Genomic DNA, 56,533 nt, shown 5'->3' with positions numbered 1-56,533 from the left:
AAGCGCACGCCGTGGTGCATGGCGTTGACCGCCAACTGATAGGTGCCGATCTTGTTGGCCACGTCACCATTGGCGGTGATGCGGTCGGCCCCGACTATGACCCAGGTGATGCCCTCGGTCTTCATCAGGTGCGCGGCGGCGGAGTCTGCATTCAGACTGACCGGCACGCCCTCGCCCGCCAGCTCCCAGGCGGTCAGGCGCGAGCCCTGCAGCCAGGGCCGGGTCTCGTCGGCGAACACCCGTTCGACCAGCCCGCCCAGATGGGCGGCACGAATCACGCCCAGGGCGGTACCGAAACCGCCGGTGGCCAGGGCGCCTGTATTGCAATGGGTGAGCAGCTTCTGCGGGCTGTCCTGGTGCTTGCGGATCAGCTCCATGCCCAGCTGAGCCATGGTCAGATTGGCCTCGCGGTCGCTGTCGAAGATGCCGACGGCCTCCGCCTCCAGCGCCGCCAGGGCGTTCTCGCCCTCCTTCAGCCGCTGCAGGCGCTCGCGCATGCGATCCAGGGCCCAGAACAGGTTGACCGCGGTCGGCCGCGACTCGGCCAGCACCTTGAAGTCTTCTTCCAGCGCCGCCTGCCAGTCGCCGCCAGCCGCCAGCCGCGCCCGCGCACCCAGCACCAGGCCGAAAGCGGCGGCGATACCAATGGCCGGCGCGCCGCGCACCACCATGCTGCGGATGGCCTCGGCCACGCCGGCGGCCGAATCGTAGGCCAGCCAGGTTTCCTCGCGCGGCAATACGCGCTGATCCAGCAGATACAACGTGCCTTCGCGCCACTCGATGGCTTTTACCTTCTCTGCCGCCAACAGTTCGTCGCGCATGACATCCCCACAAGGTGAAACGAAAAGCCGCGGATTATAGCGAGCCGCCTGTTACATGGCTCAGTTATACTGCCGCCACCTCTTTATTGCCCGGATAAATGCCATGCCCGAACCGCGCCAGCCGCTCGATCTGCTGCTCCTGCCCACCTGGCTGGTGCCGGTCGAACCCGCTGGCGTGGTGCTGCGCGATCACGGCCTGGGCATCCGCGACGGGCGCATCGCCCTGATCGCGCCGCGCGCCGAGGCCCTGCGCCATCCGGCCACGGAAGTGCGCGAACTGCCGGACTGCGTGCTCACCCCCGGCCTGGTCAATGCCCACGGCCACGCGGCCATGACCCTGTTCCGCGGTCTGGCCGACGACCTGCCGCTGATGAGCTGGCTGCAGGACCATATCTGGCCGGCCGAGGCCAAGTGGGTCGACGAGGAGTTCGTCCGCGACGGCACCGAGCTGGCCATCGCCGAGCAGATCAAGGGCGGCATCAGCTGCTTCTCCGACATGTACTTCTTCCCGGAAGTGGCCTGCGAGCTGGTGCACAAGAGCGGCATCCGCGCCCAGGTGACCATCCCGGTGCTGGACTTCCCCACCCCCGGCGCCCGTGACGCCGAGGAGGCCCTGCGCAAGGGCCTGCGCCTGTTCGACGACCTCAAGCAGCATCCGCGCATCAAGGTAGCCTTCGGCCCCCATGCGCCCTACTCGGTCAGCGACGACAAGCTGAAGAACGTGCTGATGCTGGCCGAGGAGCTGGACGCCGGCATCCACATGCACGTCCACGAGACCGCCTTCGAAGTGCAGCAGAGCCTGGAGCTGCACGGCGTGCGCCCGCTGCAGCGCCTGGCCAGCCTGGGCCTGCTCGGCCCGCGCTTCCAGGCCGTGCACATGACCCAGATCAGCGACGAAGACATCGCCCTGCTGGTCGAAAGCAACAGCAGCGTGATCCACTGCCCGGAGTCCAACCTCAAGCTGGCCAGCGGCTTCTGCCCGGTGGAGAAGCTCTGGCAGGCCGGGGTCAACGTCGCCATCGGCACCGACGGCGCCGCCAGCAACAATGACCTGGACCTGCTCGGTGAGACCCGCACCGCCGCCCTGCTGGCCAAGGCCGTGGCCGGCAGCGCCACCGCACTGGGCGCCCACAGCGCCCTGCGCATGGCCACCCTGAACGGCGCCCGCGCCCTGGGCCTGGACGATTGCACCGGCTCGCTGGAGCTGGGCAAGCTGGCCGATCTGGCCGCCTTCGACCTCTCCGGCCTGGCCCAGCAACCGGTCTACGACCCGGTATCGCAACTGATCTACGCCGGCAGCCGCAGCTGCGTGAAGCACCTGTGGGTCGGCGGCAAGCAATTGCTCGACGACGGCCGCCTGACGCGCCTGGACGAGCAGCGCATCGTCGCCAACGCGCGCGCCTGGGGCGAGCGCATCGCCGGCAAACACTGAATTCGTTTTCGAGACTTTTTAAGAGCACGCCATGAGCAACGTCGACCACGCCGAAATCGCCAAATTCGAGGCCCTCGCCCACCGCTGGTGGGACCGCGAGAGCGAGTTCAAGCCGCTGCACGACATCAACCCGCTGCGCGTCAACTGGATCGACGAGCGCGTCGGTCTGGCCGGCAAGAAGGTGCTGGACGTCGGCTGCGGCGGCGGCATCCTCAGCGAGTCCATGGCCCAGCGTGGCGCCAACGTCACCGGCATCGACATGGGCGAGGCGCCGCTGGCCGTGGCCCAGCTGCACCAGCTGGAGTCCGGGGTCAACGTCGAGTACCGGCAGATCACCGCCGAGGCCCTGGCCGAGGAGATGCCCGGCCAGTTCGACGTGGTCACCTGCCTGGAGATGCTCGAGCACGTGCCGGATCCGTCCTCGGTGATCCGCGCCTGCTACAGGATGGTCAAGCCCGGCGGCCAGGTGTTCTTCTCCACCATCAACCGCAATCCCAAGGCCTACCTGTTCGCCATCATCGGCGCCGAGTACGTGATGCGCCTGCTGCCGCGCGGCACCCACGACTTCAAGAAGTTCATCCGCCCCTCCGAGCTGGGCGCCTGGAGCCGCGCCGCCGGCCTGCAGGTCAAGGACATCATCGGCCTGACCTACAACCCGCTGACCAAGCACTACAAGCTGGAAGCGGACGTGGACGTCAACTACATGATCCAGACCCTGCGCGAGGAGTAAGGCGCATGGCCCTGCGAGCGGTTCTCTTCGACATGGACGGTACCCTGCTGGACACCGCGCCGGACTTCGTCGCCGTGTGCCAGGCCATGCGCGCCGCGCGCGACCTGGCTCCGGTGGACGAGCAGCTGATCCGCGACGTGGTCTCCGGCGGCGCCCGCGCCATGGTCTCCGCCACCTTTGATCTCGAAATTGGCGCCGAGGGCTTCGAGGCCTTGCGCCTGGAGTTTCTCGAACGCTACCAGCAGCACTGCGCGGTACTCAGCAAGCCGTTCGACGGCATGCTCGAACTGCTCGGCGATATCGAGGCCTCCCGCCTGATCTGGGGCGTAGCCACCAACAAGCCGGTGACCTTCGCCGAACCTATCATGCAGCAACTGGCCCTGGCCGAACGCTCAGCCGTGCTGGTCTGCCCGGACCATGTGCCGCGCAGCAAGCCGGCGCCGGACATGCTCCTGCTGGCCTGCGAGAAGATCGGCGTGGCCCCTGCCGACGTCTTGTTCGTCGGCGACGATGCCCGCGACATCGAGGCCGGCCGCGCCGCCGGCTGCAAGACCGCCGCCGTCACCTACGGCTATATCCACCCCGAAGACAATCCGCGCCACTGGGGCGCCGATGTGGTGGTGGACCATCCCCTGGAGCTGCGCGCCGTGCTCGACAACGCCCTGTGCAGCTGCTGACCCTATTCACGCAATAACGAGATTTCACCCATGTTCGACTACAGCGCCCGCCCCGACCTGCTCAAGGGTCGCGTGATCCTGGTCACCGGTGCCGGCCGCGGCATCGGCGCCGCCGCCGCCAAGACCTTCGCCGCCCATGGCGCCACCGTGCTGCTGCTGGGCAAGACCGAGGGCAACCTGAATCAGCTGTATGACGAGATCGAGGCCGCCGGCCATCCGCAGCCGGTGGTGATTCCGTTCAACCTGGAAACCGCCCTGCCGCACCAGTACGACGAACTGGCCGCCACCATCGAAGCCGAGTTCGGCCGCCTCGACGGCCTGCTGCACAACGCCGCCATCGTCGGCCCGCGCACGCCGCTGGAACAGCTGTCCGGCGACAACTTCATGCGTGTCATGCAGATCAACGTCAACGCCATGTTCATGCTGACCAGCACCCTGCTGCCGCTGCTCAAACTGTCCGATGACGCCTCGGTGATGTTCACCTCCAGCAGTGTCGGCCGCAAGGGCCGCGCCTACTGGGGCGCCTATGGCGTGTCCAAGTTCGCCACCGAGGGTCTGATGCAAACCTTGGCCGACGAAGTCGAGGGTATCGCCAACGTCCGCGCCAACAGCATCAACCCCGGCGCCACCCGTACCGGCATGCGCGCCCAGGCCTACCCCGGCGAGAACCCGGCGAACAACCCGCCGCCGGAAGACATCATGCCGGTCTACCTGTACCTGATGGGCCCGGACAGCCAGGGCGTCAACGGCCAGGCATTCGACGCGCAATAAAAGCGGCTGGCTGCCGGTTTTCCGTCGTCACCGGCGGCGAGGCATCAAATTGCCAGTACCAGCGTCAATAGAGCGGCAATGGATTGCCGCTCTATCTGCTAAAAATCAGCTCAAGCCACTGAAATAAAAGTACTTTTTAAAAGTGGCACAGAATTCGCTCTACCTCCGACAACAAGGCGCTCAAGCGCCAGAGGTCGAGCATTATGGTTCCGCACAACCCCTCCAATACCATCGATTTCGATGCCGCCAAGCTGCAGCGCCTGGGCTATGCCAGCCGCAATCAGCCGCTGCTCAAGCCGGTCAGCCTGGCCCAGCTGCGTCAGCAGCTGAACCTGCAGCTGCAGACCTCCCTGGAAGTCGACCGCATCCTCGGTCTGTTCTTCCAGGAAGTGCAGCGCCTGGTGCCGCTGAGCGCGCTGAGCTATCAACTGGCGGCCTGCGATCTGCGTCTGGAGCTGGGCGAGCGCGCCAACCATTCGGCCAGCTACCGCCTCAGCCACCAGGGCGAATACCTGGGTGAGCTGACCTTCCGCCGCAGCCAGCGCTTCAGCGACGACGAACTGGGCCAGCTGGAATCGCTGCTCGCCAGCCTGCTGTTCCCGCTGCGCAACGCCCTGCTCTACCGCGCCGCCCTGCAGAGTGCACTGCGCGACCCGCTGACCGACACCGGCAACCGCATCGCCATGAACCAGGCCCTGCAGCGCGAAGTCGACCTCGCCCGCCGCAGCCTGCAGCCGCTGTCGGTGCTGATGCTGGATATCGACCACTTCAAGAGCATCAACGACCGTTTCGGCCACGCCACCGGCGACGAGGTGCTGAAGGCCGTGGCCGCGGCCCTGAAGGGCAGCCTGCGCAATATCGACATGGTGTTCCGCTACGGTGGCGAAGAGTTCCTGGTGCTGCTGTCCAACACCAGTCGCGAGGCCGCGCAGATCATCGGCGAGCGCCTGCGCCTGGCCGTGCTGGGCCTTCAGTACCTGGAAGAAGGCCGCGCCCTGGAGCTGTCCATCAGCCTGGGCTGCTCCACCCTGCTGCCGGGCGAATCATCGGAGAGCCTGCAGCGCCGCGCCGACAGCGCGCTGTATGTATCCAAGCGCGAAGGCCGCAATCGCCTGTCCATGGCCGGCTGAGAAAACGCCAGCCAACAAAAAGGGGCTCCTGGGAGCCCCTTTTTCATTGCCGGCAATCAGCGCTTGCGGCCGAAGCCCGGACGCTGCCCGTCGCCACTCGGCGGCCGCTTGTTTCCGCTCGGTGCAGCCGGGCGCGGCTTGCGGGCCGGACGCTCGGCGGCGTCGCCAGCAGGACGTGGAGTGCGCTTCTTGTTCACATCGGCGGGACGCTCGGCCACCGGCGTGCCACGGCCACCCTCGCGACGCTCACCACGCTCGCCACTCGGCTTGCGCGGAGCGCGCTGCGGCCGCTCTTCGCCGCTCGGGGCGCGGGCCGGACGCTGCTCGGAGGCCTCTGCCGCGCCATCCTGGGCCGGACGCAGCACGCGCTTGGGTCGCTCGTTGCGGCTCATCGGTCGGGCCGCCTTGCGCTGCAGGCGATCGAGCTTGTCGCGCATCTTCTCGTTCATGGCCGGCAGGGCCATGGGCTTGAGGCCGACTTCCTCGCTGAGGATGTCCAGCTCGCGCTGGCCCATTTCGCGCCAGCGGCCCATCGGCAGGTCGGAGGTCATGAACACCGGACCGAAGCGCACGCGCTTCAGGCGGCTGACCACCACGCCCTGGGACTCCCACAGGCGCCGCACTTCGCGGTTGCGGCCTTCCATCACCACGCAGTGGAACCAGTGGTTGAAGCCTTCGCCGCCGGGCGCTTCCTTGATGTCGGTGAACTTGGCCGGGCCGTCTTCCAGCATCACGCCGGCCTTGAGCTGCTCGATCATTTCCTCGGTGACTTCGCCGCGCACGCGCACGGCGTACTCGCGGTCCATCTCGTAGGAGGGGTGCATCAGGCGGTTGGCCAGCTCGCCGTCGGTGGTGAACAGCAGCAGGCCGGTGGTGTTGATGTCCAGGCGGCCGATGTTGATCCAGCGGCCTTCCTTGGGCCGCGGCAGACGGTCGAACACGGTGGGGCGACCTTCCGGGTCGTCACGGGTGCAGATCTCGCCTTCCGGCTTGTTGTAGATCAGCACGCGGCGCACGGTCTGCTGGATGTCTTCGCGCTTGAGCAGCTGGCCGTCGACGCTGATGGCGTCGCGCAGCTCGACGCGGGCGCCGAGGGTGGCGACGGCGCCATTGACCTTGACGCGGCCATCGGTGATCCACTGCTCGATGTCACGGCGCGAGCCGAGGCCGGCGCGGGCCAGGACTTTCTGCAGCTTCTCGCCGCTGGGACGGGGATCTAGTTCGGACTCACTCATCTGGGCACCTCCCGGTGTAACTGAGGATGAAAAAGGTCGCGCATCATACGCGGATCGTCGGTGCTGCGCACGGCTGACTATAGACCGCTCAGCGGGTCTTGCGCCGGCCAGTCGCCTCGAAGGCCAGCAGGCGCAGGTCGGCCTCGGCCAGCAGGGCGAAGCGCTCGTGCTTGTCGAGTTTCTTCCAGGCCTTGATCTCGCGCTTGCTGCGCCCGCAGCCGACGCAGATGTCGGCGTCGAACTCGCAGACCTTGATGCAGGGATTCTTGCTCATGGCGGCACCTGTGGTGGAAGGCGCCGCCAGCATAGTGCGGAAGCGGATCAGGCCGGGATTGAAAGTCTCAATGCCCTCGATGGCCAATGCCTCAATGCAGGGAGTCGCCGGCGCCCAGGGTCTCGTCCTGATCCTCTTCGACCGCAATCTCTTCTTCGGCTCGGGCCAGATCGTCGAAGTCGGTCTTCAGGCCCTGCTCCATCTCGTCCAGCTCGACCAGCAGGCTGCGGAAGCTGGTTTCCTCGCGCGGCTCGGCCGGCACATCGTCGCCCAACTCGGCATCGACCCGGGCCTGCAGGCCGGCCGGTACCGGCATGTCGTCGTCCAGCGCCAGCATCGGCTCGGGTTCCAGCTCGCGCAGGGCGGCCAGCGGCGGCAATTCTTCCAGGCTCTTCAGGTTGAAGTAGTCGAGGAACACCTTGGTGGTGGCCAGCATGGCCGGCTTGCCGGGCACGTCGCGGTAGCCGACCACGCGAATCCAGTCGCGCTCCTGCAGGGTCTTGATGATCTGGCTGTTGACCGCCACGCCGCGGATATCTTCGATCTCGCCGCGGGTGATCGGCTGGCGGTAGGCGATCAGCGCCAGGGTCTCGAGCATGGCGCGCGAGTAGCGCTGCGGGCGCTCCTCCCACAGCCGGCCGACCCAGGGGGCGAACTTCTCGCGGACCTGCAGGCGGTAGCCGGTGGCCACTTCCTTCAGTTCGAAGGCGCGGCCCTCGCAGGACAGGCGCAGCACTTCCAGAGCCTCGCGAATCTGTGCCGGCTCCGGGCGCTCACCCTCCTCGAACAGCTCGCCCAGGCGCTCCAGCGACAAGGGCCGGCCCAGGGCCAGCAGCCAGGCTTCGAGCAGGGAGGCGAGTTCTTGCGGGTCGGACAGGTTCATCTATTCGGCTCGGGCACGGACGTGGATAGGCGCGAAGGGCTCATTCTGCACCAGTTCCACCAGTTGTTCCTTGATCAGTTCGAGCACCGCCATGAAGGTGACGACCACGCCGAGGCGGCCCTCTTCGGCGCTGAACAGGCTGACGAAGGCCACGAAACCATTGCCCTTGAGGCGCTCCAGCACCTCGCTCATGCGCTCGCGGGTGGACAGCGCCTCGCGCGTTACCTGGTGACTTTCGAACATGTCGGCACGGCGCAGCACCTCGGCCATGGACAGCAGCACTTCCTCCAGGCTGACGTCCGGCAGCAGCTTGCGCGCCCGCGCCTCGGGGGCGTCCAGGCGCGGCACGCTGAGGTCGCGACCGACCCGCGGGATCTCGTCCAGCCCCTCGGCAGCGGCCTTGTAGCGCTCGTATTCCTGCAGGCGGCGGATCAGCTCGGCGCGCGGGTCGTCTTCCTCTTCCTCAGCCTCGGCGGAGCGCGGCAGCAGCATGCGCGACTTGATCTCGGCCAGCATGGCGGCCATCACCAGGTACTCGGCGGCCAGTTCCAGGCGCACCGACTTCATCAGCTCGACGTAGCCCATGTACTGCTTGGTGATCTCGGCGACCGGGATGTCGAGGATGTCGATGTTCTGCTTGCGGATCAGGTACAGCAGCAGGTCGAGCGGGCCCTCGAAGGCTTCGAGGAATACTTCCAGGGCATCCGGCGGGATATACAGGTCGATCGGCAGCTCGGTGACCGCCTGACCGTAGACCAGAGCGAAAGGTAGTTCCTGTTGTGCGCCGGCCTGGCTGTCGACCTGCTCGCTCACGCCTCTTCCCCCTGGAAGGGAGTCGGGTCGCCGCAGCCAACGCGGATCACCTCCGGCTCGCCATCGGCCAGGTTGATCACGGTGGAGGCCTCCAGGCCGCCGTAGCCGCCATCGATGATCAGATCCACCTGGTGTTCGAGGAGCTGGCGCATCTCGTAGGGGTCGCTCATCGGCAGTTCTTCGCCGGGCATGATCAGGCTGACGCTCATCAGCGGCTCACCCAACTGCTCGGCCAGGGCCAGGGCGATGGGGTGGGCCGGCACGCGCAGGCCGATGGTGCGGCGTTTGGGGTGCAGCAGCATGCGCGGCACTTCGCGGGTGGCGCTGAGAATGAAGGTGTAAGGGCCGGGCGTGTGCGCCTTGAGCAGGCGGAAGGCGCCGGTGTCGACCTTGGCGAACAGGCCGATCTGCGACAGGTCGCTGCACACCAGGGTGAAGTTGTGCTTGTCGTCCAGCTGGCGCAGGCGGCGGATGCGCTCGACTGCGCCCTTGTCGCCGATCAGGCAGCCGATGGCGTAGGAGGAGTCGGTCGGATAGACGATCACCCCGCCGCTACGCAGGATCTCCACCGCCTGCTTGATCAGGCGCGGCTGCGGATTCTCCGGGTGGACCTGGAAGAACTGACTCATGAACTCTCCCTGCTCAGGCGGTAGTAGCGCGTGCATGGTCGAAGCGCTCCCATAGAGGAGACAGGTCTTCCGGCAACGGACGGTACATGCCCAGCTCCGACCAGTCGCCCGGGGCGTGAAAATCGCTGCCGACACTGGCCAGCATGCCGAATTCACGGGCCAGGATGGCCAGGCCGCCGACTTGCTCGGCCGGCTGCAGGCCGTTGACTACTTCCAGGGCGTGGCCACCGGCGCCGATGAAATCGGCCACCAGACGCCGCCGCTTGCTACGAGTGAAGTCGTACTGCCAGGGATGCGCCAGGCTGATCCAGGCGCCGGCCGCCTTGAGCGTGCCGACCGCCTGTTCCAGGGTCGGCCAGTGCTGCTTGACGTCGCCCAGCTTGCCCGAGCCCAGCCACTTGCGGAACGCCTCGGCGTGGTCGCGCACATGCCCCGCGCGTACCAGGAATTCGGCGAAGTGCGGCCGCGCCGGCGCGTTGCCGCTGTCGCCGAGGCCCTGCTGGATCGCCCGCGCACCTTCCAGGGCACCGGGCATGCCCTTGGCCGCCAGGCGCCGGTCGATTTCCTCGGCACGCAGCCAGCGGCCCTGATGCAGCTCGGCGATGGCCTGGGCCAGGGCCGGCGCATCGGCGGCGAAGGCATAGCCCAGCACGTGGATGGTCGCGCCACCCCAGGTGCAGGACAGCTCAATGCCGTTGACCAGACGCAGGCCCAGCTCGCCGGCGGTGCGGCGCGCCTCGTCCAGCCCTTCGAGGGTGTCGTGGTCGGTCAGCGCCAACAGCTGCACGCCTCTTTCATGGGCGCGAGTGACCACCGCGGCAGGCGCGAGAACGCCGTCCGAAGCGGTGCTGTGGCAGTGCAGATCGACCTTCATGGCGCGTCTTTCGTTAATGGGGTTGTTTGTTATTATGCCGCCACATCCCGCTTCTGGCTGCCGCCGTGAAACAATTCATCGATTTCATCCCGCTTATCCTGTTCTTCATCGTTTACAAGCTCGATCCCCGCACCGTCGAACTGGCCGGCCACAGCGTCGAGCTGGGCGGCCCTTTCAGCGCCACCGCGGTACTCATTGTCAGTTCGATCCTGGTTTATGGCGTTCTGTTCGTTTGGCAACGCAAGCTGGAGAAAAGCCAGTGGCTGACCCTGGTCGCCTGCCTGATCTTCGGCAGCCTGACCCTGGCCTTCCACAGCGAGACCTTCCTCAAGTGGAAGGCACCGGTGGTCAACTGGCTGTTCGCCGCCGGCTTCCTTGGCAGCCACTTCATCGGCGACAAGGTGCTGATCCAGCGCGTCATGGGCCACGCCGTACAGCTGCCGCAGCAGATCTGGACCCGCCTGAACCTGGCCTGGGTGGTGTTCTTCATCTTCAGCGGCTGCGCCAACTTGTTCGTCGCCTTCACCTTCCACGACATCTGGGTCGACTTCAAAGTCTTCGGCAGCCTCGGCATGACCGTGCTGTTCCTGGTCGCCCAGGGCGTCTACCTGGCGCGCCACATCCACGACGAAACCCCGCAGCAAAGCAAGGACTGACATGCTCTACGCCATCATTGCCAGCGATGCCCCCGAGTCCCTGGAAAAGCGCCTGGCTACCCGCCCCGCCCACCTGGCCCGCCTGGAACAGCTGAAGAACGAAGGCCGCCTGGTGCTGGCCGGCCCGCACCCGGCGGTGGACAGCGTCGATCCCGGCCCGGCCGGCTTCTCCGGCAGCCTGATCGTCGCCGAGTTCGAATCCCTGAGCGCCGCCCAAAGCTGGGCCGACGCCGACCCCTACCGTGCCGCCGGCGTCTATGCCAGCGTGCTGGTCAAGCCTTTCAAGCAGGTGCTGCCCTAACCCACACACGACGCAGGCCCATAACAATAATTCGAAAACTGGAGTTCCCCATGCGCCAAGGCCCGCTCTACCTGTTGCTCACCGCTCTCTGCGTCACCCCCGCGCTGCACGCCGAAGAATCCCAACCGCTGGCCCTCAACCCGACGCCGGCCAGCGCTCCGGTCTCTGCACCGGCCAACGACAGCACCGCGCAGATCGCAGCGCTGCAGCAACAACTGGCGGAGAGCGAGCGCCAGCGCAGCGAGTTGCAGGCCAGTACTTCCGGCGAGCGCGAGACCGCGCAGATCGGCCGCCTGCGCCAGGACAACCAGCGCCTCAAGCTGCAGCTCAAGCAGGCCCAGGCCGAACAGCCACCGCGCCTGTTCAGCGAGCAGCAGCTGTGGTTCGCCATCGGCGCCGGCACCGCCCTGCTCGCCTTCATCGTCGGTCGCCTGAGCGCCGGCGGTCGGAATAAACGCCGCAGCGAGTGGGTCTGACCGCTCCACCTGAAGAACCGACGCCACCATGACCGACCTGCTGCTGATCGACGACGACCGCGAACTCTGCGAGCTGCTGGCCAGCTGGCTGCAGCAGGAAGGCTTCAACGTGCGCGCCAGCCATGACGGCGTCAGCGCCCGCGCCGCGCTGGCCGAACAGAGCCCGGCGGCGGTGATCCTCGACGTGATGCTGCCCGACGGCAGCGGCCTGGAACTGCTCAAGCAGCTGCGCAGCGAACACGCCGAACTGCCAGTGCTGATGCTCTCGGCCCGTGGCGAACCGCTGGACCGCATTCTCGGCCTGGAGCTGGGCGCCGACGACTACCTGGCCAAGCCCTGCGACCCGCGCGAGCTGACCGCCCGCCTGCGCGCCGTGCTGCGCCGCAGCCTGCCGGTGGCCACGCCTACCCGCGTCGAGCTGGGCGACATCAGCTACAGCCCGCAGCGCGGCGTGGCCAGCCTCGGCGAACACGAGATCACCCTGACCCTGTCCGAGGGCCGCATCCTCGAGGCGCTGCTGCAGCAACCCGGCGAGCCGCTGGACAAACAGGCCCTGGCGCAACTGGCGCTGGGCCGCAAGCTGACCCTCTACGACCGCAGCCTGGACATGCACGTCAGCAACCTGCGCAAGAAGCTCGGCCCGCACCCGGACGGCCGCCCGCGCATCGTCGCCCTGCGCAGCCGCGGCTACTACTACGCGCCCTGAGAGCCTGTTCAAAAGCCTCGCGAGCTAGAGGCATGCAAGGCAAAACTGCGTGAAGAAGCGCAATTTACAAGCGGTAAATGAGCATGACTCGCTGCGCTCACCCCCTGGGGCCGCACTGGCGTGCGTTGGCCGCAAGCGGCCTTCTGAACGCAGTTTTAACGCAGCAGGCCCGACGCGCAGCAGGCTTATGGGCAGGCTCGGCATTTACCCAGCCTTTACGCTGCGCTGACCGCGCTTGACCTTGCCCTCCCTAGACTGGGCTCATCCGGTAACCCGCCGGTTTCGAGACAAGGAGACACATCATGCGCAAGACCCTCACCGCCCTGCTCCTGGCCGCCAGCCTGCCGACCATCGCCCTGGCCATGCCCGAGGGCGCACCCGGCGAACCCGGGCACTGCAGCAAGGCCATGCACGGCGAGCATCGCGGTCACGGCATGCGGATGCTCAAGGACCTCGACCTCAGCGCCGAGCAGCGTGAGCAAGTGGGCAAGCTGATGCACGAACGCAAGAACGACCCGCGCGAGATCACCCAGAAGTACCTGAGCAAACTGCCGCAGGCCGACCAGGACGCGCTGAAGAAGGAACTGGAGACGGCCCGTCTGGAGCATGACAAGGCCTTCCGTGCCATCCTCACGCCGGAGCAGCAGAAGACCTTCGACACGCGCAGGGCGGAGATGGACAAGCGCCGCGCCGAGCGTGCCGAGTTCGAGGCGTGGAAGGCCGAGAAGGACAAGCAGGCCCAATAACCCAGCGTTACCGGCCCGGCTCCCTGAGCCGGGCTTGGCTATTTGAGGAGTACTCATGCGTTCACTGTTCTGGCGCATCTTCGCCAGCTTCTGGCTGGCCGTCGCCCTGGTCGCCGGCCTGTCCATGCTGCTGGGCCGTGCGCTGGACCAGGATTCCTGGGTACTCGGCCGCCATCCGGCGCTGAAGGATGTCGCCGAACTGTGGAGCCAGCTCTACGAGCGCAATGGCCCGGAAGCCGCCCAGCAGTTTCTGGAGAAGCGCAAGCAGCGCTACCGGGTGAACATCCAGGTCCTCAACGAAGAAGGCCAGGCCCTGGTCTACGGCACCTTCCCGCCGCGCGCGGCGGCCTTCGAGGCGCGTCACGACAATCCCAAGCGCCTGCCCTGGCGCCGCATCACCGAGGAATACCGCAGCCCGGCCACGGGCGAGACCTACCTGTTCATCTACCGCATTCCCCACCCGGAGATGATGGCCTGGCACCGCGAGAGCCTGTTCTGGCCACTCAGCGCCCTGACCATCGCCCTGGTGGTGCTGACCGCCATCAGCCTGCTGCTGACCCTGTCCATCACCCGCCCGCTCGGCCGCCTGCGCGGCGCCGTGTACGACCTCGGCCAGACCGCCTACCAGCAGAACAGCCTGGCGCGCCTGGCCGACCGCGGCGACGAGTTCGGCGTGCTGGCACGCGACTTCAACCGCATGGGCTCGCGTCTGCAGGACCTGATCGGCAGCCAGCGCCAGCTGCTGCGCGACGTGTCCCACGAGCTGCGCTCGCCACTGGCGCGCCTGCGCGTGGCCCTGGCCCTGACCGAGCGCGCCGAGCCGGCCCAGCGCGAGCAGCTGTGGGGCCGCCTGACCCAGGAGTGCGATCGCCTGGAGGCGCTGATCGCCGAAATCCTCGCCCTCGCCCGCCTGGATGCCGACCCCGGCACGCCGCAGCCGGTGGACCTACGCGGCTTGCTCGACGGTCTGCTGGAAGATGCCGCCCTGGCCGCCCCCGAGCAGCGTCTGCAGGTGCGCATGGACAGCCGTCCGATTGCCCTGCAGGGCTGGCCCGACATGCTCGGCCGCGCGCTGGACAACCTGCTGCGCAACGCCCTGCGCTTCAACCCGGTGGAGCAGCCGATCGAGATCGAAGTGAGCCAGCAGGATGGCCAGCTGCGCATCGCCGTGCGCGACCACGGCCCCGGCGCTCCGGCGGAAATCATCGAGCGCCTCGGCGAGCCGTTCTTCCGTGCACCAAAGCAAGAAGCACCGGGCCATGGCCTCGGCCTGGCCATCGCCCGCCGCGCGGCGGAGCGTCATGAAGGTCAGTTGCTGCTGGCCAATCACCCGCAGGGCGGATTTGTCGCCACCCTGGAGTTGCCACTGGCCGAATGAAGCGGACTCAGCCCCGCCAGGCGCTGACGAACTGCACCGGTTCCAGGGCCGGTGGCGTGCGGCGCTCGCCTTCGAAGCTGCCGACATAGAGAAAGCCGACAATCCGCTCGCTGGCGTGCAGGCCGAGACCGACCAGCACCTGCGGGTGATGGGCCAGGGCACCGGTGCGCCAGATGGCGCCGAAGCCCAGCTCCTGGGCCGCCAGTAGCAGGCCGTGGGCGGCGCAGCCGGCGGACAGCGCCTGTTCTTCCTGCGGCACCTTGGGGTGTTCGCTCAGGCGCGCGACCACCACGATCAGCAGCGGGGCGCGCAGCGGCATGGCGCGGGCCTTGTCCAGGGCCTCGGCCTTGTTCGCCGGATCGCTGGCCATGGCCGTGGCGAACAGTTCGCCGAGGCGCACGCGGGCATCGCCCTCGACGGTGAGGAAACGCCAGGGGCGCAGCTGGCCATGGTCCGGCGCACGCAGGGCGGCGCGGAACATCAGCTCGCGCTGGGCGGCATCAGGCGCCGGCTCCAGCAGACGACCGACGGATACGCGATTGAGCAGCAGATCGAGGGCTTGCATGGCCATCTCCAAGGGAAGCAGGCGGGCATTCTAGCCGAAGTGTTCTGGCGTCAGCGGCGGCAGGCCAAAGGCCGCGCGCGCCGCATCGCAATGCGGGTTGTGCTGACCATCCTCCCAACTGGCGGTGAACTCCCGGCAGGTGCTGGAGCGCTGCTCGTAGACGTTGCAGCGCGTGCCGCAGCCCACCTCGCCCTGCAGGCCGATGCAGCGCACCGGCTTGGTCGTGGTGCCGAGCATCGCCACATGGTAGGGACCGATCTGCTCGACCAAGTGATCGGGCACCGTGCCGCCGGCGGACTGGCATTCGCCCCAGTAGAAGGACACGCGGAAGTTGGCGCAACAGGCGCCGCAACTGAGGCAGGGATGGTTATCGGACATGGCGCATACGCAGTGAGCCGGCCGAGCGCCGGAGAATGGAGCCGTATTCTATGAATCCACTCGCCGCTGTGAAGCCCCACACGGCGGATTTACAGGGCATGGCACCAAGGTAGAATGGCGCCCCACCGCAGCCTAGCCGGTTCCCGCAATGCCGGCGCACTAGACTCAAGGCAACCACGCGGAAAGGAACCCGATGTCTCTGCCTACCCTACGCATCCTCGCCTTCATCAACGGCATCTTCCTGATCACCCTGGCGGTGAGCATGCTGGTGCCGGTCGCCACCCTGCTGGTGTTCGAGCAGCCGCAGGGCATCAACGCCTTCCTCTGGTCCAGCCTGATCACCTTCGTCGCCGGCATCGTGATGATCGCCCAGGGCCGCCCGCAGCACGGCCAGCTGCGGCCACGCGACATGTACATGCTGACCGTGTCCAGCTGGCTGCTGGTCTCGCTGTTCGCCACCCTGCCGTTCATCTTCACCCAGCACGCCAGCTTCACCGATGCCTACTTCGAGAGCATGTCCGGCATCACCGCCACCGGCGCCACCATCTTCATCGGTCTGGACAGCATGTCGCCGGGCATTCTGATCTGGCGCTCGCTGCTGCACTGGCTGGGCGGCATCGGCTTCATCGCCATGGCCGTGGCGATCCTGCCGATGCTGCGCATTGGCGGCATGCGCCTGTTCCAGACCGAATCCTCGGACCGCTCGGACAAGGTCATGCCGCGCTCGCACATGGTGGCCAAGTACATGGTGGTGGCCTATGTCGGCCTCAGCGCCCTGGCGGTACTGGGCTTCTGGCTGGCCGGGATGAACCTGTTCGACGCGATCAACCACGCCATGTCGGCGATCTCCACCGGCGGTTTCTCCACCTCGGACGCCTCCCTGGCCAAGTGGCAGCAGCCGGCCGTGCACTGGGTGGCGGTGGTGGTGATGATCCTCGGCAGCCTGCCGTTCGTGCTGTACGTCTCCACCCTGCGCGGCAACTACCGGGCGCTGATCCGCGACGAGCAGGTGCGCGGTTTCATGTTCGTGCTGCTCGGCAGCTGGCTGGTGCTGGCCACCTGGTACACCCTGACCACTCAGCTGCACTGGTTCGAGGCCCTGCGCCACGTAGCGGTGAACACCACCTCGATCATGACCACCACCGGCTTCGCCCTCGGCGACTACAGCCTGTGGGGCGGCTTCTCGACCATGCTGTTCTTCTATCTGGGCTTCATCGGCGGCTGCTCCGGCTCCACCGCCGGCGGCCTCAAGGTGTTCCGCTTCCAGGTCGCCTTCATCCTGCTCAAGGCCAACCTGATGCAGCTGGTACACCCGCGCGCGGTGATCAAGCAGCAGTACAACCGCCACCGCCTGGACGAGGACATCGTCCGCTCTATCCTGGCCTTCTCATTCTTCTTCACCATCACCATCGCCGCCCTGGCCTTGGCCCTGAGCCTGTGCGGGCTTGACTGGATCACCGCGCTGTCCGGCGCGGCCAGCACGGTGTCCGGCGTTGGCCCGGGTATGGGGCCGATCATCGGCCCGGCCGGTAACTTCTCCAGCCTGCCGGACACGGCCAAGTGGCTGCTGAGTGCCGGCATGCTGCTGGGCAGGCTGGAGATCCTCACCGTACTCGTACTGCTGCTCCCCGCATTCTGGCGCCACTGAAAAATTCGCCCTGACCTGCTGCGCACGCCTGATCCGCGTGCGGGCAGTGCTCGCAATGCTCATGGACCTCAAGTCCACTGCGCTTGCTGCGCGCTGGCCGCCCACGGCTGAGGCGCGCTCGCGACGGTCAGAGCAAATTTTTCACCGAGGGAAGCACCCCAGTGGTTCACAACCGCGCGCGGTACTCACCCGGCGTGGCATCGAACCAGCGGCGGAAGGCGCGGAAGAAATTGCTGGGGTCGGCGAAGCCGAGCAGATAGGCGACTTCCAGCAGGGTCAGGTTGGGCTGGGCCAGGTACTGCTCGGCCAGCTCGCGGCGGGTGTCGTCGAGCAGTTGCTGGTAGCTGGTGCCCTCCTCCTGCAGGCGCCGCTGCAGGGTGCGCTCGGACAGCAGCAGCGCCTGGGCCACCGCCTCGCGCTTGGGCTCGCCCTGGGGCAGCAGGCGGCACAGCACCTGGCGCACCTGATGGGTCACCCGGCTCTCGGAGAAGCGCGCCAGGTACTCGCCGGCGAAGCGGTCGTGCAGCTGCGCCAGCGCCTCGTTGGCCGAGGGCAGCGGAGTCTCCAGATCGGCGCGGGCGTAGAGCAGCGAGTAGTGCTCGGCATTGAATTTCAACGGCGCCTGGAACACCTGCTGGTACAGCTCCAGATTGGCCGGCGCCGGGCCCTGGAAGCTGACCAGCAGCGGCGTGATCGGCTTGCCGGTGAGCCACCGGCAGAACGCCAGGGAATAGGCCAGCGACGCCTCGGAGCTCTGCCGCGCCGGCGGCAGACGGTCGCCATGGATCGCCTGGATCAGTTCGTAGCCCTCGGGCGAGGGGCGCAGGCACAGGTCCGAGCCCTCGGCGATGATGCGCTGGTAGCGCACCAGGCGGTTGAAGCCCTCGAGCAGGTTGCGGCTGGACATCAGCGCATAGCCCACCACATGGAAGGACGCCGGCCGGACCACCTTGGCCATGTTCAGGCCGATAGCCGGGTTGCCGGATGCCTCCACCGCCAGGTGCCAGAGACGGGTCATGGCATCCTGCGGGAGGCGCGCGTCCGGATCGGTCAGGGCCGCATAGTCGAGCCCCAGGCGGGCGAACAGCGCACGGCAGTCGACGCCGCCCAGCTCCAGGGCCTGGACGATGCCGGAAGCCCAGCTGGAGGAAGTGGTACGTTCGCTCATCGTTTGTTCTTATAAGTTGGTCAGCACGGTCTGGCGCCAAGAGGATACTAAACTGGCCCTGTATGTCACTGGCCGCGGAAGACAGTCCGCATAGACTGGCGTCGACAATGACAGGAGGTACGCCATGAGCGCCGAAACCACCGATCGCTTCAACAGCTTTGCCGAGTTTTACCCCTATTACCTGCAGGAGCACAGCAACGATGTGTGCCGCCGCCTGCACTACGTCGGCAGCCTGCTGGTGCTCTCCATCCTCGCCTACGCTGTCGTCACCCAGCAGTGGCTGTGGCTGCTGGCCCTGCCGCTGGCCGGCTACGGCTTCGCCTGGGTTGGCCACTTCGTGTTCGAGAAGAACAAGCCGGCCACCTTCAAGTACCCGCTGTACAGCCTGATGGGCGACTGGGTGATGCTCAAGGACGCCTTCACCGGCCGTATCCGTTTCTGAGGCCATACGACCTGCTGCGCGTCGGCCAGTCGGCGTTAGAAGCGGCCTCAGGATGCTCATTTACAGCTCGTAAACTGCGCTCCTTCGGCCACTTCTGCCTTGTCTGGCTCTAGCTCGCAAGATCGTATCCGTGCGCAGTCCCGACCAATAACAAGAGGACGCTTAATGAATGCACATGCCCGTTTCACCCATATGGAAGACGGCACGGCAGATGACTGGGCCATCATCGCCAAGGATTTCGCCCAGTACGCCACCCGGCTGCCCGACCGCATCCTCAGCCACCTGCGCCTGCTCGACGGCGACTTCGGCGGCTTTCCCATCGACCGCCTGAGCCACTCGCTGCAGACCGCCACCCTCGCCTACCGCGACGGCCGTGACGAGGAATACGTGGTCTGCGCCCTGCTCCACGATATCGGCGACACTCTCGGCACCTACAACCACCCGGACATCGCCGCGGCCATGCTCAAGCCGTTCGTCAGCGCCGAGAACCACTGGATGGTCGAGAAGCACGGCATCTTCCAGGGCTACTACTTCTTCCATCACCTGGGCATGGATCGCCATCTGCGCGAGCAGTTCAAGGACCACCCGCAGTACCAGGCGACCATCGAGTTCTGCGCCCGCTACGACGCCGCCGCCTTCGACCCGCAGGGCGAAGTGCTGCCGCTGGAGTTCTTCGAGCCCATGCTGCGCCGGGTATTCGCCCAGCCCAGGCAGTCGCTGTACAAGGCCGCCATGGAACGCCAGCCGGCGTGATTGCATTTCGCCATTCGGCGGCCACGCTTGGCCGCTGAATGGCAGCTGGTTATGATCCCCTACCCGCCATAGCCTTGGCTCAGGTCTTGCAGCCGTTCAGGCGCTCGTCAGAAGCGTCAGAAAAACATCAGGGATCGCTCCATCCATGAAGTCCAACGTCCAGGAAACACCCAGGGCGCAGCCTGCCCCGTTGCTCCGCGAATATTATTCGCGGGTGCTGGCCTACATCGCCCCCGCTGCTGCCGTTGCTGCCGGTACCTATAGCAACCACTTCGGCTACAACATCCTGTGGATGGTGCCGTACGCCCTGCTCTACCCGCACCTGGCCTATCACCTGGGCAACCGCTTCAAGCGCGATCATCCGCAGCAGACCAACCTGATCCTGCTGTTCCTCGACGCCATCCATGCCGGCGCCGCCGGCGTGCTGATGGGCTTCTCGATAGTGCCGACGCTGATGTTCCTGCTGACCCTGGCGTTCAGCTCGCTGATCGCCGGCGGCCTGCGCAACATGGGCCTGGCCCTGTTGATCGCCTTGGGCAGCATGGCGCTGAACACCGCGCTGATCCATCCGGAAATCAATATCGCCAGCCCCAGCCTGGTGGCGATGACCAGCATCCTGCTGACTACCCTGTATATCTGCATCACCGCCTTCTTCGTCCACGAGCAGGGCATGCGCCTGACCCAGGCACGCATCGAGATCAAACGCGAGCAGGAAAAGGCCGCGCGCCTGGCACGCAACCTGGCCAAGTACCTGTCGCCGCAGGTCTGGGAAATGATCTTCAGCGGCAAGAAGCACGTGCGCCTGGAGACCCAACGCAAGAAGCTCACCGTGTTCTTCTCCGACATCAAGGGCTTCAGCGAACTGGCCGAGGAGCTGGAAGCCGAGCAGCTCACCGACCTGCTCAACACCTACCTCAACGAGATGTCGAAGATCGCCCTCAAGTACGGCGGCACCATCGACAAGTTCGTCGGCGACAGCGTGCTGGTGTTCTTCGGCGACCCCTCCAGCCAGGGCGCCAAGAAAGACGCAGTGAACGCGGTGTCCATGGCCATCGCCATGCGCAAGCACATGAAGGTGCTGCGCCAGCAGTGGCGCGCCCAGGGCATCACCAAGCCGCTGGAGATCCGCATGGGCCTCAACACCGGCTACTGCACCGTGGGCAACTTCGGCGCCGACACGCGCATGGACTACACCATCATCGGCCGCGAAGTGAACCTGGCCAGCCGCCTGGAAAGCTCCTCGGAAGCCGGCGAGATCCTTATCTCCCACGAGACCTACTCGCTGATCAAGGACGTGATCATGTGCCGCGACAAGGGCCAGATCGTGGTCAAGGGCTTCAGCCGCCCGGTGCAGATCTACCAGGTGGTGGACTTCCGCCGCGACCTGGGCGCCCGCTCCAGTTACGTCGAGCACGAGTTGCCGGGCTTCTCCATGTACCTGGATACCAACGGCATCCAGAACTACGACAAGGAGAAGGTCATCCAGGCGCTCAACCAGGCCGCCGAGAAGCTGCGCGACAAGATCATCCTCTAAGCGGAGCGGCCTGCGCTTCGATCAGCCAGCAGGCCGCCTCGAACTCCACCCACTCACCCCGCACGAAGGGCGCGAAGGCCGCGCGCAAGCCCTCGACCAACGCCGCCCTGGCGCCCTCTTCCAGCTCCTGCAGCGCCATGCCGACCGGCCCCAGCCGGCTCAGGTAAGGCACCAGCGCGGGCTCCGGCATGCTCAGCGGCACGTCCAGCGGGCTTACCTCCACGCGATCCCAGCCGCTCGCCGCCAGCAGCTCGCGCACCCGCTGCGCCTCGGCGAAGGCGAACTGCCCCGGCGCGCCCGGACGACGTACCGGCAGCTGCGGCAGCCAGGGCGCGGCCGTGCGCTCGGCCAGGGTCATGAAGGGATTCTCCGCGGCGCTGCGCCAGACGATCAGGCGCAGCTTCGCCCCGTCACTGGCCGCCCGGCGCAGGTTGGCGAAGGCGGCCCGGGGATCGGCGAAGAACATGACGCCGAAGCGCGAGATCAGCCGATCGAAGCTGGCGGGCTCGAACCCGTGGCTCTGCGCATCGGCGCAGACGAACCGCGCCCGGCTGCCCTCGCGCTCGGCACGCGCCTGGGCCAGGGCCAGCATCGGCGCGGAGACATCGACGCCGACACAGCCGGCGTCCTGGCGACGCGCCGCGGCCAGGGTGGTGGCGCCGGTGCCGCAGCCGATATCCAGCACCCGCTCGTGGACCTGCAGGCCGTCGAGCAGCAGCGGTTCCAGGGGGGCGAACAGGGCGTCCAGCAGGGCCTGGGACTCCACCCAGGCCTGGCCGGCGGCGCCATTCCACAGTCGGCTCTGTTCGTCGAACAAGGCTTGCGGGGTCATAGAGTGCTCCTTCATATGGTCGATGGGAGCACTCTGCCGGTTCAAGTCGACTTGAGGTCAAGCCCCGGCGTTTCGCCGGGCGTCAGGTCGTCGACAATCCTCCCACGTAGGCCAGCTCGCCGCACGGCTCGCCATCCAGCAACGCTTGCGTCGCCAGGAACTCCAGCGCCGAGGCGCGCCAGGACTGGCGCGCGGCATGTTCGGCGCACACCGCACGATCCAGCTGCAGCGCCGCCCGGCAGGCCAGGCCCAGGTCCTCGGCCATCACCCCGGTCACGCCCTGCTCCAGCACATCCAGCGGTCCGGCCACCGGGAATGCCGCCACCGGCGTGCCGCAGGCCAGCGCCTCGAGCATCACCAGGCCATAGGTGTCGGTGCGCGAGGGGAACACCAGCACGCTGGCGCCGGCGAAGGACTGCGCCAGTGCCTCGCCCTGCTGGAAGCCGAGGAAACGTGCCTGCGGGTAATCGTGCTCCAGCGACGCCCGCTCCGGACCATCGCCGACCACCCGCTTCTCGCCGGGCAGATCCAGGTCGAGAAAGGCGCGCAGGTTCTTCTCCGCCGCCAGGCGACCGACGTAGAGAAACACCGGCTCGGCCGGGGCCTGCAGCTGCGGGCGGAAGCGCGCGCCGTCCACCCCCTTGCGCCACAACCGCAGCCGACCGAGGCCCTGGGCGGCGAACTCCTCGCGCAGGCGTTCGGTGCTCACCAGCACCGCCTGGCTGGGCCGATGGAAGCGGCGCAGGTAGGCGTAGCCCCAGCTCAGCGGCAGCCACGACCAGCGGGTATGCACATACTCGGGGAAGCGGGTGTGGATGGCGCTGGAGAACACCAGCCCACGTCGCATCAGCCAGCGCCGTGCCGCCCAACCCAGCGGGCCTTCGGTGGCCAGGTGTACGCAGTCCGGACGGAAGTCGCGTATGGCCGGGCCGACCCGCCACAGATCCCAGACCAGGGGGATCTCCGGGTAGCTTGGGCACGGCAGGTGGTTGAAGTCCTGCGGCGACAGCACCTTGACCAGATGGCCGAGGCCACGCAGTTCGCCGACCAGTGCCTGCAGGCTGGTGACCACGCCGTTGACCTGGGGATGCCAGGCATCGCTGACGATGAGAATCCTCATGCCGCCTGCCCGAGGGTCGCCAGCGCGTCGGTCTGGGCCTGCTCATCGGCCAGGCGGTAAAGCTGGATGCTGCCGTCCAGGTGCTCGATCAGCGCCGTGCAGGACTCCACCCAGTCGCCGCAGTTCATGTACTCGACGCCGCCGACCCGACGGATCTCGGCGTGGTGGATATGGCCACAGACGGCGCCGTCCAGGCCGCGCCTGACGCATTCGTGGGCGATGGACTCCTCGAAGTCGCTGATGAAGTTAACCGCGGTCTTGACCTTGTGCTTGAGGAACGCCGACAGCGACCAGTAGCCATAGCCCCAGCGCTCGCGCCAATGGTTGAGCCAGCGGTTGAGGGTCAGGGTGAACTCGTAGGCCGAGTCGCCGAGGAAGGCCAGCCACTTGTGGTAGCGGGTGATCACGTCGAACTGGTCGCCGTGGATCACCAGCAGGCGGCGGCCGTCGGCGGTCTCGTGGATCGCCTCATCGACCAGCTGGATATTGCCGAGCATCAGCGTGGAATAGCGGCGCAGGAATTCATCGTGGTTGCCGGTGACGTAGATCACCTCGGTGCCGCGCTTGCTCATGGTCAGCAGGCGGCGAATCACGTTGGTGTGCGCCTGCGGCCAGTAGATGCCGCCGCGCAGTTTCCAGCCATCGATGATGTCGCCGACCAGGTAGATGCGGTCGGCCTGGTAGCGCTTGAGGAACCCGGCCAGGCGCTCGGCCTGGCAATCGCGGGTACCGAGGTGGACGTCGGAAATCCACAGGGTGCGGACATGCTGCTTGCGGCTGGGCTTGCTGCGCTCGGCGATGCTCATGGGCGGCCTCCGGCTGGGTTTAGCCGAGATTGCGCGCCAGCGGTGAAATGACCATGACAGGCGAATGACGATTAGATGACGGCCAGCGCGGCTGCTCCGGCATGTACACTGACCGCTCGATCAGGAGTTCGCCATGCCACAGCTGCTCTCCCTGCGCCACTACCACCACGAACAGATCGCCCACAGCCACGAGCATGCCCAGCTGGTATTCGGCCTCAGCGGCCAGCTGGACTTCGAAGTGGGCGGGCGCGGCTGCCAGGTCTCCAGCCTGAGCCTGGCCGTGGTACCGCCGGGCGCTCACCACGCCTGCGCCAGCCCCCTGGGCAGCCAGTGCCTGGTGTTGGACGTGCCGATGGATGGCTGGCTGCAGCAGCGTCTCGGCCACCACGCCGATGCCAGTCGCCGCCTGTTGGAACGCCCCGGCCGTTTGCAGCTCGACCCGGCTCAGGGCCAACTGGTCAACTGGCTGGCAGCCAGCCCGATCAACGACGAAGTGATCGGCCAGCAAGGCGCCGCCCTGCTTCTGGCCAGCCTGAGCAACGCCGCGGCGCCGGCACCAATTTCGGTCGGCCTGCCGCTGGCCAGGATCGATGCCTATATCGAGCGGCACTGCGCCCACCCGCTGCAGGTCGCCGACCTGGCGCGCCTGTGCGGCCTGTCGACGGCGCGCTTCCACGCGCGCTTCCTCGCCGAGACCGGCCTCACGCCGATGGAGCATGTGCGCGCACTGCGCCTGCAACTGGGCCGCCGGTGGCTGCTGCACAGCCGCCTGCCGGTGGGCGAGATCGCCGCGCGGGTCGGCTACGGCTCGCAGAGCGCCTTCACCGCGGCGCTGGTCCGCGAGTTCGGCCTGACGCCGCGTCAGCTGCGCACCAGCGCCTAACGCGAGTCGCGCGACAAACTCCGCGAGTCCTGCGACAGACCGCTGTGCGCGGCACGCCTAGACTCTGCCGATCATCAGGAGAGTTGTCGTCATGCAGACCATCGAATGGCAGGACTTCGAACGCGTGGAGCTGCGCGTCGGCACCCTGCTCAGCGCCTACCCCAACGACAAGGCGATCAAGCCGGCCTACGTGCTGGAAGTGGACCTGGGCGAGCTCGGGGTGAAGACCTCCAGCGCCCAGCTCACCGCCCACTATGGCGCTGCAGAGCTGATCGGCCGCCAGGTGCTGTGCGTGTGCAACTTCGCGCCCAAGCGCATCGCCGGCGTGCGCTCCGAAGTGCTGGTGACCGGCGTCTACGATCAGGACGGCAAGGTGGTATTGGCCAGCTTCGACAGGCCGCTACCCAATGGCGCGCGCCTGGCCTGAGCCTGTTCCGCGTCACGCTTCACTCCGTTCCCGCAGTCTGGAAAAAATCATGCAACACCGCACCGCCCTCTTCGCCCTGCACCTGGGCGCCCTGTTCTTCGGCCTGTCCGGCATCTTCGGCAAGCTGGCGCTGGCCGCACCGCTGGTGATCGTGTTCGGCCGCGCCCTGTTCGCCGTGGCGGCCCTCGGCGTATTCGCGCGCCTGGGCGAGCCGCTGGCGACCATCAGCTGGCGTCGACGCCTGGCCCTGGCCGGCGCCGGCCTGCTGCTGGGCGGGCACTGGTGGGCGTTCTTCATCGCCGTGAAAGTCTCGGGCGTGGCGGTGGCCACCCTCGGCTTCGCCAGCTTCCCGGCCTTCACCGTGCTGCTCGAGGGGCTGCTGTTTCGCGAGAAGGTGCGCCTGGCCGAATGGGGTGTGGTGGCCCTGGTCAGCCTCGGTCTGGTGCTGGTCACCCCGCACTTCGACCTGGGCAGCGACGCCACCATCGGCCTGGCCTGGGCGATCTTCTCCGGCCTGCTGTTCGCCCTGGTCTCGGTGTCCAACCGCGCCACCACGGCCGGAGTGAAACCGGCCCAGGCCGCGCTGTGGCAGAACCTGGCGATCCTGCTGGTGAGCCTGCCGCTGGCCTGGTCGGCACTGCCCGAAGTGCGTGCGCTGGACTGGCTGTGGATTGGCCTGCTCGGCCTGCTGTGCACGGCGCTGGCACACAGCCTGTTCGTCGCCAGCCTGCGCGTGCTCAACGCGCGCAGCGCCTCGGTGGTGTTCGCCCTGGAGCCGGTCTACGGCATCGCCTTCGCCTGGTGGCTGTTCAACGAGCAGCCTGGCCTGCGCATGCTGTTCGGCGGCGCACTGATCCTGCTGGCCACGGTGGTCTCGGCGCGCCTGAGCAAGCGCGCGGCCAGCGTCGAGGATATGGCCTAGCGGTCGTTATGGCCCAGGTCACGCTCGGGGTCGATCAGGTCGCGCAGGCGCTGCTTGAGCACTTTGGCCTCGGGGAAGCCGCCATCGGCCTTGCGCTCCCACAGCTGAACACCGTCGCAGACGATGCGGAACACCCCACCGGTGCCTGGCTGCAGGCTGACCATGCCCAGCTCGTCGGCGAAGGTGCTGAGCAGCTCCTGGGCCAGCCAGGCGGCACGCAGCAGCCATTGGCACTGGGTGCAGTAAGTGATCACCACCTCGGGTTTGCTGGTCATGCGGCGGCTCCTGGCCTGAATCGGGGCGCCATGATAGCGCCGTAGAAAGGACAACGCCGTGGTCATGCCACGGCGTCGGCCTTCCCGCCCTTGATCATGCGATCTTCGCCAACAGCTCCCGGGCGCGCTCGCGCTCCTCCTCGTCACCCTCGCTGATCACCTCGTTGAGGATGTCGCAGGCGCTGCCGATGTCGCCCTGTTCGATATAGGCCAGCGCCAGGTTCAGCTTGACCAGGTGTTCGCGGTTGCCGGCCAGATGATTGAGGTCGCTGTGCAGCGGCCCCTTGGGCTCCTTGGTCGGCTCCGGCGACAGGTCGTCGCCCAGCACCTGCTCCTGGGGCAGCTCGGCGAAGGATTCCAGCACCTCCATCTCCAGCACTTCCGGCAGCTCCTGCAGGTTGGAGCGGAAATGCGGATCGGGCGCCTGCTCCTGCGCGGCCTTCGCCCGCCCCGACTGCTCGGGCCGGAAGGGGCTGACCAGATCCCAGTCGGCGTCCAACGACAGGTCGTCGAGATTGAGCTGGAACTCGTCCGGCGCCACCGCGAGCGGCTCTGGCTCGTCCAGCTGCAGCACCGCGTCGGCCAGCGGCACATCATCCTGCTGCGGACGTAGGGCGGCGTAGCGCGCACGGATCTGGTCAACCTGCACGTGGCTGGCGCTCAGCTCGCGCAGCCGGCGCTCCTGCTCGAAGAAGGCGGCGGCATCGGCCAGCTCGCCGTACACCTCGAACAGGCGCAGGTGCAGATCGAGCCGCTCGGGATACTGGATCAACGCCTTGCGCAGGACGTTACCGGCATCGGCGAAGCGCCCGTAGGCGATATAGATATTGGCCCCCTCCAGCGGATCGGCCGCGCTGGCGGGCATACGCCGCGCAGGAGGCGGGGCCACTGCGACAGGCTGGAGCACCTCCTCGTCTTCCTCGATCTCCGCTTCGACCTCTAGCTGCGGCTCGAGCACTACCGCTGGCTGCGGCCTGGCCGGCACCTGCACCTCCGGCCTGGACTCGGAAGCGATCGGGCCGCGCTGCGGCTCCGGTTCTCGCACCGGGCGCCGGCGGCCCAGCAGCCAGGCACCCAATAGCAGGATGAGGATCAGCAAGGCGCTGCCCAGCCACAGCACCCAACCCCAGCCGCGTTCGGCCGGTGCCGGCGCGGGCTGGCTGGCTGGTGGCGCCACCGGTTGCGGCTCGGCAACCGCGGGCGCGGGTGCGGATGCCGCTTGTCGCTGCTGCAGGTCGTCGCGGATCTGCTGCAGCTGGCGATCCTTCTCGGCCATCTGCGCCTGCAACTGGGCCAGCTGGCTCTGCAGAGCGTCCACGGCGCTGCGCAGCTCCTGGTTCTGCGCGGTGACGCCGGCCAGCTCGGCATCCACCTGGCGCCGCTCCACCTCGAGCGGTGCTACGGCGGCCGGCTGCTCGATCGGTTGCGCAACCGGCGCATCGCTAGCGACGGGCGCGGCCGATGCCGAGTCGGGCAACAACAGCTCGGCCTCGGCGCGCAGGCGATTGCGATCACCGCCACTGAACGCGTCTGGGTTGAGCGCATGCAGGTCGGCCATCAGCGCTTCGCGGCTGCTCGAGCTGCCGCCGGCCTGCAGGCGCCCGGCGATGGCCCACAGGCTGTCGCCACGCTGCACCCGGTAGCGCTCGCCACGGCTGGCCAGCGGCATTGCCCGCGGCGTCGCCGGGCGTACTACCGGCGCCGCAGCTTCCTGGGGCTGTGTCGCCGGGCTCGCCTGCGGGCTGAAGGCGGCCGAGCCTGGCGGGTCGATCAGCACCGTGTACTCGCGCAGCAGGCTGCCCCCCGGGCGTGCCACCTCGATGATGAAGTTCAGATACGGCTCGCGCACCGGCTTGCTGGACGCCACCCGAATCAGGTTGCGTCCACCGCCCAGCACCGGGGTGAAGCGCAGGTCGTTGAGAAAGTAGAAGCGATCGACACCGGCGCGATTGAAGTCTTCGACGCTGGCCAGACGCACCTTGATCTCATCGGCGCTCAGGTCGCCGACTTCGAGCAGTTCGATCTGCGCGTCGAGCGGCTGGTTCAGCGCCGAGTGCAGACTGATTTCGCCCAACCCCAGGGCGGGCACCAGGCCCGAATAGAAGACAGACCCCGAGGCGAGGCCCAGCAGCAGGTGACGGATACGAGCCATAGGCTCCTCCCCGACACGGCCTGACCGGCATATCCCTGGGCGTAATGATTATCCCCGGCGGGTCTGGCGTGTGCTCACACTGTCGGGCAGGCGCTCCCTTGCGGCCCGGCAAGCCCGCCCAGAGAGGTGGCACGTGAGTACCGAACTGGCGAGCATAAGGGCAGCTTAAGAAAGCACCGAAACAAACGCCAACGGCGATTTATGCTAAATCGCGATAGGTAAATGCTTGTATGTAACGGAAAGACCTGTAGCTCAGGTCTTTTCCAGATTGCCCAGAATGCGTGCGTGAACGCTCTGGCACAGGCGCTGCTCCTCTTCGCTGACGCCGGCGAACAGCTCCTTGCGCAGCTGCAGGGCAATGCTCTCGATCTGTTCGATCAACGGCCGCGCCTTGGCGCTGAGCACCACCTTCTTGGCCCGGCGGTCTTCCGGCACGGCGATGCGCCGCACCAGATCCTGGGACTCCAGACCATCGAGCAGGCGGGCCAGGGTCGGCCCCTCCACGCCCACGGTCTGCGCCAACTCGCGCTGGGTCGGCGCCTCCTTGAGCAGCGCCAGGTGAAGGAGAACCAGCCAGCGTGCCTGGGACAGGCCGAGGCCGGAGAGACGCCGGTCCAGCTCGGCGCGCCAGGCGCGGGAAAGCTGGGCCAGCTGCATACCGAAACTGTGGTGCGCGAAGTTGTGCATAAGAAGACTCTCACTGGTCTCTGCCGCCGCCCACTCCCCGAATCGTGTGGACAGCAGAAAAACCTAATTATTAGTCAACTAACCATAACTCCGAGAAAGCGAGTCGCCAAGTCCGCTGTCACCATTTGACATACTGATCCTCGACGAAGCCCCACAGGTTGTCGATCACCAGCGGCGCCCTGCCCGGCGGGCGCAGAGTGCCCTGGAAGCAGCCGAACACCTGCTTGAAGTTGCTGGCCAGCACGCCCAGGTTCAGTTGCTCGCGATGCAGGCCGTGGCCACGGAAGTTCAGCTCCACCTGACCGTCGCCGGAGACGATGCGCCAGGGTTTCAGCGGGTCGTCGCGATCGAACTGGAAGTGCACGCCGCCGACCGGCATCAGGGCGCCGTCCAGCCAATAGCAGTTCTCGCTGAAACTGGTCTCGTTGACGCCGCAGGACAGGTTCAGCCCCACTCGTGTGCCGGCCACCTCGCCGGACAGGCAGGCCCAGTTCCAGAAGGTCTCCGGGCGCATGTAGCCGGCCGACCAGTCGTGGTGGGCGAAGGCATTCAGCGCCTGCAGGTCGAAGTCACCCAGCTCGCTGCGCACGCTGCCCCGGCAGCGCACGCCGGCGACCTTCTGCGCGTAGACCCAGCCGTTCACCGCCGTCGGCGTGCAGATGCACATAGGCTCGAACTGCTGCTCGGAGAAGCTCGCCTCGATGCGCGTGCCGTCGTCCAGCTCTACCAGCAGGTGCTTGTCGCTGCCGCGATTGTCCAGGCGCAACAGGTTGGCGCCGCTGCGCAACTCGCAGAGACCGTCGTTGGGCTGCTGCGAGAACGCGGTGCCATGCCCCAGTGGCCGTTTGAACTCGCGCTCGATCATGCGCCCACTGGCCGGGTGGAACAGGTACACGAAGCCGGCGGTGAGCAGGCTGATGTCGGCCAGGGCGCAGCCGCCGATCAGCTCGTCACTGACGATGCCGAAGTACTGGAACTGATGAAAGCGCCGCCACTTGGCCAGGGTGCCGAGGCGGCGTCCCATGGGCGAGCGGAAGTCGAAGTCGCGCCAGTTCACGTGGCCCGGTGCGGCCGGGAAGATGCCGTAATGGGGTTGGCCGTTGGCCTGGATCAGTCGTTCCATGATTACTGCCGGCAGAGGAAAGCGCCGATGCTAGCAGCCGCGCCGAAGGCTGCCAGGGACGATTCACGCCAGCGCGGGGGGCGCTTCAGGTCACCACCTGGTTGCGACCGAAGGCCTTGGCCTCGTACAGGGCGCGGTCGGCATGCTCGAACAGGCTGTCCATGGCCAGGTCCGCCGCCGGCTGCAGGCAACACACGCCGACCGAGAGGGTCAGCACCGTCGCCGTCTGCGAGCCCGCGTGCTCGATGGCACGAGCCTCCAGGCTCTGGCGCAGGGTCTCGGCGCGCTGCCTGGCCTCACTCGCCGAGATGTCGTAGAGCAGCACGGCGAACTCCTCGCCACCCAGGCGCGCCGCCATGTCGAGCGGGCGCCGCGCCGCCTGCAACAGCACCTCGCCGACCTGCTGCAAGGCGCGGTCACCGGCCTGGTGACCATAGCGGTCGTTGTACGCCTTGAAGTGGTCGACATCGCACAGCAGCAACGCCAGCGAACGCTCTTCACGCTGCGCCTGGCGCCACAGGCGGCCCAGCTCGCGGTAGAAACTGCGCCGGTTGTGCAGGCCGGTCAGGCCGTCCTGGTCGGCCAGCACGCGCAGCAGGCCACTGACCAGAAAGTGCTCGCGCGACTTCAGCTCCAGCTGGTAGCAGCCGATGGCGCCGATCAGGTTGCCGGCCAGCAGGAACAGCAAGTTATTGAACAGGCGCTCCGGGGCCAGGCCGCCGAGCCACTCGAACAGGCCGTAGGCGAGCAGCACCAGAAACGAGGTGATGACCGCCTCGACCAGGCGCAGGCCGACCAGGAAGTAGGCGGCGATGCACACCAGCAGCAGCCCCTCGTAGGGGAAGGAAGGGTCCTGACTATGCCCCAGGGCGATGATGGCCGCCGCGCCAAAGCCCATGGCGCCGATGCAGGCGATGCCCAGCGGCGCCGCCAGCTGCGAGTGGCGACGACTGAGGATCACCCGCCCGCAGGCCAGCAACAGCAGCCCCACGCCGGCGCGAATGGCCAGCAGGGCCGCCAGCAGCGGCCCCTCGATCATCCAGATATCGACACCGGCGAAGGCCAGCCACACCAGCAGGGCATAGACCACCGCGACCCGCTTCAGCTCCAGGGTGTCGCGCAGCATGTAGGCGCGGTATTCGCGCTCCAGGGATGGGGCGAAACGCAACAGGCGATAGCCGCGAGACAGTTGCTCGGCATAGGGATTGGGCGGAACCTCGCCCAGCCAGTCGGGATGCAGCGACACCAGGACCTCGCTTATCGATCGCTTGGGCTAACCCTAGCGTTTTGAGAAACACGTCACAAGTTTGTCGCCAACGAATTGGCGTAAAGAATCGTTATCGCCGCGACATCAAACCTCGAACTCGGCCTGCAGCGCGGCACGCACGCAGTGCAGCACGCCCTCCGGCACCTGGCCGGCGAACTGCTCGGCGATGGCCGCCACCGGCGGCAGCTCGCCTTCGCCATCGAGGAAGGCGTCCTGAATCTCGCCAAGGAGTTCTTCCGGCAGATCCAGCGCCTGCTCCAGCGACAGCTGCTGGCTGGCGATGGCCTCGGCCAGCAGGTTGTACACGCTCTTCTCGCCGCAGTTCAGCTGGCTGGCGATCTGCGCCGGGGTCATGCCGGCGCGGGCCAGGCTGACCAGCTCGTGGCGCAGATCGGTGACCGCCTTGGGTGCCTCGGCGGAATCACCACCGTTGAGCACTTCGAGGAAGGCTTCGCCATAACGTTCCAGTTTGCGTGCGCCGACGCCGCTGACCTGAGCCATCTCGGACAGGCTGCGCGGCTGGCTGCGCAGCATCTCCAGCAGGGTCGAGTCGGGGAAGATGACGTAGGGTGGCACGCTGTGTTCCTCGGCCAGCTTGCGCCGCAGGGTGCGCAGGGCCTCCCACTGCTCGCGCTCCTCGCCACGCACCAGCTGGCTGGCGCTGCTGCCGCTGGCCTTGGCCGCCTGCTGCGGCTTGAGGTCACGCCGCAGCTCCAGGGTCACTTCGCCGCGCAGCAACGGCCGGCAGGCGTCGCTCAGGCGCAGGCCGCCGTAACCGTCCAGGTCGACGTCGGCCAGGCCGCGCGCCACCAGTTGACGGAACAGGGTGCGCCAGTCGCCTTCGGCCAGCGCCTTGCCGATGCCGAACACCGGCAGGTGCTGATGGCCGGAGGCGCGGATCTTGTCGTTCTCGCGGCCCAGCAGGATGTCGACCAGATGGCCGACACCATAGCGCTGGCCGCTGCGATAGATGGTCGACAGGGCCTGGCGCGCCGGCTCGGTGGCGTCCCAGGTCTGCACGTTGTCGACGCAGGTGTCGCAATGGCCGCAGGGCTTCTCCAGCACTTCGTCGAAGTAGGCCAGCAGGGCCTGGCGGCGGCAGCGGGTCTCCTCGCAGAGGGCGAGCATGGCGTCGAGCTTGTGCTGCTCGATGCGCTTGTGGCGCTCGTCGCCCTCGGAGTTGGCCAGCATCTGCTTGAGGAACACCACGTCCTGCAGGCCGTAAGCCATCCAGGCATCCGCCGGCAAGCCGTCACGACCGGCACGACCGGTTTCCTGGTAGTAGGCCTCCAGCGATTTGGGCAGATCCATGTGGCAGACGAAGCGCACGTTGGGCTTGTCGATGCCCATGCCGAAGGCGATGGTCGCCACCATGATCAGCCCTTCCTCGTTGAGGAAGCGCTTCTGATTGTAGGCACGCAGCTCGTTGGGCAGGCCGGCGTGATACGGCAGCGCCGGGAAGCCCTGGGCGCTGAGGAACTCGGCGACCTCCTCGACCTTCTTGCGCGACAGGCAGTAGACGATGCCGGCGTCGCCCTTGCGTGCAGCCAGGAAGGCAAGAAGCTGCTTGCGCGGCTGATCCTTGGGCTGGATGCGATAGAAGATGTTCGGTCGGTCGAAGCTGGAGAGGAAGCGCTCGGCCCGTTCCAGATGCAGGCGCTGGACGATTTCCTCGCGGGTACGCATGTCCGCCGTGGCGGTCAGGGCGATGCGCGGAACATGGGGGAACAACTCGGCCAGTTGGCCCAGCTGCAGGTATTCCGGACGGAAGTCGTGGCCCCACTGGGACACGCAGTGCGCCTCGTCGATGGCGAACAGGGCGAGCTGCGGCAGGCGCTGCAGGAAATCCAGCATGCGCGGCTGCACCAGGCGCTCGGGCGCCACGTAGAGGAACTTGATCTCGCCGCGACGAATGCGCTCGGCGATGTCGCGCTGCTCCTCGGCACTCAGGGTCGAGTTCAACGCCACGGCGGCCACGCCCAACTCGTCGAGCGTGGCGACCTGGTCTTCCATCAGTGCGATCAGCGGCGAGACCACCACGGCCAGGCCTTCGCGCAGCAGCGCCGGGACCTGGAAGCACAGCGACTTGCCGCCGCCGGTGGGCATCAGTACCAGTGCATCACCACCCGCGGCCACGCGTTCGATGATCGCCGCCTGCTTGCCGCGGAAGGCGTCGTAGCCGAAAACATCCTTGAGGATGCGCAGTGCCTGGGAATTGGGTGCCTGGTCGAGCATGCCGGTCTCCATAAGGGTCTGTTCCCGTTTCGTTTGCGAGCCGCGTTGCTGCGAGAAATGGCGCCAGGCTAGGCGCGGAATGCAGGCAATGGTGATCCCTTGTCAAGTTCCGCAACAACGCATGGCGCCATTTCTCGCGCAACCCGCAGGGCCGGGCCCGTTTTGGCGCGATACGTCGTTGCTCGACGGCTCATTTGGACGACCAAACTTCGCGTCTCGCGCCTAGCCTCGCGCCAAAACGGGCACCGGCGCGGCCGCAAACGAAACGGGAACAGACCCTGGGCGGCGCAGTATACGCGAGCGATGACGGCGGCAGGCCATCGCCCGTCGGCCGTGCTTTTGCGGGCCTGGGCGGCTAGAATCCCGATGTTTACTCACTCAAGGTAGTCCCACGATGTCCTTCGCCGAGCAATTGTCCCGCCTGCAAGCCTTCCTCGATGCTGATGATCTGCACGAAGAAGCTCTGGACTACGTGGCCGCCCATGGCTACCTGACCGCCCTGTGCATCTGCCCCGACCAGGTGCCGGAGCGCGAGTGGATCGACGCCCTGTTCGCCGAGCCGCCGCACTACCGCAGCGAGGCCGAGCGCGAAGAAATCGAAATCACTCTGCAGCTGCTCAAGGCCCACATCGCCCGCCAGCTGGCCAGCGACGACGAGCCGGAAATCCCCTGCGACATCGACCTCGGCGACGAGCCGGACGACTCCGACCTGCGCGGCTGGTGCATCGGCTTCATGGAAGGTGTGTTCCTGCGCGAGGCCGTGTGGTTCGAGGACTCCGAAGACGAAGTCAGCGAGCTGCTGCTGCCGATCATGGTCGCCTCCGGCCTGTTCGACGAGCAGCCGGAATTCGCCGAGATCGCCCGCGACCGCCATTTGGTGGACAGCATGGTCGACCAGATCCCCGAACTGCTCACCGCCCTGTTCCTGCTGTGCCAGGCGCCGGAAGAGAAACCAGCCCTTCTCAAACCCCGCCACCATTAAGCCGCGCCCATGGCGCACAGCGACATCCAGCAGAGCCGTCACCGCAGCGTGCGTTACGCGCTGCTGGCGATCGGCTGGCTGAGCGTGGTGCTCGGGGTGATCGGCATCTTCGTGCCGGTGCTGCCCACCACGCCCTTCCTGCTGCTGGCCGCGGCCTGTTTCGTGCGCAGTTCCAGGCGCTTCTACCTGTGGCTGGTCAACCACCCGCGCCTCGGCCCGTGGATTCGTGACTACCTGGAAGGCAACGGCATTCCGCTCAAGGGCAAGGTCTATGCCCTGGGCCTGATGTGGGCCAGCATCGGCCTGTCCTGCTACCTGGTGCCGCTGCCCTGGGCACGCGCCTTCATGCTCACCAGCGCGGTGCTGGTGAGCCTCTACATCCTGCGTCAGAAGACCCTGCCCAACCGCCGCTGAAGCGCACCGCGAAAGCGGAAAAAACGTGACGCGCTGCCTACACTTCATCCACCTCTCGTGGAGACATTTCCATGCCGTTGCGGCCGAGCATTCAGGGACGAGCCAAGCGCCTGCCGCCAGGCCGGCTGTTGCTCGGCGCCCTGCTCGGCCTGCTGCTGGCGATGGTGGCGCGAGCCAACTGGGACTTCGGTCTGATCCTGCAGAATGCCGAGCAGCGCTATGGCAACCTCGGCGTCGCCAAGGGCCGCATCGAGGCCTGGGACGAGCTGATCATCAGCAGCACCAATCTCCCCGAAAACGAGAAGCTGGCCGCGGTCAATCGCTTCTTCAATCGCCAGTTCCGCTTCTCCGACGACAGCCGCAACTGGCGGCAGAACGACTACTGGGCCACGCCGGTCGAGGCGCTGATCAAGGGCGCCGGCGACTGCGAGGACTACTCCATCGCCAAGTACTTCACCCTGCGCCGCCTGGGCGTGCCCAGCGACAAGCTGCGCATCACGTACGTCAAGGCACTGCGCTACAACCAGGCGCACATGGTGCTCACCTATTACGCCAGCCCCGGCGCAGAACCCCTGGTGCTGGACAATCTGATCGGAGAAATCCGCCCCGCGTCCCAGCGCAAGGACCTGCTGCCGGTCTACGCCTTCAATGCCGAGGGCCTGTATCTGCCAGGCCAGACCGGCAGGAAGAGCGACACCAAGAAACTGTCGCGCTGGCAGGATCTGTTGAAAAAGATGCGAGCCGAAGGCTTCGACATCGGAGAGGGTTAGGAGAGGCCTATGTCCCTGTTGAAACAGCTGTTTCTCGCCATCTGCCTGTTCCTCGTGGTGGCCTTCACCGGCAGCTTTATCGCCGGCGTGGAGACCTCGCGCGAACAGCTGCTCAGCCAGTTGCGCTCGCATGCCCAGGACGCCGCCACCGCGCTGGGCCTGTCGATGACGCCACACGTGGACGACCCGGCGATGATCGAGCTGATGGTCAGCTCGATCTTCGACAGCGGCTACTTCGCCACCATCCGCGTGGTGCGCATTCCCGGCGAGGAAGTGATAGTCGAGCGGCGCACCACCACCACCTCGGACAAGGTGCCCGCCTGGTTCGTCGACCTGGTCGACCTCGATCCGCAGGGCGGCGATGCGCTGATCATGCGCGGCTGGGAACAGGCGGCGCGGGTCGAGGTGCTCAGCCATCCGCAATTCGCCCTGGCCAAGCTGTGGGACAGCGCCATCGGCAGCTTGCTCTGGCTGCTGCTGTGCGGCGTGATCAGCGCCATCCTCGGCGGCTGGCTGCTACGCACCCAGCTGCGCCCGCTGGACAACATGGTCAGCCAGGCCCAGGCCATCACCCGTCGCGAATTCCTCACCCTGCCCCGCGTGCCGCGCACCCCCGAGCTCAAGCGCGTGGTGCTGGCGATGAACCAGATGGTCGAGAAGCTCAAGCAGCTGTTCGCCGAGGAAGCCGCGCGCAGCGAGAAGCTGCGCGAAGAGGCCTACCAGGACAGCCTCACCGGCCTGGCCAACCGCCGCCTGTTCGAGATCAAGCTGGCCAACCAGTTGGCGGTGACCGAGCAGAACGCCTCGGGCTACCTGATGTTCCTGCGCGTGAACGATCTCGGCGGCCTCAACCAGCGCATGGGCGGCCAGCGTACCGACTCGCTGATCTACAGCATCGGTGAACTGCTCAAGCGCTTGCTGGAGCAGCGCGGCGCGCCGGACTGGCTGGCCTCGCGCAGCCGCGGCGGCGAGTTCACCCTGCTCGCCCCGGGCCTGGTCGCCGAGGATGCCGACCGCCTTGCCCAGGAACTGGCGGACGGGCTGGAGAGCCTGCGCCAGACCGGCGCCAGCGATTGTACGCCCGTGGCGCACCTGGGCATCGCCGCGTTCCGCCCCGGCGAGGAAGTGGCCAATGTGATCGGCCGCGCCGACCAGGCCCTGGCCCAGGCGCAGAGCAATGCGGGCAAGTCCTGGGAGCGCCTGGACGACTTCCAGACCACCAATGGCCAGGGCCTGCACGACTGGCGGCGCTGGATCGACGATGCGCTCAGCCAGAGCATGCTGCAGCTGTACTTCCAGCCCGTGGCGGCCTGCGCAGACACCAGCCAGGTGCTGCATCAGAAGGTCCTGGCGCGCCTGCTCGACCCGCAGGGCGAGGCCGTGGCCGCCGGCCGCTTCCTGCCGTGGATCGAACGCCTGGGCTGGGCCGCACGCTTCGACCTGGCCATGCTCGAGCACAGCCTGGCGCACCTGGCCAAGTACCCGCAGCCACTCGCCCTCAGCCTGTCCGCCGCCACGCTGCGCGACGCCAAAAGCCTCGGCAAGCTGATCGAGGTACTCAGGGAACACCCGCAACAGGGCGAACTCATGACCCTGGAACTGGACGAACGCTACCTACCACCACCGGCAGAGCTGGAAACACTCAGCCAGCAGGTGCGCGAGGCTGGCTACCACCTGGGCCTGCAGCACTTCGGCGGGCGCTTCAGCCTGATCGGCAACCTGACCCACCTGGGCCTGGCATACCTGAAGATCGACGGCAGCTACATCCGCGCCATCGACAAGGAAGACGACAAGCGCATGTTCATCGAGGCGATCTTCCGCGCCACCAACAGCATCGATCTGCCACTGATCGCCGAGATGGTGGAAACCGAAGGCGAGTTGAGTGTGCTCAAGGAATTGGGTATCTATGGCGCGATGGGCCGCCTGGTAGGCGCACCGGCGCCCTGGAAGACGGAGTAACGGTCAGGAGAACCAAGGAGTATTCACCTGGGGCCAAGGCACCGGGCGAATGCTTGAATGCCTCGCGATCGACTCCCTGGGCTCGAGGTACAGACAACCACGCGCAGTAACCGAGGATCAGAGCAACTGGTGCTCTTCGTCACCCAGCAAACCGCTGAGACCCTCGATCTCGGCACGGGTGACCGCACGCCGATCCAGCTTGCGCCGGGCCGCCTCTGGTAGATCGGTGTAGCGGATCAAGCCCTTCGCCACCAATACGCCCACCACGTCTTCCAGCACCCGGACCAGCTCCAGGTCCGACTCCTGCAGGCTGGCCAGACGCCCACGCACTTCTTCTCGAGTCGACAGCCAGCTGTGCAGTTCCTCGCTCTCGACTGCCAGCGTCTCCGTCATTCCCTCGAACGGATCATGCTCCACCCGCAGCAACCGCCCCTCGGCATCCCTTTGCACGTACACCATGTGGCTTCCTCCAGGCATAAAAAGGCCCGCTACCCCGGAAGGGTAGCGGGCCTATGGCTATGTCACCAATCAAGCGACTTGCAGAGCATTGTCCCCCAGCAGCCCGTTGATCACCGTTGCGGTGTCGGCGCCCGCCGAGATGATGCCGCCACCGCCAGGAGTGACGCCATACTCGGCTGCCACGTTGAAGCCAGTCAGCTCGATGGTCGTGGTCGTTGCTCCACCCGCCGTCGGACTCACGGAGATAACCGTGCTGTTATCCACCACCGAGAAGTGGAGGAAGTCATCCAACGAACCGGCGTTATAGGTCTCGCCGACCAGCAGCTGAGTAAGATCCAGCTTGTCGCCTTCACTTGGCTTGAAGTCCAGGACCTTGTCGGCGCCCGTGGTATCGGCAGCCTGCCAACGGAAGACATCTGCTCCGACACCGCCGGCCAGTATGTCGTTACCCAGGCCACCGATGATGAGGTCATTTCCCGTACCGCCGGAAAGTACATCGTTACCGGCCAGGCCACTGAGCGTGTCGTTGCCTCCGTTACCGAACAGGTAGTCGGCCTGGGCGGTGCCCACCAGGTTGTCGATACCGGCGCCGCCGTCCACCGACAGCGAGTCAGGCACCAACCTCGCCTTCAACGTGCTGGAGACACTGTCGCCATCACTGTCGATGCCGACAATGTTGTGCGACAGGTTGATCGGCTGCCCGGTAGAGGCCTGATCGTATTCGAAGAAGCCCAGTTTGAAGGGCTCGCCATCGTCTGCATCATCCCCTTCGATCACCACCGCGCTGAAGGCGCTGGTGGTGCTGACCTCGTACCACCATCCCTCTTCCATACCGGATATCCGGATCGAGTTGCCCAGGTCATCCAGATCGACCAACCCAGTCTTGTCCACTTCCACACCACTTTCGATGGCATAGACGCGGATATTGCTGGTGGACAGATTGCGCGTAGTTTCTCCCGAGGCATCGCCAATGAAGTTGTAGTCATCGTCGGCCAGCAATACCGAAACGATCAACGTGGCCGTACCACTACCGCTGGGGCTGACCCAGGCTACTTTCTGGGCAAAACGGTTGGTGGTGTTATGGCTGGTGTAGGTAAAGCCGGTGCCATTGGCCCCACCAGTGGCCAGCCCGTTGACCAGGTCGAGACGCATCCGCTCGCCGTCGTCGAAACGGTTGCCATCGGTGATGCCGATTTCGCTGCTGTTGGTGTTGACGCTCTCACCCGAGGTGGTCGACAGCAGGGCATCGAAGTTGGTGCCCCCCATGTCGATCAGGCCCTTGTAGCGCACATTGCCACCACCGACGCCAGTCAGGTTGGTTGCTGACACCTCGCTACCGTTGGCAATGGGGCCGTAGGTAGTGAGCGTGTAGCTATCCGTCGAGGCATCCATGTCGATGCGATACGCCAAGGTCCCGCCTGCACTGGTCTTCGCCTCGACAATCGACTGATCGCTGCCGTAGAACAGATACAGCTGCTGACCGTTCATGCTCAGCAGATTACCGCTGGCATCCCGTGCCGCCGTTCCTTCGACGATGGAGAAGACCACCTGATCGGGGCCATCGGCACCGGCCGAATCCTCGAAGCGCAGGCTTTCGGTGATGAAGCGAGTGTCATTGACCTGGTCGACCAGCACTGCGGTGACCGGCGTGAAGGCGACGGGCACATCGTCCTCGACCTGCACGATGAAGTCGCGAATCAACGGGACGTTGGTTGCCCCTTCCTTGGCCACGATGACGCTGGAGAGGTCCAGGTCCTTCAGCTCCTGATCGTCGCCGTTGGCCGTGGCATGGTCGATCGCACCCAGCAGGTTGAAGGTGTAGCTACCGTTGGCCTGCAGCACCAGGGTGAAGATATTCACCGTACCGGCCTTGGCGGTCAGGGTATCGGAGGTCGGCCCATCGACCACGCTGTAGGTGATGGCCACTCCATCGGCAGTCAGCGCCGGAAGGCCGGCAACGCTACCCAGGCTGAAGGTCACACCGGCGCTGTCTACCACTGCACCCGCCAGAGTGCCCGATACGCTGGTGACGTTGGAGTCCGGATCCGGCAAGCCGTTGGGCAGGCCGTCCTCGTACACGTTGGCAACGATCGGGCTGGTATCCAGAACGTTGATGGTCAGATCGGCACTGGACTTGTCGCCATCCTTGTCGACGATGGTGTAGGTGAACACCTCCTGACTATCGACCAGCACGTCATTTGGCGGTGTATAGCTGTAGGAACCGTTGGCGTTGACCACCAGAGTACCGCCCAGCGGAGTCTCGATCGGGCCGGTAGTGCCGCCCTGTACCAGGAAGGTCACCACATTGCCGACGATGCTGTCGGCCACCCCGATGTAGGCCGACGGATCGGCTGCGACGAAGCTGATCTGGGTCACCGTTACCGGCACATCCGCACCACTGGTGTCGACACCATCCACCGGGTCAACATCGGTCACCATATTGCCCATGGTCGGCTGCGGCACAGTAGCCTGCAGGGTCGCATCGAGGTCATAGGGGTCATCGATCAGGGTGACGGCGTCACCATGATCCTCGACCAGACCAAGCTGCGCGATCGCACCGGCATTGCCGCTGACGCTGAGACCAACCGCATACACCTCGGCGCCGCTGGCATCGATGAAGGATGTCCATCCGGCAGGCACGTTGCCCACATTGGGCTGGCCGTCGGACAGGAAGTACACCCTGTGCTCGTAGTCCGGCAGGTTGACCAGGTCGGCGGTCAACTGATTCTGTGCCAGGACCAGCGGGGCGTTGTAGTTGGTGTTGCCGCCGTCGGTGGCCAAGTTCTGGATGTTGAGCTTGGCCACATCCGGGTCGGTGGTCTGAGGAATCAGCAGGGCACCGGTGGCGAAGTCGATCACCGTGATCGCCAGATCTACGCCAAGGGCGGCATAGCTGTCGATCATGTTGGACAGCGCTTCCTTGGCCAGTTCCAGGCGGTTGGGCGAACCCTGGGTGTTGCCGCCGATCTCGTAAAGCATGCTTCCGGACGTATCCACCACCAGGATCAGATTGAACGGTGGCACCCCGCCTTCGGTCACGCTGATGGTGTTGTCCTTAGCGGTCGGGCTGTCGTCGTCGACGGAGATGCCCAGGCTGCCATTGGCGGTCGAGCCATCATCGTCCTTGACCGTGTAGCTGAAGTTCAGGTTGATATTGTTCTCGTCACTGGTAACCGGAGATACAGGTGCCGAGTGATCCAGCGGCAGCAGCAGTTTGAACTCGTAGGCACCGGTCGCGACATCGGTGACTTTGACGGTGAAGACGGTTGCGCCGCCTCCCGTCTTGGCAGCCGTCAGGGTCAGGCCATCGGAGCTCACCGAGTAGGTCAGCGCGGTGCCACCGGAGGTCAGTGCCAGCAGCCCTCCTGTACTCCAGGTGAAGGCTCCCACGGGTGCCGCACCGTCGGCACCGAAGCTGTAGCCCAGAGTGCCGGTAACCGTGGTATCGGCCCCCGCAGCATCGTTGGGGCCACCGGCTACGCCGTTGGCCAGCCCGTCTTCATCCACCGCGTTGTTCGCCGCACCTCCCGTGGGCTTGGCCGCATCGGTGATGTTGATGGTCAAGCTATCGGTCACGGTGTCCTGGTCGTAGTCACGCACCCGCACCGAGAAGCTCTGGCTGTTGATGACATCCTGATCCAGACCATTGGCGGCCTGGAAGCTCCAGGTGCCGTCGCTGTTGACCCGCAATGTGCCGGTCGCCAGGGCGATATCGGCGTCCAGGTTGTACTCGTTGGCGCCTACCAGCACCTTGATGCTGCCGGCACCGTCGGCGCCATAACCGCTGGTCCAGGTACCGCTGTTGTAGCTGGTGCCCTCGGCCACATTGACCGGTGCATCCGGCAACAGATTCACCGCCGGGCTATCGTCGTCGACGGAAATGCCCAGGCTGCCATTGGCGGTGGAACCGTCATCGTCCTGGACGGTGTAGCCGAAGCTCAGGCCAATGTTGTTTTCATCGCTGCCGGTCGGTGAAACCGGAGCCGGATGATCCAACGGCAGCAGCAGCTTGAACTCGTAGGCACCGGTCGCGACATCGGTGACCTTGACGGTGAAGACGGTTGCGCCGCCTCCCACCTTGGCCGCCGTCAGGGTCAGACCATCGGCGCTCACCGAATAGGTCAGCGCAGTGCCACCGGAGGTCAATGCCGGCAGGCCGGCAGTGCTCCAGGCGAAGGCTCCCACGGGTGCCGCACCATCCGGACCGAAGCTGTAGCCCAGGTTGCCGGTGACAGTGGTATCGGTACCCGCTGCATCATTGGGACCGCCGGTGATGCCGTTGCTCAGCCCTTCTTCGTCTACCGCGTTATTCGCCGTACCTCCCGAGGGTTTGGCCGCATCGGCGATGTTGATGGTCACGCTATCGGTCACGGTGTCCTGGTCGTAGTCACGCACCTGCACCGAGAAGCTCTGGCTGTTGTAGATATCCTGATCCAGGCCATTGGCGGCCTGGAAGCTCCAGGTACCGTTGCTGTTGACCCGCAGAATGCCGGTATCCAGGGCAATGTTGGTATTGAGGCTGTACTCGTTGGCCCCCACCAGCACCTTGGCACTACCGCCGCCGTCGGCACCATAACCGCCGCTCCAGGTACCACTGCTGTAGGTAGTGCCTTCGGCCATATTGACCGGTGTATCCGGCAGCAGATTGACCGCCGGGCTGTCGTCGTCGACGGAAATGCCCAGGCTGCCGTTGGCGGTCGAACCGTCATCGTCCTTGACCGTGTAAGCGAAGCTCAGGTCGATGTTGTTCTCGTCGCTGCCGGTCGGTGAAACCGGGGCCGAGTGATCCAGCGGCTGCAGCAGCTTGAACTCGTAGGCGCCGGTCGAGACGTTGGTGACCTTGACGGTGAAGACGGTTGCGCCGCCCCCAACCTTGGCCGCCGTCAGGGTCAGGCCATCGGCGCTCACCGAATAGGTCAGCGCAGTGCCGCCGGAGGTCAGCGCCGGCAGACCTGCCGTGCTCCAGGTGAAGGCTCCCACAGGTGCCGCACCGTCGGGGCCGAAGCTGTAGCCCAGGTTGCCGGTGACAGTGGTGTCAGTGCCCGCAGCATCATTGGGACCGCCGGCGATGCCATTGGTGAGCCCCTCTTCATCCACCGCATTGCTGGTCTGCCCGCCAGTGGGAGAGCCGGCATCGGTGATGCGGATGGTGAAGCTGTCGGTCGCGGTGTCCTGATCGTAATCACGCACCCGCACCGAGAAGGTCTGGCTGTTGATCACATCCTGATCCAGCCCGCTGCCAGCCTGGAAGCTCCAGGTACCATCGCTGTTGACCCGCAGCGTACCGCTGGCTAGCGAGATGTTGGTATCCAGGTTGTACTCGTTGGGACCTACCAGCACCTTGATGCTGCCGGCGCCATCGCCCCCCATACCATGGGTCCAGGTGCCGTCATAGGTCGAACCTTCAGCCACGCTCGCCGCCGAGTTGGGCAGGATGTCGACCACCGGCACATCGTCCTCGACGTGGATGAGGAAGGCCCCGGCCAGGTCGACCGGGGCGCCACCGGCAGTTTCGGCCTCGAGTACGCTGGCGAAGTTCAGGGTCAGCTGCTCGTTGTCGTCGCCGTTGCCCAACGGATGATCAAGGGCCCGATCCAGAGTGAAGGTGTAGCTACCGCTGGGACCGACCTCCAGGGTGAAGACCGTCGGGCCGGCCGGACCGGCAGTGGCGGTGAGGACGTTGCTGCTGATCGAGTAGACCAGCGCGACGCCACCCGAGGTAGCGCCAGTCAGGCCACCAATACCACCGGCATTGAGGCTGAAGACCGCCGTGTCGGGGCCGACTGCCAGAGAGGCGACACTGCCGCTGACCGAGGCCGTCAGGCCATCGCCATCCGGTATACCGCCGGCAACAGCGTCGTCGGTAACCTTAGCTTCGACCGGACTGCCGTCCTCAACGTAAATGTGCAGGGTGGCAGTAGCCGGGTCGCCATCGTTATCGACGATGGTGTACTCGAAGCTTTCCACCTTGTCGCCGTCGATATCGGCCGCGGCCTGATATGACCACTCACCCGTGTTGAAGTTGAAGGACAGGGTGCCGCCTCCCGGGGTGGCAATGTCGGTCAGCTGTTCACTGCCATCGACCACACCATCCCAGGTGTAGGGCACGCCGTAGATGGTGATCGACTGGATGTAGCCGGGGCCATCGGCGCCATAGGCGTCGTCATCGCCGCCACCGACAGCGTTGTCGCTACCTTCCAGCACATTGCCCTGCACCAGCCCGCCGACCACTTCCTCCAGCAGGGTGTCGACCAGATCGTCGAAGTCCTCCACCCGCAGCGGATCGTTGTTCGGTCCGCCGTCCACGTCGACGTCTTCCAGACGCGGATCGTCGATGTTATCGCCGATGCCGATAGTGGTGACGGTAATGCCATTACTATCGATGAAGGTGTTCCAGGCAGTTGCCACCGGATCGATGATCGACGGGGCGCCACCAGGACCGGTTTGCTCGTTGGGGTTGCCGTCGCTGATGAAGATGACCTGGTTGTTCCAGCCCGGCATCGGGGTATAGGAGGCCATGGTCTGCTCGACCGCATCGGTGAAGTCGGTAAGGCCATCGAGCGGCCGATCACCACCTGGCTCCTGCGGGTTGAGCGAATTCACCAGAGCGGTGAAGTCCGCGATGTTATCGACCGACGCGTAGGGGATCGAGTTCTCGGAGAAGGCCACGATCTGAATCCGGACTTCGCCGCCGGCGGTGTTGAACAGCTCCTGCCCGGCGGTACGCACCGCGTCGAGCATGAGGTTCAGTTCGTTGTCATCGATGCTGCCACTGAAGTCCAGCACGAACACCATGTTGATGTCCGTGGACTCGCCGGCCAGCACGGTAGCGTAGTCATCCTGGGCAATCGGGATGTCGTCCTCGACGTCGATCACGAAGGAGCCATCGGCGAACCCGTCCAACGGATCATCGTCGCCATCGGTGGCCACCAGCACGCCGGAGAAGTCTATCGGGAGCGGCAGCAGTTCGTTGTCACCATCCGGCAATCCTTCCGGAACCGGGTGATCTAGCGGCCCCTGAAGTATGAACTCGTAATTGCCATTACTGGAGACACTGAGCGTGAAGATGGTTTCGCCGCCCGCCGTGGCGGTCAGCAGATTGTTGACCACGACATATTCCAACGGAATGCTGTTTGAGGTCAGGTTCTGTGCCTCCAGCGAGCTGACATCAGTGGACAGACTGAACTGACCGGGGCCGTCGGCGCCGAAATTAACCAGGCTGTTCAGGCTACCGGTGTTGCTGCTGGCAGTGGTGGTCTGCGAGCCACCCTCGTGATTGCCCTCGTGCGGAGCGCCATCAACCAAGGTCAGGGCATCCTCCTGCACAGCGCCGTGCACGCTCGGGCGGTTGCCATCGGCTCCGGTTTGCACCGGCACATCGTCTTCCACGTTGACGGTGAAGCTGCCTTCAGGGAAGCCACCTACCAGTGGATCGCCATCGCCGTCAGTGGCAGCCAACACACCCGAGAAATCAATCGCGGCCCCTTCGCCATCGCTTAGCAGTTCGTCATCGCCGTCCACACCACCTTCCGGCACCGGATGATCGATCGGCCCCAACAGGGTAAAGCTGTAGCTGCCATCGGCACCCACTTCCAGGCTGAACACGTCATAGCTAAGCGAGCCCGAGCCAGCATTCTCGACGTAGCCCACCAGTACGTCGCCATCCATGCGGAACTGCAGCGGCTGCCCGCCCGACTCCAGCCCCTGACTGGTGAGCGACTCCAACGCGGCAGTGGCCGCGTCACTATCGCCACCGATACTGATCAGGCTGAACTCGCCAGGGCCGTCGGCGCCAAATTCCACCAGGGCCCACAAGGTTTCCGGTCCTCCGGAAACGGTCAGGCGCTGGGCCGGGTCAGCGTCCTCACCGACGCCGTCGCCATCCTCGTTATTGCCCTCATAGGGCGCGCCGGTAGTCAGCGCATCGTCGTGGACAGTAGCCTCGACGATGGGCCGCTGATTCTCGCTGCCGGCCAGCCTCGGTACATCGTCTTCGATCTGGATGACCAGCAGTCCGTCGACCGAGTCATCCTGAAACTCGGCAACCGGATCTCCATCGAAATCGGTTGCAGTCAGCACATGGGTGAAGTCGATGCCGAAGAATGTCTCCTCACCATCGCCCTCGTAGGACCAATGCTCGCTGTCGTCACCATTGGCTAACGGATGGTCGATGGGCCCTTGCAACGTGAAGGTGAAGTTGCCATCTGCCTCGACTTGCAGGGTGAAGATCGGGGTGCCACCCGCGTAGGCAACCAGCTCGGTATAAAGCACGCTCGGCGGTACGCCACCGTCGTCGTAGATGGTTACTTCGTAGGTCAGCGGCACGTCGCCAGAGGTCAGCCCGAGCGAGCCGAGTACCTCGTTTGCCGTTTCGGTATCTACCAGGCCAAAAGAGCCGATGCGATCGGCGCCGAAGTCGACTAGGGCACTGAGCGGCGGCACGCCAGGGGTGGTGTGGCTGCTGAAGGTTACGGTCTGATCAGGGTCAGCGTCAGACCCAACCGGATCAGAGTCCTCGTTGTTCCCCTCGTAAGGTGCATCCAGGGCAATTGGAGGGAGTACGAAAAGCTCGACACTATCGTCCGGCGAATCCGGAATCTTGGTAAGGGCGTCTTCCTGCACGGAGCCCCTGATTCCACGGAAGTACTGCCCCTCTCCTTCGCCTTGGAACAAGGTTGGAGTGTCATCGTCCACTACGACATTCAGCATCGCACTGGCGGCATCGCCATCGCTGTCAGTCACGGTGAAGGGAATTTGCAGAAGCAGCTCGTCCTCGGTCCCGGCAATAGGGTGATCCAGCGGCTCGAACAGAGTGAAGGTATAGGTGCCACCAGCGTTGACGACTTCGAATACGTCGACCCGAATGTCTTCGCCTTCTCCTCCTGCGCCGCCCAGGATGTAGAACGCCGTCAGCGTCTGCCCATCGCCACTGATCTCGACCGACAGCACGTGCCCCTGGGACTGAACGGCAAGCAGATTCGGGGCGTTCCAGACAAAACTACCCGGGCCATCCGGACCAAAGCTGTAGTTCAGAGATCCTGAGACCTGACTGGGAGCCGGAGAGTCATCCGGGCCACCAGGATTGCGCTCGGGCAGGCCCGGATCGCCATCCTCATCGACCTCAGCCGAGGCGTCAGCCGCAAAAGGTGCGCCGTCTGGAGCCGGGTCATCGGTAACGATGGGCTCGGGATCGGGGAATTCGGGACCGGTGTTGAGACCCTCGGTAGGAAAGCCGATCACCGGATCCAGCGCGCCGCCTACTTCACCCAGCAGCACAAAGCTGTGGCCACCGCCAACGCCGCCGGCACCACCGGCACCGCCACCACCAGCGCCAGGACCGGCGGCAGTCGCCTCACCAGCCTGGGTCGGGTCCACGCCGGCCTCGATGGCGGCCTGCAGTTGTTCGACGTCAGTGAGATCGCCATCGGTAGGAGCCGCGGGCGCCTCCTCCTGGGGCTGGGCCGTCTGGCCATCGTTGCCAGCCAGCATCTGTTCGTTGAGGCCCAGGCTGCTGTCGCGCCCGAGGGTAAGGACCTCACCGTTGGTGAGGGTGACCGCGACCGCGCCTGCCGCGCCGGTTTCCAATTGCTCGCCGGCATAAACCCGATCGCCTTCGACTAACGGTCGACGCGTTCCATCGCCGGCTACCGCATAGACCTCGCCGACAACCTGGCTGACGACACCAATCAAAGTAGCCATGATCCTTCCTCCGCACTACAGCTGCCGACCACCGTCGACACGTTTCAAAAGGGCCAAATCACCTTCCGAACTCGGGGATTGCGTGCGAAGAAAGTTGAGAAAAGTAGAGCGGCGCAAGTAACCCACTTTGAAATGCGACAAAAAAGTGTCGCCCCAACTGCACCGAACCTACTCCATCAGAAACATTCCCGCCCCTTATGCTCCAAACTGCGCTTGACCATCTGCTTTAACTGCGAAAAGGCCTGAAGGCCCCGTTTTTCGCGGCTTACGGAAGAAACAATGTGCCGTATCTCACACAGTGCATAAGACTTTTTTCTCATAAATCTTGTGACGAATTTTTCTTAGCTACTCTGGAAGATGTTCTTAGCTGTGATGTTACAGGCCTGAAACGCTCTTTCAGGCATAAATCGTCAGTATTTTGGCGACAGGAACCGAGCATATAAATAAGGAGAAAAAACCATGCCCTCACTAAAACCGCTCTACAGTGGCATTTTGCTGGCCATGGCCTGTCTCCAGGCCCAGGCCATGACACTCTCGGAAGCCATCCAGAGCACCATCGACAATCATCCCGAGCTGCATGCCAGCATGAATGATCGTCTGTCTGCGGATGAGGAAGTGAAAATCGCCAAGGGCGGCTATCTACCTACCGTTGATCTGCTTCTCGGCTATGGCCGCGAGCAGACCGACAGCCCGAGCACCCGAGCGCTGGGCGATCACAACAAGGAAACCCTGACTTATAACGACGCCGAACTGCGCCTGCGGCAGATGCTGTTCGACGGCTTCAACACGCCCAACGAGGTGGCGCGCACCAAGTCGGTGGTCGACTCCCGTGCCTACTATGTACAGGGCACCTCCGAGAGCCTGGCCCTGCGTACTGTTGAGGTCTACCTCGAAGTGCTCAAGCGCCGCGAGATGGTGAACCTGGCGCAAAACAACCTGCAGGCTCACCAGCGCATCAATGACCAGATTGGCCTGCGCAGCGAGCGCGGCGTTGGCAGCACCGCCGACCTGGATCAGTCGGTCGCCCGTCTGGCTCTGGCCGAGAACAACCTCTATACCGAGCAGGTCAACCTGGCCGACGCCGAGGCCAACTTCTTCAGTGCCACCGGCCGTATGCCGGACGAGCTGGAGCAGCCCGCCTCGATCAAGGGCGAGATGCCGGAAGACGTTAACGTCGCCCGGCAGACGGTGATGGACAACAATCCCTTCCTCAAGTCCGCCCAGGCCGACGTCAATGCCGCCGAGAAACAGTACGAAGTGGCCAAGGCGCCCTTCTACCCGCGCTTCGACCTCGAACTGGCCACCACTGCCGACGACAACGTGCAAGGCGACGAGGGCCACTACAACACCTGGCGCGCGGCCGTGGTAATGAACTACAACCTATTCAACGGCATGCGCGACAAGGCTCGTCTGCAGTCGGCGGCACATCAGATCAACCAGTCCATGGACATCCGCAACAACGCCTTGCGCGTGGTCAACGAGAACCTCTCGCTGGCCTGGAACGCCATGGAGAACGCCCGCCTGCAGACCCCCAAGGCCCGTGACTATGCGGATTACACCTCGCGCGTGCGTGAGGCCTACCAACAACAGTTCAGTCTCGGCCAGCGCACCCTGCTCGACCTGCTGGACAGCGACAACGAACTCTTCACCGCCAACCGCCGCTACACCGAGGTTCGCTATACCGAAGAGTTCTCCATGTACCGCGTCATCGCAGCCATGGGCGAGCTGTTGAAGAAACAGAACGTCGTAGTCCCGGCCGAAGCTGTAGCCCTCACCGAAGTGAAGAGCGAGGCGCGCCTGCCGGAAATGAAGTAGTCCCGGCGAAGACGTCGCCCGCGCGATAACCGCCGGGCGACCTCTCAGGAGTAGTGACCTTTGACCACCATGGAACGGAGACCCTCCGACGACCAGCGGCAGAGTCACGACGACCCGCTGCTGGATGGACTCCTCATTCTCTGCAACCTGCATGACTGCTCGGCCAGCCGCGCCAGCCTGACGGCAGGCCTGCCGATGCCCGAACAACGCCTCAGCGCCGAGCTGCTGCCCCGCGCGGCCGCCCGCGCCGGCTTGCAGGGCCGCATCCTGCGCCGCGAGCTGGACGCCATCTCGCCGCTCAACCTGCCGGTCCTGTTGCTGCTCAAGGACGGCCGCAGCGCCGTGCTGCGCAAGATGGGTCCGAAGAACCAGATGCAGATCCTGCCCTGCGAGGCCGATGGCGGCGAGCAGTGGGTCAACCGCGACCATCTGGCGCTGGAATACAGCGGCCAGGCCTTCTTCGCCAAGCCGCAGCACGAACTGGAAGATTCCCGCACCCCGCTGGTGCCGCGTGTCGAGGCGTGGTTCCGCGACACCCTGAAACTGTCGCGCTGGCTCTATACCGACGCCGTACTGGCCAGCCTACTGATCAACCTGCTGGGGCTGATGGTCCCGCTCTTCGTCATGCAGACCTACGACCGCGTGGTGCCCAACCAGGCCATCTCCACGCTCTGGGTGCTGGTCATCGGCCTGTTCATCGGCACTGGCTTCGAGCTGCTGTTGCGCGTTCTGCGCGCTTACCTGCTGGACGTGGCCGGCAAGAAGACCGACGTGGTGCTGTCCGCCACCCTGTTCGAGCGCATCACCGGCATGTCGATGACGGCCAGGCCTGCCACGATCGGTGGCTTCGCCCAGAGCATCCATGACTTCCAGGGCCTGCGCGAATTCCTCACCGCTGTGACCCTGACCAGCCTGATCGACCTGCCCTTCTCCCTGCTGATGATCCTGGTCATCGGCCTGCTGGGCGGCTGGCTGGTGGTGATCCCGCTGCTGGCCTTCCCCATCACCGCGGTGTTCGCCCTGATCATCCAGGCCCGCCTGCGCGACACGGTGCAGAAGAGCCTGACCCTGGGCGCCGAGCGTCAGGCCCTGTTGATCGAGACCCTGGGCGGCCTGGAAACCCTCAAGGCCTGCAGCGCCGAGAGCGAGCGCCAGCACCGCTGGGAGAAGACCCACGGCGCCCTCACCCGCCTGGACAGCCATGCGCGCTTCCTCGCCTCGCTGGCCACCAACGGCACCATGTTCCTGCAACAGTTCGCCGGCATGGCCACCATCGTTGCCGGGGTCTACATCATCATCGCCGGCCACCTCAGCGTCGGCGCCCTGGTGGCCAGCTACATGCTCGGCAGCCGGGTACTGGCGCCGCTTGGACAGATCGCCGGGCTGATCACCCGCTACCAGCAGGCGCGCCTGACCATGACCAGCACCGACGCGCTGATGGCCCTGCCGCAGGAGCGCCAGGCCAATCAGCGCCCGCTGGAGCGCACCCACCTCAAGGGCGCGCTGGACCTGCGCCAGATCAGCTTCAGCTACCCCGGGCAGAGCACCCCGGCGCTGAGCAAGGTCAGCCTGCACATGGCCGCCGGCGAGCGGGTCGGCATCATCGGTCGCAGCGGCTCGGGCAAGAGCACCCTGGCGCGCCTGGTGATGAACTTCTACACCCCAAGTGAGGGGCAGATCCTGCTCGACAACCTCGACCTGCGTCAGCTGGACGTGGCCGACCTGCGCCACCAGATCGGCTATGTCGCCCACGACCTGCCGCTGCTGGCCGGCAGCCTGCGCGACAACCTGACCCTCGGCGCGCGCTACGTCAGCGACGCGCGCATGCTCGAAGTGGCCGAGCTGACCGGCGTCACCGACCTGGCCCGGCAACACCCGCAAGGCTTCGATCGCCCGGTGGGCGAGCGCGGCCAGCTGCTCTCCGGCGGCCAGCGCCAGGCCGTGCTGCTGGCCCGCGCGCTGCTGCTCGATCCACCGATCCTGCTGCTGGACGAGCCCACCAGCGCCATGGACAACACCAGCGAAGACATCCTGCGTAACCGTCTGCAGACCTGGTCCCAGGGCAAGACCCTGCTGCTGATCACCCACCGCAGTTCGATGCTCAGCCTGGTCGATCGCCTGATCGTGCTGGACTACGGCCACGTGGTGGCCGATGGGCCGAAGGAAGCGGTGATCGATGCCCTGCGTCGCGGCCGTGTCGGCCCGGCAGCGGTTTAGCGGAGGTATGGCGTGGAACTGACCCAATCCCTGCGCGACTACTTCGGCAGCCTGCAACGCAAGAAGCAGGACACCGAGTTCATGCCCGAGGTGGACGGCGCCATTCTCGAAGACTCGCCCTGGCTGGCGCGCGCCACCGTGTGGGCGGTCAGCGCCTGCCTGATCGTGGCGCTGATCTGGGCCAAGTTCGCCGTGCTGGAAGAAGTCACCACCGGCGAGGGCAAGGCCATTCCCTCGAGCAAGGTGCAGGTCATCCAGAACCTGGAGGGCGGCATCGTCACCGAGATCTTCGTACGCGAGGGCCAGGTGGTGAACAAGGGCGATGTACTGCTGCGCCTGGACGCCACCCGCTTCATCTCCAACAAGGGCGAGACCGAGGCCGACCGCCTGGCCCTGCTGGCCCGCGTCGAACGCCTCAGCGCCGAGGCCGAGGGTCGCCCGCTGGCCCTGGCGGACGAGCTGGTCAAGGAAGCGCCACAGCTGGTCGAGGACGAGATGGCCCTGTACCGCTCGCGCCAGCAGCGCCTGGACAGCGAGCAGAACACCCTCAAGGAGCAGCTGCGGCAGAAGACCCAGGAGCTGGCCGAGTTCCGCGCCAAGGCCCAGCAGTACCGCTCCAGCCTGGGCCTGGTGCAGCAGGAACTGAACATGTCGCAGCCGCTGGTGGCCGCCGGCGCCATCTCCGAGGTGGAGATCCTCCGCCTGCGCCGCAGCGCCGTGGAGATGCGCGGCTCGTTGGACGCCACCAACCTGGCGATCCCTCGCGCCGAGGCGGCCATGCAGGAGATCGAGAGCAAGCTCAACGAGTCGACCCTGACCTTCCGTACCGAGGCGCTGAAGGAGCTCAACGAGGTACGCACCGAGCTGAAGAAGATCACCTCCACCAGCGTCGCCATCCAGGACCGGGTCAGCCGCACCACGGTGAACTCGCCGGTATACGGGGTGATCAAGCTGCTCAAGGTCAACACCATCGGCGGTGTGGTGCAGCCCGGCGACCCCATGGTCGAGGTGGTGCCGCTGGAAGAAAACCTGCTGATCGAAGCGCGCATACGCCCGCAGGACGTGGCCTTCCTGCATCCCGGGCAGAAGGCCATGGTCAAGTTCACCGCCTATGACTACACCATCTACGGCGGGCTCAAGGCCAAGCTGGAGCTGATCAGCGCCGACACCATCACCGACGAGGAAGGCAACAGCTTCTATCTGATCCAGGTGCGCACCGACAAGAGCCACCTGGGCAACGACGACCACCCGCTGCTGATCATCCCCGGCATGGTCGCCACGGTGGACATCGTCACCGGCGAGAAGAGCGTGCTGGACTACCTGCTCAAGCCGGTGCTCAAGGCGCGCTCCGAGGCCATGCGCGAGCGCTAGTCGGGCGCCCGCCAGTGCGCACCCGGCCCCTGCGCCGCCAGCTGGTCGCCCGGGTTGCGTAGCGGGCAGGCCTCCAGCGACAGGCAGCCACAACCGATGCAGCCGTCCAGCTGGTCGCGCAGCATCTGCAGCTTGGCGATGCGCTGATCCAGATCCTCGCGCCAGCGTGCCGACAATCCCGCCCAGTCCGCCGCCGTCGGGTTGCGTCCCTGGGGCAACTCGCTCAGCGCTCCCGCGATCTCCGCCAACGGAATGCCCACCCGCTGCGCCACCTTGATCACCGCCACCCGGCGCAGGGCCTCGCGCGGATAGCGCCGCTGGTTGCCGGCATTGCGGTTGCTGGCGATCAGGCCCTTGGCCTCGTAGAAATGCAGGGCCGAGACGGCGACGCCGCTGCGCCTGGCCAGCTCGCCGACACTCAGGTCACGCGCGGGTTGTTGCTCTTTGTGCATGGCTGTTGACCTCAAGCTAAGTTGAGGTTTTACCCTCGCCCGGTGTTCGAGTTCAAGCCCAGGAAGCCAACACCATGCTCATACCCAGCGGCCATAGCCAAAATGCAGACGACAACGACCAGGCCCGCTTCGCCCTGCTGATCGATATCGACGTGAACACCGCCCATCGCGCGGAGATCATCCAGCGCTTCCATGACTATCTGCAGCAGCTGCGCCAGCTGTTCCAGGACGGCAGCGGCTACCTCGGCGCGGAGCTGCACGCCAGCGGCGAGCATCACCTGCTCGGCCGCCTGCGCTGGCGTCATCGCGAAGACTGGGAAGCCGCCTGGGATTGCCAGCGCACCCGCAACCAGCTGTTCGCCGACAGCCTGCTGCGTCTGGGTGCCCGGAGCATCCAGTTCGACAGCGTGCTGCTCGACGACAATCGCTGAAGCGCTAGCCGCCGTGGTTGCGCTGGTAGGTATCGGCGCCCATCGCGGCGATCTGCCCCTCGATCAATGCCTCGAAGGGTCGCAGCAGCTCGTCGAAACGCAGCGGCGCCTCCTGCAGTTCGAGAGCCGCAACGATTGCCTCGATGGTCGCCAACGCCCCCTCGGCAGGTGCCTTGCGCAGGCGGTAGCGCGAGTTCAGGCCTGAGGGCAGGCATACGCGTGGCAACTCCGCCAGCCAGGGATTGAGGTGCAGCAATTTGCGCGCCTTGCGCCAGGTACCGTCGGGCACCACCAGCAATAGCGGGCGCCCGTCGTTTGGCAACGGCGCCAGCGGTAGCGGCTGCGCCGTCTCGCCGGGGAACAGCAGGCAGGCGCGGTAGGCCGAATCCAGCGGCAGGTCGGTGAAGCTCTCACCCACCAGCAGCTCGGCATTCTCCAGGCCCAGGGCAGCCAGGCGTGCGGTGTTCAGCGCATGGCCGACCTCGTCCGGGTGCTGCAGGATCAGCACCCCCGTGCGGCTCGGCAGGCGTGGAATCAGGTGACAGAGACAGTGGCTCTGCGGGCGGGCACAGCGTTCGCAGCGCGCTCGGGACATGGGCGGGTTCCTCCGGCCGCGCAGTGTGCCACAGCGACCGGAGTCACGCCGCCAGCAGGACGCTGGCGGCGCACGCACCTAGTGATTGAAGCGCTCGGCCAGGCTGTGCAGGTAGGCGGCCATCTGCTCCAGCTCCTGGCTGATGCCGACGCTCTGCTGGGCCTGCCCGGCGCTGTGGTCGGAGAGCTGGGCGATACGGGTGATCTGCCGGCTGATGTCTTCCGCCACATGGCTCTGCTGCTCGGAGGCGGTCGCCATCTGCTGGCTCATGCCGGTGATGCGCGTCACCGCCTGGCTGATGCCGTCCAGCGCCTCGCGCACCGCCTCGACGCTGCGCACGCTGTCGCGGGAGATTTCCTCGCCGCGATTGGCGGTGTTGACCGCCTTGTCCGCACCGTTGCGCAGGGACGAGATGATCTGATGAATCTGCTCGGTGGACTCGCGGGTACGCCCGGCCAGCGCGCGCACCTCGTCGGCCACCACCGCGAAGCCACGGCCCTGCTCGCCCGCCCGCGCCGCCTCGATGGCGGCGTTGAGCGCGAGGAGATTGGTCTGCTCGGCGATGGAGGTGATCACGTCGGCCACGCTGCCGATCGACTGGGTCGAGTTGGCCAGCTCGTTCACCGCCTGGCCGATCTCCTGCACCGCGCCGGCCATCTGCTGCATGGCCTGCAGGCTGCCGCCGGCCAGGTCGCGGCCCTGCTGGGCCAGGCGGTCGGCCTCCTCCGCCGCGTGCGAGGTGTTCTGCACGTTGTGCGCGACTTCCTGAATGGTCGAGGCCATCTGGTTGATGGCGGTGGCCGACTGGTCCGTCTCGCTGCGCTGCTGCTCCAGCAACTCGGCCCCGGAGCGCGACAGCTCGGCGGATTGCGCGGCGCGCTTGCGCACGCTCTCGCCGGCGTCTTCCAGGCGGGTCAGGGCCGTCTGCAGGCGCGCCTCCTCGCTGATCATGGCCATATCCAGCAGCGCCTGGGCGCCGCGGCTGTCGCTGTAGGTCAAGGCCACCAGGGCGCTGGTGAAGGCCTTGGGATGCTCGGCCAGGGTGCGGCGGATCATCTGCCGCTTGCTGTACAGCTGGAAGGAGCCGAGGCCGAACATCACCGCGGCGATGAAGCCGAGCAGCCAGGGACCGCTGAGGAAGGCATGGCCACCGAGGATGACCAGCGCCGCGACGATCAGCGGCCAACTGCGCAGGATGTCGTAGGTCCAGTATTCGATCCGCGACACCGGCGGCTTGTCGGCGCGCAGGCGTGCGTACAACGCTTCGGCGCGGCGCTTCTGCGCCTCGCTGGGCACCGAGCGCACCGATTCGTAGCCGGCCATGCGGCCGTTCTCGTAGATCGGCGTGACATAGGCGCTGACCCAGTAGTGGTCGCCGTTCTTGCAGCGGTTCTTGACGATGCCCATCCACGGCTTGCCCAGCTTGATGGTCTCCCACATGTGGGCGAACACCCCGGGCGGCATGTCCGGATGGCGTACCAGGTTGTGCGGCTGGCCGATCAGCTCTTCGCGGCTGAAGCCGCTGATCTCGACGAAGGCGTCGTTGACGTAGGTGATCTTGCTGCTGAGGTCGGTGGTTGAAATCAGGCGATCGGCATCGGTAAAGGTGCGCTCACGCTG

At 65.9% G+C, this 56,533-nt stretch carries 50 protein-coding genes and 1 pseudogene (2 of these 51 running past the window's edge); 26 read left to right on the top strand and 25 right to left on the bottom strand.

All coding sequences use genetic code 11. The features are described 5' to 3' along the window. Positions 1 to 821, bottom strand: the 5' portion of a protein-coding gene (gene mtnA, locus FFS62_RS04660; protein ID WP_137971632.1) for an S-methyl-5-thioribose-1-phosphate isomerase. Its footprint begins 256 nt before the window's first position; only the first 821 of its 1,077 coding nucleotides appear in the window; it begins with the start codon at positions 819 to 821; its stop codon lies off the left edge, out of view. A 103-nt stretch (positions 822 to 924) separates the two neighbouring features. Here mtnA and FFS62_RS04655 point away from each other — a divergent pair, with 103 nt between their 5' ends. From FFS62_RS04655 to FFS62_RS04635, 5 genes are all read left to right on the top strand, one after another. Next, a complete protein-coding gene (locus FFS62_RS04655) occupies positions 925 to 2,253 on the top strand; it encodes a TRZ/ATZ family hydrolase (protein ID WP_137971631.1) in 1,329 nt (442 codons plus the stop codon). Positions 2,254 to 2,284: 31 nt separating this feature from the next. Beyond that, positions 2,285 to 2,983 (top strand): bifunctional 2-polyprenyl-6-hydroxyphenol methylase/3-demethylubiquinol 3-O-methyltransferase UbiG, encoded by a 699-nt coding sequence (ubiG, locus tag FFS62_RS04650; RefSeq protein ID WP_137971630.1) that lies wholly within the window; start codon positions 2,285 to 2,287, stop codon positions 2,981 to 2,983. A 5-nt stretch (positions 2,984 to 2,988) separates the two neighbouring features. Next, entirely contained in the window at positions 2,989 to 3,660 is a 672-nt protein-coding gene (gene mupP / locus FFS62_RS04645; RefSeq protein ID WP_137971629.1) for an N-acetylmuramic acid 6-phosphate phosphatase MupP, read from the top strand. A gap of 30 nt (positions 3,661 to 3,690) precedes the next feature. Next, positions 3,691 to 4,431: a YciK family oxidoreductase gene (locus FFS62_RS04640; protein WP_137971628.1), complete on the top strand. Its 741-nt coding sequence runs from the start codon at positions 3,691 to 3,693 to the stop codon at positions 4,429 to 4,431. Positions 4,432 to 4,634: 203 nt separating this feature from the next. Continuing rightward, entirely contained in the window at positions 4,635 to 5,561 is a 927-nt protein-coding gene (locus FFS62_RS04635; RefSeq protein ID WP_137971627.1) for a GGDEF domain-containing protein, read from the top strand. A 56-nt stretch (positions 5,562 to 5,617) separates the two neighbouring features. Here FFS62_RS04635 and rluB read toward each other — a convergent pair whose 3' ends face one another. The 6 genes from rluB to FFS62_RS04605 all read right to left on the bottom strand — a co-directional run bounded on the left by rluB (position 5,618) and on the right by FFS62_RS04605 (position 10,269). Further along, complete coding sequence (gene rluB / locus FFS62_RS04630; RefSeq protein ID WP_137971626.1) at positions 5,618 to 6,796, bottom strand: 23S rRNA pseudouridine(2605) synthase RluB; 1,179 nt, start codon at positions 6,794 to 6,796, stop codon at positions 5,618 to 5,620. A gap of 88 nt (positions 6,797 to 6,884) precedes the next feature. Then, complete coding sequence (locus tag FFS62_RS04625; RefSeq protein ID WP_137971625.1) at positions 6,885 to 7,070, bottom strand: DUF1289 domain-containing protein; 186 nt, start codon at positions 7,068 to 7,070, stop codon at positions 6,885 to 6,887. A 91-nt stretch (positions 7,071 to 7,161) separates the two neighbouring features. After that, positions 7,162 to 7,953, bottom strand: coding sequence for an SMC-Scp complex subunit ScpB (gene scpB, locus FFS62_RS04620; RefSeq protein WP_137971624.1), 792 nt, complete (start codon positions 7,951 to 7,953; stop codon positions 7,162 to 7,164). After that, positions 7,954 to 8,652, bottom strand: a complete 699-nt coding sequence (locus FFS62_RS04615; RefSeq protein ID WP_171016287.1) for a ScpA family protein — start codon at positions 8,650 to 8,652, stop codon at positions 7,954 to 7,956. 110 nt (positions 8,653 to 8,762) lie between these two features. Beyond that, positions 8,763 to 9,395, bottom strand: a complete 633-nt coding sequence (locus tag FFS62_RS04610; protein ID WP_137971622.1) for an L-threonylcarbamoyladenylate synthase — start codon at positions 9,393 to 9,395, stop codon at positions 8,763 to 8,765. 13 nt (positions 9,396 to 9,408) lie between these two features. Continuing rightward, a complete protein-coding gene (locus tag FFS62_RS04605) occupies positions 9,409 to 10,269 on the bottom strand; it encodes a PHP domain-containing protein (protein ID WP_137971621.1) in 861 nt (286 codons plus the stop codon). A 65-nt stretch (positions 10,270 to 10,334) separates the two neighbouring features. Between FFS62_RS04605 and FFS62_RS04600 the strand changes: the two genes are divergently transcribed. From FFS62_RS04600 to FFS62_RS04575, 6 genes are all read left to right on the top strand, one after another. Continuing rightward, a complete protein-coding gene (locus FFS62_RS04600) occupies positions 10,335 to 10,925 on the top strand; it encodes a septation protein A (RefSeq protein WP_218569269.1) in 591 nt (196 codons plus the stop codon). A gap of 1 nt (position 10,926) precedes the next feature. Beyond that, positions 10,927 to 11,226 carry a YciI family protein gene (locus FFS62_RS04595; protein ID WP_137971619.1) on the top strand — a complete coding sequence of 100 codons (300 nt, stop codon included), beginning with the start codon at positions 10,927 to 10,929 and terminating at the stop codon, positions 11,224 to 11,226. A gap of 50 nt (positions 11,227 to 11,276) precedes the next feature. Then, positions 11,277 to 11,702, top strand: coding sequence for a hypothetical protein (locus FFS62_RS04590; RefSeq protein ID WP_137971618.1), 426 nt, complete (start codon positions 11,277 to 11,279; stop codon positions 11,700 to 11,702). A 28-nt stretch (positions 11,703 to 11,730) separates the two neighbouring features. Then, positions 11,731 to 12,408: a response regulator transcription factor gene (locus tag FFS62_RS04585; RefSeq protein ID WP_137971617.1), complete on the top strand. Its 678-nt coding sequence runs from the start codon at positions 11,731 to 11,733 to the stop codon at positions 12,406 to 12,408. Between the two features lie 302 nt (positions 12,409 to 12,710). After that, positions 12,711 to 13,154 (top strand): Spy/CpxP family protein refolding chaperone, encoded by a 444-nt coding sequence (locus FFS62_RS04580; protein WP_137971616.1) that lies wholly within the window; start codon positions 12,711 to 12,713, stop codon positions 13,152 to 13,154. A gap of 55 nt (positions 13,155 to 13,209) precedes the next feature. Then, the gene (locus FFS62_RS04575; protein ID WP_137971615.1) at positions 13,210 to 14,532 is read left to right on the top strand and encodes a HAMP domain-containing sensor histidine kinase; all 1,323 of its coding nucleotides are present in this window, start codon (positions 13,210 to 13,212) and stop codon (positions 14,530 to 14,532) included. 7 nt (positions 14,533 to 14,539) lie between these two features. On the opposite strand, the gene FFS62_RS04570 is transcribed toward FFS62_RS04575, so the two are convergent. Together FFS62_RS04570 and FFS62_RS04565 are read right to left on the bottom strand one after the other, a co-directional pair. After that, on the bottom strand, positions 14,540 to 15,097 hold the full coding sequence (locus FFS62_RS04570) for a nitroreductase family protein (protein ID WP_137971614.1): 558 nt from the start codon (positions 15,095 to 15,097) through the stop codon (positions 14,540 to 14,542). Between the two features lie 30 nt (positions 15,098 to 15,127). Further along, entirely contained in the window at positions 15,128 to 15,475 is a 348-nt protein-coding gene (locus FFS62_RS04565) for a YkgJ family cysteine cluster protein (protein WP_137971613.1), read from the bottom strand. Between the two features lie 193 nt (positions 15,476 to 15,668). Between FFS62_RS04565 and FFS62_RS04560 the strand changes: the two genes are divergently transcribed. Continuing rightward, positions 15,669 to 17,123, top strand: a complete 1,455-nt coding sequence (locus tag FFS62_RS04560; RefSeq protein ID WP_137971612.1) for a TrkH family potassium uptake protein — start codon at positions 15,669 to 15,671, stop codon at positions 17,121 to 17,123. A gap of 166 nt (positions 17,124 to 17,289) precedes the next feature. On the opposite strand, the gene FFS62_RS04555 is transcribed toward FFS62_RS04560, so the two are convergent. Continuing rightward, a complete protein-coding gene (locus tag FFS62_RS04555; RefSeq protein WP_137971611.1) occupies positions 17,290 to 18,291 on the bottom strand; it encodes an AraC family transcriptional regulator in 1,002 nt (333 codons plus the stop codon). A gap of 124 nt (positions 18,292 to 18,415) precedes the next feature. Between FFS62_RS04555 and FFS62_RS04550 the strand changes: the two genes are divergently transcribed. From FFS62_RS04550 to FFS62_RS04540, 3 genes are all read left to right on the top strand, one after another. Then, entirely contained in the window at positions 18,416 to 18,733 is a 318-nt protein-coding gene (locus tag FFS62_RS04550; RefSeq protein WP_137971610.1) for an Mpo1-like protein, read from the top strand. A gap of 165 nt (positions 18,734 to 18,898) precedes the next feature. Continuing rightward, positions 18,899 to 19,486, top strand: coding sequence for an HD domain-containing protein (locus FFS62_RS04545; RefSeq protein ID WP_137971609.1), 588 nt, complete (start codon positions 18,899 to 18,901; stop codon positions 19,484 to 19,486). A gap of 145 nt (positions 19,487 to 19,631) precedes the next feature. Further along, a complete protein-coding gene (locus FFS62_RS04540) occupies positions 19,632 to 21,020 on the top strand; it encodes an adenylate/guanylate cyclase domain-containing protein (protein WP_137971608.1) in 1,389 nt (462 codons plus the stop codon). Here the strand turns inward: FFS62_RS04540 and FFS62_RS04535 are convergent. The 3 genes from FFS62_RS04535 to FFS62_RS04525 form a co-directional block, all read right to left on the bottom strand. Then, the gene (locus FFS62_RS04535) at positions 21,010 to 21,852 is read right to left on the bottom strand and encodes a class I SAM-dependent methyltransferase (RefSeq protein WP_137971607.1); all 843 of its coding nucleotides are present in this window, start codon (positions 21,850 to 21,852) and stop codon (positions 21,010 to 21,012) included. The two genes, FFS62_RS04540 and FFS62_RS04535, sit on opposite strands and share 11 nt — an antisense overlap. Positions 21,853 to 21,934: 82 nt before the next feature. Beyond that, positions 21,935 to 22,972 (bottom strand): glycosyltransferase family 1 protein, encoded by a 1,038-nt coding sequence (locus tag FFS62_RS04530; RefSeq protein ID WP_137971606.1) that lies wholly within the window; start codon positions 22,970 to 22,972, stop codon positions 21,935 to 21,937. Next, positions 22,969 to 23,778, bottom strand: coding sequence for a UDP-2,3-diacylglucosamine diphosphatase (locus FFS62_RS04525; RefSeq protein ID WP_137971605.1), 810 nt, complete (start codon positions 23,776 to 23,778; stop codon positions 22,969 to 22,971). The genes FFS62_RS04530 and FFS62_RS04525 overlap by 4 nt, the downstream gene beginning before the upstream one ends. Positions 23,779 to 23,911: 133 nt before the next feature. Between FFS62_RS04525 and FFS62_RS04520 the strand changes: the two genes are divergently transcribed. From FFS62_RS04520 to FFS62_RS04510, 3 genes are all read left to right on the top strand, one after another. Then, entirely contained in the window at positions 23,912 to 24,661 is a 750-nt protein-coding gene (locus tag FFS62_RS04520; RefSeq protein ID WP_137971604.1) for an AraC family transcriptional regulator, read from the top strand. A 91-nt stretch (positions 24,662 to 24,752) separates the two neighbouring features. Next, a complete protein-coding gene (locus FFS62_RS04515; RefSeq protein WP_137971603.1) occupies positions 24,753 to 25,088 on the top strand; it encodes a tRNA-binding protein in 336 nt (111 codons plus the stop codon). A 49-nt stretch (positions 25,089 to 25,137) separates the two neighbouring features. After that, positions 25,138 to 26,010: a DMT family transporter gene (locus tag FFS62_RS04510; protein ID WP_137971602.1), complete on the top strand. Its 873-nt coding sequence runs from the start codon at positions 25,138 to 25,140 to the stop codon at positions 26,008 to 26,010. Here the strand turns inward: FFS62_RS04510 and FFS62_RS04505 are convergent. The 6 genes from FFS62_RS04505 to recQ all read right to left on the bottom strand — a co-directional run bounded on the left by FFS62_RS04505 (position 26,007) and on the right by recQ (position 33,749). Continuing rightward, positions 26,007 to 26,285, bottom strand: coding sequence for a SelT/SelW/SelH family protein (locus FFS62_RS04505; protein WP_137971601.1), 279 nt, complete (start codon positions 26,283 to 26,285; stop codon positions 26,007 to 26,009). The two genes, FFS62_RS04510 and FFS62_RS04505, sit on opposite strands and share 4 nt — an antisense overlap. 94 nt (positions 26,286 to 26,379) lie before the next feature. Further along, on the bottom strand, positions 26,380 to 28,437 hold the full coding sequence (locus FFS62_RS04500) for a FimV family protein (RefSeq protein WP_171016264.1): 2,058 nt from the start codon (positions 28,435 to 28,437) through the stop codon (positions 26,380 to 26,382). A 252-nt stretch (positions 28,438 to 28,689) separates the two neighbouring features. Beyond that, positions 28,690 to 29,124 (bottom strand): MarR family transcriptional regulator, encoded by a 435-nt coding sequence (locus FFS62_RS04495; RefSeq protein ID WP_137971600.1) that lies wholly within the window; start codon positions 29,122 to 29,124, stop codon positions 28,690 to 28,692. A gap of 118 nt (positions 29,125 to 29,242) precedes the next feature. Next, entirely contained in the window at positions 29,243 to 30,247 is a 1,005-nt protein-coding gene (locus tag FFS62_RS04490) for a DUF2804 domain-containing protein (RefSeq protein WP_137971599.1), read from the bottom strand. An 85-nt stretch (positions 30,248 to 30,332) separates the two neighbouring features. Then, the gene (locus tag FFS62_RS04485; protein WP_256662112.1) at positions 30,333 to 31,493 is read right to left on the bottom strand and encodes a diguanylate cyclase; all 1,161 of its coding nucleotides are present in this window, start codon (positions 31,491 to 31,493) and stop codon (positions 30,333 to 30,335) included. A 105-nt stretch (positions 31,494 to 31,598) separates the two neighbouring features. After that, positions 31,599 to 33,749 carry a DNA helicase RecQ gene (gene recQ, locus FFS62_RS04480; RefSeq protein ID WP_137971598.1) on the bottom strand — a complete coding sequence of 717 codons (2,151 nt, stop codon included), beginning with the start codon at positions 33,747 to 33,749 and terminating at the stop codon, positions 31,599 to 31,601. A 394-nt stretch (positions 33,750 to 34,143) separates the two neighbouring features. On the opposite strand from recQ, the gene FFS62_RS04475 reads away from it, so the two are divergent. The 4 genes from FFS62_RS04475 to lapD all read left to right on the top strand — a co-directional run bounded on the left by FFS62_RS04475 (position 34,144) and on the right by lapD (position 37,874). Beyond that, positions 34,144 to 34,731: a YecA family protein gene (locus FFS62_RS04475; RefSeq protein WP_137971597.1), complete on the top strand. Its 588-nt coding sequence runs from the start codon at positions 34,144 to 34,146 to the stop codon at positions 34,729 to 34,731. Between the two features lie 9 nt (positions 34,732 to 34,740). Next, positions 34,741 to 35,145 carry a YbaN family protein gene (locus tag FFS62_RS04470; RefSeq protein ID WP_137971596.1) on the top strand — a complete coding sequence of 135 codons (405 nt, stop codon included), beginning with the start codon at positions 34,741 to 34,743 and terminating at the stop codon, positions 35,143 to 35,145. A gap of 71 nt (positions 35,146 to 35,216) precedes the next feature. Next, on the top strand, positions 35,217 to 35,915 hold the full coding sequence (lapG, locus tag FFS62_RS04465; protein WP_137971595.1) for a cysteine protease LapG: 699 nt from the start codon (positions 35,217 to 35,219) through the stop codon (positions 35,913 to 35,915). 9 nt (positions 35,916 to 35,924) lie between these two features. Beyond that, complete coding sequence (gene lapD / locus FFS62_RS04460) at positions 35,925 to 37,874, top strand: cyclic di-GMP receptor LapD (RefSeq protein WP_137971594.1); 1,950 nt, start codon at positions 35,925 to 35,927, stop codon at positions 37,872 to 37,874. A gap of 117 nt (positions 37,875 to 37,991) precedes the next feature. Here lapD and FFS62_RS04455 read toward each other — a convergent pair whose 3' ends face one another. After that, positions 37,992 to 38,333 (bottom strand): tryptophan synthase subunit beta, encoded by a 342-nt coding sequence (locus FFS62_RS04455; RefSeq protein ID WP_137971593.1) that lies wholly within the window; start codon positions 38,331 to 38,333, stop codon positions 37,992 to 37,994. 69 nt (positions 38,334 to 38,402) lie between these two features. Next, positions 38,403 to 48,032, bottom strand: coding sequence for a retention module-containing protein (locus tag FFS62_RS04450; protein ID WP_137971592.1), 9,630 nt, complete (start codon positions 48,030 to 48,032; stop codon positions 38,403 to 38,405). Between the two features lie 459 nt (positions 48,033 to 48,491). Between FFS62_RS04450 and FFS62_RS04445 the strand changes: the two genes are divergently transcribed. From FFS62_RS04445 to FFS62_RS04435, 3 genes are all read left to right on the top strand, one after another. Further along, the gene (locus FFS62_RS04445) at positions 48,492 to 49,847 is read left to right on the top strand and encodes a TolC family outer membrane protein (RefSeq protein WP_137971591.1); all 1,356 of its coding nucleotides are present in this window, start codon (positions 48,492 to 48,494) and stop codon (positions 49,845 to 49,847) included. Between the two features lie 69 nt (positions 49,848 to 49,916). Then, complete coding sequence (locus FFS62_RS04440; RefSeq protein ID WP_137972226.1) at positions 49,917 to 52,064, top strand: type I secretion system permease/ATPase; 2,148 nt, start codon at positions 49,917 to 49,919, stop codon at positions 52,062 to 52,064. Between the two features lie 12 nt (positions 52,065 to 52,076). After that, positions 52,077 to 53,435, top strand: a complete 1,359-nt coding sequence (locus FFS62_RS04435) for an HlyD family type I secretion periplasmic adaptor subunit (protein ID WP_137971590.1) — start codon at positions 52,077 to 52,079, stop codon at positions 53,433 to 53,435. On the opposite strand, the gene soxR is transcribed toward FFS62_RS04435, so the two are convergent. Continuing rightward, positions 53,432 to 53,887 carry a redox-sensitive transcriptional activator SoxR gene (soxR, locus tag FFS62_RS04430; protein WP_137971589.1) on the bottom strand — a complete coding sequence of 152 codons (456 nt, stop codon included), beginning with the start codon at positions 53,885 to 53,887 and terminating at the stop codon, positions 53,432 to 53,434. The genes FFS62_RS04435 and soxR overlap by 4 nt on opposite strands. Before the next feature lie 74 nt (positions 53,888 to 53,961). On the opposite strand from soxR, the gene FFS62_RS04425 reads away from it, so the two are divergent. Next, positions 53,962 to 54,318, top strand: coding sequence for an antibiotic biosynthesis monooxygenase (locus FFS62_RS04425; protein WP_137971588.1), 357 nt, complete (start codon positions 53,962 to 53,964; stop codon positions 54,316 to 54,318). Positions 54,319 to 54,322: 4 nt separating this feature from the next. Here FFS62_RS04425 and FFS62_RS04420 read toward each other — a convergent pair whose 3' ends face one another. The 3 genes and pseudogenes from FFS62_RS04420 to FFS62_RS23600 form a co-directional block, all read right to left on the bottom strand. Beyond that, positions 54,323 to 54,913 carry a tRNA-uridine aminocarboxypropyltransferase gene (locus FFS62_RS04420; protein WP_137971587.1) on the bottom strand — a complete coding sequence of 197 codons (591 nt, stop codon included), beginning with the start codon at positions 54,911 to 54,913 and terminating at the stop codon, positions 54,323 to 54,325. Between the two features lie 78 nt (positions 54,914 to 54,991). Further along, positions 54,992 to 56,011 carry a methyl-accepting chemotaxis protein gene (locus FFS62_RS04415; protein WP_371920104.1) on the bottom strand — a complete coding sequence of 340 codons (1,020 nt, stop codon included), beginning with the start codon at positions 56,009 to 56,011 and terminating at the stop codon, positions 54,992 to 54,994. Between the two features lie 267 nt (positions 56,012 to 56,278). Further along, positions 56,279 to 56,533: pseudogene (locus FFS62_RS23600) on the bottom strand (PAS domain-containing protein) (its annotated part continues 24 nt past the right edge of the window); the annotation flags it as partial.

The sequence above is a fragment of the Pseudomonas sp. F(2018) genome (genome assembly GCF_005508865.1).
Classification (GTDB): Bacteria; Pseudomonadota; Gammaproteobacteria; order Pseudomonadales; family Pseudomonadaceae; genus Aquipseudomonas.
Note: the sequence above shows the minus strand (reverse complement) of the source record. Positions and strands in the feature narration are given on the sequence as shown.

Excerpts from the sequence above, each read along its gene's own strand:
- FFS62_RS04490 (WP_137971599.1), bottom strand. The coding sequence starts at position 30,247 with ATGGAACGACTGATCCAGGCCAACGGCCAACCCCATTACGGCATCTTC.
- FFS62_RS04515 (WP_137971603.1), top strand. The coding sequence starts at position 24,753 with ATGCAGACCATCGAATGGCAGGACTTCGAACGCGTGGAGCTGCGCGTC.
- FFS62_RS04450 (WP_137971592.1), bottom strand. The coding sequence starts at position 48,032 with ATGGCTACTTTGATTGGTGTCGTCAGCCAGGTTGTCGGCGAGGTCTAT.
- FFS62_RS04505 (WP_137971601.1), bottom strand. The coding sequence starts at position 26,285 with ATGACCAGCAAACCCGAGGTGGTGATCACTTACTGCACCCAGTGCCAA.
- FFS62_RS04575 (WP_137971615.1), top strand. The coding sequence starts at position 13,210 with ATGCGTTCACTGTTCTGGCGCATCTTCGCCAGCTTCTGGCTGGCCGTC.
- scpB (WP_137971624.1), bottom strand. The coding sequence starts at position 7,953 with ATGAACCTGTCCGACCCGCAAGAACTCGCCTCCCTGCTCGAAGCCTGG.
- rluB (WP_137971626.1), bottom strand. The coding sequence starts at position 6,796 with ATGAGTGAGTCCGAACTAGATCCCCGTCCCAGCGGCGAGAAGCTGCAG.
- FFS62_RS04540 (WP_137971608.1), top strand. The coding sequence starts at position 19,632 with ATGAAGTCCAACGTCCAGGAAACACCCAGGGCGCAGCCTGCCCCGTTG.
- FFS62_RS04585 (WP_137971617.1), top strand. The coding sequence starts at position 11,731 with ATGACCGACCTGCTGCTGATCGACGACGACCGCGAACTCTGCGAGCTG.
- ubiG (WP_137971630.1), top strand. The coding sequence starts at position 2,285 with ATGAGCAACGTCGACCACGCCGAAATCGCCAAATTCGAGGCCCTCGCC.
- FFS62_RS04415 (WP_371920104.1), bottom strand. The coding sequence starts at position 56,011 with ATGTTCGGCCTCGGCTCCTTCCAGCTGTACAGCAAGCGGCAGATGATC.
- FFS62_RS04625 (WP_137971625.1), bottom strand. The coding sequence starts at position 7,070 with ATGAGCAAGAATCCCTGCATCAAGGTCTGCGAGTTCGACGCCGACATC.
- FFS62_RS04545 (WP_137971609.1), top strand. The coding sequence starts at position 18,899 with ATGAATGCACATGCCCGTTTCACCCATATGGAAGACGGCACGGCAGAT.
- FFS62_RS04420 (WP_137971587.1), bottom strand. The coding sequence starts at position 54,913 with ATGTCCCGAGCGCGCTGCGAACGCTGTGCCCGCCCGCAGAGCCACTGT.
- FFS62_RS04560 (WP_137971612.1), top strand. The coding sequence starts at position 15,669 with ATGTCTCTGCCTACCCTACGCATCCTCGCCTTCATCAACGGCATCTTC.
- FFS62_RS04555 (WP_137971611.1), bottom strand. The coding sequence starts at position 18,291 with ATGAGCGAACGTACCACTTCCTCCAGCTGGGCTTCCGGCATCGTCCAG.
- FFS62_RS04500 (WP_171016264.1), bottom strand. The coding sequence starts at position 28,437 with ATGGCTCGTATCCGTCACCTGCTGCTGGGCCTCGCCTCGGGGTCTGTC.
- FFS62_RS04475 (WP_137971597.1), top strand. The coding sequence starts at position 34,144 with ATGTCCTTCGCCGAGCAATTGTCCCGCCTGCAAGCCTTCCTCGATGCT.
- lapG (WP_137971595.1), top strand. The coding sequence starts at position 35,217 with ATGCCGTTGCGGCCGAGCATTCAGGGACGAGCCAAGCGCCTGCCGCCA.
- FFS62_RS04570 (WP_137971614.1), bottom strand. The coding sequence starts at position 15,097 with ATGCAAGCCCTCGATCTGCTGCTCAATCGCGTATCCGTCGGTCGTCTG.
- FFS62_RS04635 (WP_137971627.1), top strand. The coding sequence starts at position 4,635 with ATGGTTCCGCACAACCCCTCCAATACCATCGATTTCGATGCCGCCAAG.
- FFS62_RS04440 (WP_137972226.1), top strand. The coding sequence starts at position 49,917 with ATGGAACGGAGACCCTCCGACGACCAGCGGCAGAGTCACGACGACCCG.
- mupP (WP_137971629.1), top strand. The coding sequence starts at position 2,989 with ATGGCCCTGCGAGCGGTTCTCTTCGACATGGACGGTACCCTGCTGGAC.
- FFS62_RS04535 (WP_137971607.1), bottom strand. The coding sequence starts at position 21,852 with ATGACCCCGCAAGCCTTGTTCGACGAACAGAGCCGACTGTGGAATGGC.
- FFS62_RS04595 (WP_137971619.1), top strand. The coding sequence starts at position 10,927 with ATGCTCTACGCCATCATTGCCAGCGATGCCCCCGAGTCCCTGGAAAAG.
- FFS62_RS04495 (WP_137971600.1), bottom strand. The coding sequence starts at position 29,124 with ATGCACAACTTCGCGCACCACAGTTTCGGTATGCAGCTGGCCCAGCTT.
- FFS62_RS04610 (WP_137971622.1), bottom strand. The coding sequence starts at position 9,395 with ATGAGTCAGTTCTTCCAGGTCCACCCGGAGAATCCGCAGCCGCGCCTG.
- FFS62_RS04470 (WP_137971596.1), top strand. The coding sequence starts at position 34,741 with ATGGCGCACAGCGACATCCAGCAGAGCCGTCACCGCAGCGTGCGTTAC.
- FFS62_RS04525 (WP_137971605.1), bottom strand. The coding sequence starts at position 23,778 with ATGAGCATCGCCGAGCGCAGCAAGCCCAGCCGCAAGCAGCATGTCCGC.
- FFS62_RS04445 (WP_137971591.1), top strand. The coding sequence starts at position 48,492 with ATGCCCTCACTAAAACCGCTCTACAGTGGCATTTTGCTGGCCATGGCC.
- FFS62_RS04530 (WP_137971606.1), bottom strand. The coding sequence starts at position 22,972 with ATGAGGATTCTCATCGTCAGCGATGCCTGGCATCCCCAGGTCAACGGC.
- FFS62_RS04520 (WP_137971604.1), top strand. The coding sequence starts at position 23,912 with ATGCCACAGCTGCTCTCCCTGCGCCACTACCACCACGAACAGATCGCC.
- lapD (WP_137971594.1), top strand. The coding sequence starts at position 35,925 with ATGTCCCTGTTGAAACAGCTGTTTCTCGCCATCTGCCTGTTCCTCGTG.
- FFS62_RS04425 (WP_137971588.1), top strand. The coding sequence starts at position 53,962 with ATGCTCATACCCAGCGGCCATAGCCAAAATGCAGACGACAACGACCAG.
- FFS62_RS04565 (WP_137971613.1), bottom strand. The coding sequence starts at position 15,475 with ATGTCCGATAACCATCCCTGCCTCAGTTGCGGCGCCTGTTGCGCCAAC.
- FFS62_RS04655 (WP_137971631.1), top strand. The coding sequence starts at position 925 with ATGCCCGAACCGCGCCAGCCGCTCGATCTGCTGCTCCTGCCCACCTGG.
- FFS62_RS04550 (WP_137971610.1), top strand. The coding sequence starts at position 18,416 with ATGAGCGCCGAAACCACCGATCGCTTCAACAGCTTTGCCGAGTTTTAC.
- soxR (WP_137971589.1), bottom strand. The coding sequence starts at position 53,887 with ATGCACAAAGAGCAACAACCCGCGCGTGACCTGAGTGTCGGCGAGCTG.
- FFS62_RS04455 (WP_137971593.1), bottom strand. The coding sequence starts at position 38,333 with ATGGTGTACGTGCAAAGGGATGCCGAGGGGCGGTTGCTGCGGGTGGAG.
- FFS62_RS04590 (WP_137971618.1), top strand. The coding sequence starts at position 11,277 with ATGCGCCAAGGCCCGCTCTACCTGTTGCTCACCGCTCTCTGCGTCACC.
- FFS62_RS04510 (WP_137971602.1), top strand. The coding sequence starts at position 25,138 with ATGCAACACCGCACCGCCCTCTTCGCCCTGCACCTGGGCGCCCTGTTC.
- FFS62_RS04640 (WP_137971628.1), top strand. The coding sequence starts at position 3,691 with ATGTTCGACTACAGCGCCCGCCCCGACCTGCTCAAGGGTCGCGTGATC.
- FFS62_RS04605 (WP_137971621.1), bottom strand. The coding sequence starts at position 10,269 with ATGAAGGTCGATCTGCACTGCCACAGCACCGCTTCGGACGGCGTTCTC.
- FFS62_RS04580 (WP_137971616.1), top strand. The coding sequence starts at position 12,711 with ATGCGCAAGACCCTCACCGCCCTGCTCCTGGCCGCCAGCCTGCCGACC.
- recQ (WP_137971598.1), bottom strand. The coding sequence starts at position 33,749 with ATGCTCGACCAGGCACCCAATTCCCAGGCACTGCGCATCCTCAAGGAT.